43 protein-coding genes and 1 pseudogene (2 of these 44 running past the window's edge) are annotated in these 57671 nt (G+C 63.3%); 21 read left to right on the forward strand and 23 right to left on the reverse strand.

From position 1 onward, the window contains the following. From KGJ62_13500 to KGJ62_13510, 3 genes are all read right to left on the reverse strand, one after another. On the reverse strand, window positions 1-1506 hold the 5' portion of the coding sequence (locus KGJ62_13500; GenBank protein ID MDE2127597.1) for an altronate dehydratase. It extends 81 nt beyond the left edge of the window; the window shows 1506 of its 1587 coding nt (coding positions 1-1506); it begins with the start codon at window positions 1504-1506; its stop codon lies off the left edge, out of view. Further along, complete coding sequence (locus tag KGJ62_13505) at window positions 1503-2327, reverse strand: MBL fold metallo-hydrolase (protein ID MDE2127598.1); 825 nt, start codon at window positions 2325-2327, stop codon at window positions 1503-1505. The genes KGJ62_13500 and KGJ62_13505 overlap by 4 nt, the downstream gene beginning before the upstream one ends. A 407-nt stretch (window positions 2328-2734) precedes the next feature. Further along, window positions 2735-3451, reverse strand: coding sequence for a M50 family metallopeptidase (locus tag KGJ62_13510; GenBank protein MDE2127599.1), 717 nt, complete (start codon window positions 3449-3451; stop codon window positions 2735-2737). Between the two features lie 88 nt (window positions 3452-3539). Here KGJ62_13510 and KGJ62_13515 point away from each other — a divergent pair, with 88 nt between their 5' ends. Then, window positions 3540-4349, forward strand: coding sequence for a type III pantothenate kinase (locus KGJ62_13515; protein MDE2127600.1), 810 nt, complete (start codon window positions 3540-3542; stop codon window positions 4347-4349). On the opposite strand, the gene KGJ62_13520 is transcribed toward KGJ62_13515, so the two are convergent. Next, window positions 4346-6034, reverse strand: coding sequence for a transglycosylase SLT domain-containing protein (locus tag KGJ62_13520; GenBank protein ID MDE2127601.1), 1689 nt, complete (start codon window positions 6032-6034; stop codon window positions 4346-4348). The two genes, KGJ62_13515 and KGJ62_13520, sit on opposite strands and share 4 nt — an antisense overlap. On the opposite strand from KGJ62_13520, the gene KGJ62_13525 reads away from it, so the two are divergent. Continuing rightward, the gene (locus KGJ62_13525; protein ID MDE2127602.1) at window positions 5998-7677 is read left to right on the forward strand and encodes a long-chain fatty acid--CoA ligase; all 1680 of its coding nucleotides are present in this window, start codon (window positions 5998-6000) and stop codon (window positions 7675-7677) included. The genes KGJ62_13520 and KGJ62_13525 overlap by 37 nt on opposite strands. A 68-nt stretch (window positions 7678-7745) precedes the next feature. Here the strand turns inward: KGJ62_13525 and KGJ62_13530 are convergent, their stop codons facing one another. From KGJ62_13530 to KGJ62_13540, 3 genes are all read right to left on the reverse strand, one after another. Beyond that, on the reverse strand, window positions 7746-9116 hold the full coding sequence (locus KGJ62_13530; GenBank protein MDE2127603.1) for a YIP1 family protein: 1371 nt from the start codon (window positions 9114-9116) through the stop codon (window positions 7746-7748). Window positions 9117-9184: 68 nt separating this feature from the next. Further along, on the reverse strand, window positions 9185-9730 hold the full coding sequence (locus KGJ62_13535; GenBank protein MDE2127604.1) for a D-lyxose/D-mannose family sugar isomerase: 546 nt from the start codon (window positions 9728-9730) through the stop codon (window positions 9185-9187). Window positions 9731-9883: 153 nt separating this feature from the next. Then, on the reverse strand, window positions 9884-10585 hold the full coding sequence (locus tag KGJ62_13540; GenBank protein MDE2127605.1) for a peptidase E: 702 nt from the start codon (window positions 10583-10585) through the stop codon (window positions 9884-9886). Window positions 10586-10808: 223 nt separating this feature from the next. Between KGJ62_13540 and KGJ62_13545 the strand changes: the two genes are divergently transcribed. Continuing rightward, window positions 10809-11441 carry a hypothetical protein gene (locus KGJ62_13545; protein ID MDE2127606.1) on the forward strand — a complete coding sequence of 211 codons (633 nt, stop codon included), beginning with the start codon at window positions 10809-10811 and terminating at the stop codon, window positions 11439-11441. On the opposite strand, the gene KGJ62_13550 is transcribed toward KGJ62_13545, so the two are convergent. The 3 genes from KGJ62_13550 to KGJ62_13560 form a co-directional block, all read right to left on the reverse strand. Continuing rightward, window positions 11438-13582 (reverse strand): right-handed parallel beta-helix repeat-containing protein, encoded by a 2145-nt coding sequence (locus KGJ62_13550; protein ID MDE2127607.1) that lies wholly within the window; start codon window positions 13580-13582, stop codon window positions 11438-11440. The genes KGJ62_13545 and KGJ62_13550 overlap by 4 nt on opposite strands. Window positions 13583-13621: 39 nt before the next feature. Next, window positions 13622-16087, reverse strand: a complete 2466-nt coding sequence (locus tag KGJ62_13555) for a CocE/NonD family hydrolase (GenBank protein MDE2127608.1) — start codon at window positions 16085-16087, stop codon at window positions 13622-13624. Between the two features lie 437 nt (window positions 16088-16524). Then, window positions 16525-19380, reverse strand: coding sequence for a hypothetical protein (locus KGJ62_13560; GenBank protein ID MDE2127609.1), 2856 nt, complete (start codon window positions 19378-19380; stop codon window positions 16525-16527). Window positions 19381-19886: 506 nt separating this feature from the next. Between KGJ62_13560 and KGJ62_13565 the strand changes: the two genes are divergently transcribed. The 3 genes and pseudogenes from KGJ62_13565 (at window position 19887) to KGJ62_13575 (ending at window position 23086) form a co-directional block, all read left to right on the forward strand. Next, window positions 19887-20984, forward strand: coding sequence for a hypothetical protein (locus KGJ62_13565; protein ID MDE2127610.1), 1098 nt, complete (start codon window positions 19887-19889; stop codon window positions 20982-20984). 493 nt (window positions 20985-21477) lie between these two features. Continuing rightward, window positions 21478-21669: pseudogene (locus KGJ62_13570) on the forward strand (hypothetical protein). A 559-nt stretch (window positions 21670-22228) separates the two neighbouring features. Next, window positions 22229-23086 (forward strand): tetratricopeptide repeat protein, encoded by an 858-nt coding sequence (locus KGJ62_13575; GenBank protein ID MDE2127611.1) that lies wholly within the window; start codon window positions 22229-22231, stop codon window positions 23084-23086. On the opposite strand, the gene KGJ62_13580 is transcribed toward KGJ62_13575, so the two are convergent. After that, entirely contained in the window at window positions 23083-23559 is a 477-nt protein-coding gene (locus tag KGJ62_13580) for a hypothetical protein (protein ID MDE2127612.1), read from the reverse strand. The genes KGJ62_13575 and KGJ62_13580 overlap by 4 nt on opposite strands. A 127-nt stretch (window positions 23560-23686) precedes the next feature. Here KGJ62_13580 and KGJ62_13585 point away from each other — a divergent pair, with 127 nt between their 5' ends. Next, window positions 23687-26257, forward strand: a complete 2571-nt coding sequence (locus tag KGJ62_13585) for a PSD1 domain-containing protein (protein ID MDE2127613.1) — start codon at window positions 23687-23689, stop codon at window positions 26255-26257. A gap of 79 nt (window positions 26258-26336) precedes the next feature. Here the strand turns inward: KGJ62_13585 and KGJ62_13590 are convergent, their stop codons facing one another. Further along, on the reverse strand, window positions 26337-26540 hold the full coding sequence (locus tag KGJ62_13590; protein MDE2127614.1) for a cold shock domain-containing protein: 204 nt from the start codon (window positions 26538-26540) through the stop codon (window positions 26337-26339). Window positions 26541-26929: 389 nt separating this feature from the next. On the opposite strand from KGJ62_13590, the gene erpA reads away from it, so the two are divergent. From erpA to KGJ62_13610, 4 genes are all read left to right on the forward strand, one after another. Next, the gene (erpA, locus tag KGJ62_13595; GenBank protein MDE2127615.1) at window positions 26930-27337 is read left to right on the forward strand and encodes an iron-sulfur cluster insertion protein ErpA; all 408 of its coding nucleotides are present in this window, start codon (window positions 26930-26932) and stop codon (window positions 27335-27337) included. Between the two features lie 180 nt (window positions 27338-27517). Continuing rightward, complete coding sequence (locus KGJ62_13600; protein ID MDE2127616.1) at window positions 27518-28348, forward strand: PmoA family protein; 831 nt, start codon at window positions 27518-27520, stop codon at window positions 28346-28348. Window positions 28349-28419: 71 nt separating this feature from the next. Next, window positions 28420-29136 carry a DUF1054 family protein gene (locus KGJ62_13605; protein ID MDE2127617.1) on the forward strand — a complete coding sequence of 239 codons (717 nt, stop codon included), beginning with the start codon at window positions 28420-28422 and terminating at the stop codon, window positions 29134-29136. A gap of 9 nt (window positions 29137-29145) precedes the next feature. Then, window positions 29146-30609 carry a hypothetical protein gene (locus KGJ62_13610; protein ID MDE2127618.1) on the forward strand — a complete coding sequence of 488 codons (1464 nt, stop codon included), beginning with the start codon at window positions 29146-29148 and terminating at the stop codon, window positions 30607-30609. 359 nt (window positions 30610-30968) lie between these two features. On the opposite strand, the gene KGJ62_13615 is transcribed toward KGJ62_13610, so the two are convergent. Beyond that, on the reverse strand, window positions 30969-31787 hold the full coding sequence (locus KGJ62_13615) for an alkaline phosphatase family protein (GenBank protein ID MDE2127619.1): 819 nt from the start codon (window positions 31785-31787) through the stop codon (window positions 30969-30971). Between the two features lie 106 nt (window positions 31788-31893). On the opposite strand from KGJ62_13615, the gene KGJ62_13620 reads away from it, so the two are divergent. Genes KGJ62_13620 through KGJ62_13630 form a run of 3 tightly spaced genes read left to right on the forward strand, consistent with a single transcriptional unit; the run spans window position 31894 to window position 37504 of the window. Beyond that, window positions 31894-32781: a TIM barrel protein gene (locus KGJ62_13620; protein MDE2127620.1), complete on the forward strand. Its 888-nt coding sequence runs from the start codon at window positions 31894-31896 to the stop codon at window positions 32779-32781. Beyond that, the gene (locus KGJ62_13625) at window positions 32778-34070 is read left to right on the forward strand and encodes a DNA repair exonuclease (GenBank protein ID MDE2127621.1); all 1293 of its coding nucleotides are present in this window, start codon (window positions 32778-32780) and stop codon (window positions 34068-34070) included. The genes KGJ62_13620 and KGJ62_13625 overlap by 4 nt, the downstream gene beginning before the upstream one ends. After that, a complete protein-coding gene (locus KGJ62_13630; protein ID MDE2127622.1) occupies window positions 34067-37504 on the forward strand; it encodes a hypothetical protein in 3438 nt (1145 codons plus the stop codon). The genes KGJ62_13625 and KGJ62_13630 overlap by 4 nt, the downstream gene beginning before the upstream one ends. A 48-nt stretch (window positions 37505-37552) precedes the next feature. Here KGJ62_13630 and KGJ62_13635 read toward each other — a convergent pair whose 3' ends face one another. From KGJ62_13635 to KGJ62_13650, 4 genes are all read right to left on the reverse strand, one after another. Then, complete coding sequence (locus tag KGJ62_13635) at window positions 37553-38212, reverse strand: hypothetical protein (protein ID MDE2127623.1); 660 nt, start codon at window positions 38210-38212, stop codon at window positions 37553-37555. Between the two features lie 102 nt (window positions 38213-38314). Next, window positions 38315-39094 carry a creatininase family protein gene (locus tag KGJ62_13640; protein MDE2127624.1) on the reverse strand — a complete coding sequence of 260 codons (780 nt, stop codon included), beginning with the start codon at window positions 39092-39094 and terminating at the stop codon, window positions 38315-38317. 20 nt (window positions 39095-39114) lie between these two features. After that, complete coding sequence (locus KGJ62_13645; protein ID MDE2127625.1) at window positions 39115-40383, reverse strand: mandelate racemase/muconate lactonizing enzyme family protein; 1269 nt, start codon at window positions 40381-40383, stop codon at window positions 39115-39117. A 32-nt stretch (window positions 40384-40415) separates the two neighbouring features. Continuing rightward, entirely contained in the window at window positions 40416-41282 is an 867-nt protein-coding gene (locus tag KGJ62_13650; GenBank protein ID MDE2127626.1) for a sugar phosphate isomerase/epimerase, read from the reverse strand. A gap of 147 nt (window positions 41283-41429) precedes the next feature. Here KGJ62_13650 and KGJ62_13655 point away from each other — a divergent pair, with 147 nt between their 5' ends. The 3 genes from KGJ62_13655 to KGJ62_13665 all read left to right on the forward strand — a co-directional run bounded on the left by KGJ62_13655 (window position 41430) and on the right by KGJ62_13665 (window position 47233). After that, a complete protein-coding gene (locus KGJ62_13655; GenBank protein ID MDE2127627.1) occupies window positions 41430-42779 on the forward strand; it encodes a sulfatase-like hydrolase/transferase in 1350 nt (449 codons plus the stop codon). Window positions 42780-42899: 120 nt separating this feature from the next. Next, a complete protein-coding gene (locus KGJ62_13660) occupies window positions 42900-44063 on the forward strand; it encodes a hypothetical protein (GenBank protein MDE2127628.1) in 1164 nt (387 codons plus the stop codon). A gap of 659 nt (window positions 44064-44722) precedes the next feature. Beyond that, complete coding sequence (locus KGJ62_13665) at window positions 44723-47233, forward strand: hypothetical protein (protein ID MDE2127629.1); 2511 nt, start codon at window positions 44723-44725, stop codon at window positions 47231-47233. A 331-nt stretch (window positions 47234-47564) separates the two neighbouring features. Here KGJ62_13665 and KGJ62_13670 read toward each other — a convergent pair whose 3' ends face one another. Genes KGJ62_13670 through KGJ62_13695 form a run of 6 tightly spaced genes read right to left on the reverse strand, consistent with a single transcriptional unit; the run spans window position 47565 to window position 55147 of the window. Then, window positions 47565-49148: a tetratricopeptide repeat protein gene (locus KGJ62_13670; protein ID MDE2127630.1), complete on the reverse strand. Its 1584-nt coding sequence runs from the start codon at window positions 49146-49148 to the stop codon at window positions 47565-47567. 46 nt (window positions 49149-49194) lie between these two features. After that, complete coding sequence (locus tag KGJ62_13675) at window positions 49195-50232, reverse strand: Gfo/Idh/MocA family oxidoreductase (protein ID MDE2127631.1); 1038 nt, start codon at window positions 50230-50232, stop codon at window positions 49195-49197. 30 nt (window positions 50233-50262) lie between these two features. Beyond that, window positions 50263-51285 (reverse strand): Gfo/Idh/MocA family oxidoreductase, encoded by a 1023-nt coding sequence (locus KGJ62_13680; GenBank protein MDE2127632.1) that lies wholly within the window; start codon window positions 51283-51285, stop codon window positions 50263-50265. A gap of 34 nt (window positions 51286-51319) precedes the next feature. Beyond that, entirely contained in the window at window positions 51320-52237 is a 918-nt protein-coding gene (locus tag KGJ62_13685) for a trypsin-like peptidase domain-containing protein (protein ID MDE2127633.1), read from the reverse strand. Between the two features lie 50 nt (window positions 52238-52287). Next, on the reverse strand, window positions 52288-54324 hold the full coding sequence (locus KGJ62_13690; GenBank protein MDE2127634.1) for a PDZ domain-containing protein: 2037 nt from the start codon (window positions 54322-54324) through the stop codon (window positions 52288-52290). 7 nt (window positions 54325-54331) lie between these two features. Beyond that, window positions 54332-55147, reverse strand: a complete 816-nt coding sequence (locus KGJ62_13695; protein MDE2127635.1) for a TIM barrel protein — start codon at window positions 55145-55147, stop codon at window positions 54332-54334. A 146-nt stretch (window positions 55148-55293) separates the two neighbouring features. Between KGJ62_13695 and rpiA the strand changes: the two genes are divergently transcribed. From rpiA to KGJ62_13715, 4 genes are all read left to right on the forward strand, one after another. Continuing rightward, entirely contained in the window at window positions 55294-55998 is a 705-nt protein-coding gene (rpiA, locus tag KGJ62_13700) for a ribose-5-phosphate isomerase RpiA (GenBank protein ID MDE2127636.1), read from the forward strand. 332 nt (window positions 55999-56330) lie between these two features. Next, the gene (locus KGJ62_13705) at window positions 56331-56573 is read left to right on the forward strand and encodes a hypothetical protein (GenBank protein MDE2127637.1); all 243 of its coding nucleotides are present in this window, start codon (window positions 56331-56333) and stop codon (window positions 56571-56573) included. Between the two features lie 195 nt (window positions 56574-56768). Beyond that, window positions 56769-57068 (forward strand): hypothetical protein, encoded by a 300-nt coding sequence (locus KGJ62_13710; protein ID MDE2127638.1) that lies wholly within the window; start codon window positions 56769-56771, stop codon window positions 57066-57068. Window positions 57069-57173: 105 nt separating this feature from the next. After that, on the forward strand, window positions 57174-57671 hold the 5' portion of the coding sequence (locus KGJ62_13715; GenBank protein ID MDE2127639.1) for a hypothetical protein. It continues 204 nt past the right edge of the window; the window shows 498 of its 702 coding nt (coding positions 1-498); it begins with the start codon at window positions 57174-57176; the stop codon falls past the right edge of the window.

Here is a 57671-nt window from a genome sequence, read left to right on the forward strand (position 1 = left end):
GGCAACCTCCAGCAGCCGCTCAAATATCTGCTGGCCCACATCCTCCACGGCCACACCGTTGAAGATCACACCGGCATCCAGGTCCATGTCGTTTGGCATCCGTTCGTACAGACTGGTGGTGGTGGATATCTTCAGCACCGGGCAAGGCTTGAAACCGAGGCACGAGCCGCGCCCAGTGGTAAAGGCGATCAGGCTGCATCCGCCGGCGGCGAGCCCGGTTACGGAAACCGGATCGTGCCCGGGCGTATCCATAAAGGTGAGGCCGTGCTGCAAGATGCGCTCACCGTATCCGTAAACCTCCATCAGCGGCGAGCTTCCTGCCTTCGCGACAGCCCCAAGTGACTTTTCGTAGATCGTGGTGAGCCCGCCCTCCTTGTTGCCGGGTGCGGGGTTCGCGTCCAGCGTTGCGCCAAATGTTCCGGTGTACCACTCCCACCAGCGCATCAGCTCCACCAGCTTGCGGCCAACGGCGGGTGAAATGGCGCGGCGTGTCAACAGGTGCTCTGCGCCATACGTCTCGGAGGTCTCGGCCAAAACCCACCCCGAGCCCTGAGCCACAAACAGGTCGCCGGCGTGGCCCAGCGCGGGATTGGCGGTAATGCCGCTTGCGCCATCGCTGCCGCCACAGTTGGTGCCGATGACCAGTGCCGCTGCCGGCTGAGTGGTTCGGACCGCAGCAGCTGCCTGGCGCAGCAGGGGCTCCAGTGCCTCCGCGCCGCGCGCGATGGTTCGCGCCACGCCGCCCTCTTCCTGAATTACGATTCCGCGAGGGCGCTGCGGATGAGTGCCGAGTTCACCCGCACGGATGAGGCCGGTATTGCTCGCCAAAGCCGAAATCTGGTTGTCTTCGCAGCCCAGGCCGGTAAAGAGGTAGCCGCTAACATTGGGATGCGTGGCAATGCCCGCCAGCGTGCGCTGAAGCTGCTTGTAATCGGCGCCGCCAAGGTGTTGGCCGCAGCCGCTCTTGTGCGTAAACGGAACCACGCCATCCACGCCCGGAAAATCAAGCAGCGCCGCGCCGCGAAACCGCTCCGCAATGCCGATGGCCGAGTTTGCGCTGCAGTTTACGCTGGAGATGACCGCGACGTAGTTCCTGGTACCCACGCTGCCGTCGGGTCGCAAATAGCCGGGAAAGGTTCGCTGCTCTACCGCCGGCGATATGCGGCAGCGATCGGCATCGGCGCCCCATGCGTAGTCGGGTTCTGCGCGCGCCGCCTCTTCGACCCGTGCGAAACTGAGGTTATGCAGGTGCACCCAATCGCCGGTGGCTATCTCCTGCGAAGCAAAGCCGATCATCTGCCCGTATTTGCGGATCTCGTCGCCGGTTCGCGCGGCCCGTACCGCAACTTTGTGGCCGGCCGGTACTTCGGCACGCACGGTGACGGTGATGCCATCACCGACCAGCACGTCCCCAGTGTTAAGCGCCCGGCGGGCAACCGCTACGGAGTCGCCAGACTTCAGTAAAAGAACCGCCGAAGCGAACTCGAGTTCGCGTCCGGCCGTCAACGCGATACTTCGATCTGAAGCCCGTCGTAGCCCGCAACAATGCCGGCGGGTTCCAGGAGCGCCTGCAGGTCATCGTGCACCATGCCGCCGTTATGAGAATGGTGCGTCGTCACCACCTGCGCATCCACGGCCATATTGCCGCGCCGAATCAATTCGGCTCGCATTCGCTTCACATCTCCGACCGAAAGGTGACCATTATAACCGCCCTCGATGGGGCCTTTAGTGCACTCAACAATCAGCGCATCAATGTCGATGCCCTCCATCGCGCGCCATTGCGCTTCGCCCCACACGCCCGTGTCGGTGGCATACAGCACGCTGGCGCCGGACGGGTCGGCGATGACGTAGTTCAAGCAGGTAAGAGCCGGGTCGTGCGGCGCCGGAATACCTGTAATGCGGTATCCACCAAGGGCAGTGGTTTCTCCCGGCGCGATGCACTGCGGCTCCAGCGGGGCCAACTGCAGATCCACTTGACCCTTGAGCGCGCACACCACATCGATCGGCCCCACAATCGGCAATTTGTCCTTCCATGCATCCACCACAAAATAGGGTCCACGGTACTGCAGCTCCGTCACGCAGAAGTGGTCATCATGGGCGTGCGTGATCAAAACCGCCTGTACCGCAGTCAGGTCCAGGTGGTGCTGGAGCACATGGAGGTACGTATCGGGCGGAAAATCTATAAGAAGGCGATCATCAACCAGTGCGGACGAGCGCGTGCGGATGTTGCGCCCGCCAAGTTCAATCGCCCTCTTGCAGGCAGCGCACCGGCAAAACAACCCCGGCCAGCCCTCTGCCGCCGCCGTTCCGAGCAGAGTGATCTTCATCCAGGTTCCTTGAATGGGCTCTATCGCCGGACGGCCGGCGGCAAAGAGCGGTCTTCACGCCTATCCCGCCATTATAGGAGCGAGTTGCGGCGGTAACAAGTTAGGCTGCTCACAGCAGCACAATGAAAAACTTCACAGCAGCGCCGGCATTGTGCAACTTTTGATACCGAGGCGCACTTCGCGTACGCGTGTCCGCCGCATGCCGGGCTACAGATAGTCCCCCATCGGCTCAAAAGCATGACCGCAGCCTGCGCACCGCTTCGAATTGCCAGGAGCAACCATGCGGCAGCGCGGGCACAGCCGCAGCTTGACGGGAAACCGTCCGCACTGCGGGCACTCGCGTGTTTCTCGATAAACCAGCGCGCCGCAGTGCTGACACGCCCTGGCGTCGTCGCGTGGTACCGGCTTCATGCGGCAACCGACTGCAGCTTTCGGACGCGGGTTCTACGCCAAAAAACGCGCAGCGACCAGAAAAGCGTGGCGCCGGCGATTCCAGCCCAAATGAGTGCCCAAAACTCGGGCGGCATGCCGACCGCACGCGACATGAACACCGCATCGTTATCGCCGATATGCGCGGATGTGAGGTAGAGCAGGTTCACAAGGTCGGTTATGGCGTTAAGGCAGCACTGTACGGCAACGAAACTGGCGGCGAACTCGGCGGCCCGTGGCGGCAGCAATCGAGCCATCCCAAGCAGCAGCACGCCAATGATAAGGCCGGCCGCAACGGAGAAAGCAGTGCGGCACCACAGCAACACCACCAGAAAGAGGAAGCCACCGGCAACTCCCAGCGCGGTCCGCCCCATACCGCGACGGCCGAGCCTTCCGGTATGCAGCATCAATGCGCCAAACGCGGTTGCTCCCAGATAGCCGCCGGAGTACACGAACGGCAGTGCCCATCCCGCCGTTCGCGTGTAGGTAAGGCCGGAGCCATCTGGACGTATCGTCATCGAGATAACGTCTCCCCCGGTCGCCAGCGCCGTCAGCGCGTGCCCCGATTCGTGCACGAACGTTACGAACAACCGAAGCGGGTACAACAGAATGGGTCCGAATGGCGCCATCCACAGCAAAATGGATGCCGCTGTTGCCAGCAGCAGCAACTTCCGGTTGTCTAACTGCATTTTCATACGTTTAACTGCCGCACTCCGGACGGATACCTACAATACGCATTCTACTCCGAATTGGGTTTTTGCGGTACCGGCCCTCCCACGAGTAATGTTGACGCCGATCCCTCCAACCGATTTGCCGCTTTTGTGCCTGGATGCTGGCAACACCTCGGTCCACGCCGCTGTATTGTGCGGAATGGAGCCGGCAGGTTCGATACGCTTGACGCGCGTGGAGGCCGAGTCGTCCGAGGTGCTTGGCGGCGCGCTGCGCGGACTGCTGGCTCGATCACACGTGAGACCCTCGGGAGCCGCGGTATCCGTTCGGCCGGAACTCAACAATTGCCTGCGCCAGGCATCCGAGCCCCTTTTGACCGGTCCGCTCCACTTTGTAACGTGCGACGACTGCCCGATCGAAATGCGATACAAGCAGCCGCAAGCCCTGGGAATGGATCGGCTGTGCAATGCCGCGGCTATTCACGCACTCCTTCCGGACAAACTGCCCGGTCTGGCGATCGATTTCGGTACGGCGACCAAGTTTGACCTCGTGGGGCACCATGGAGCCTACGAGGGCGGGGCGATTGCGCCAGGTCTCGAAACGGCGCTGCAGGGCCTGATCGGTGCGGCCCAGCTTTTGAGCGCGGTGGACCTCGAAGCGCCGGATTCCCCGATCGGCCGTACAACTGCAGAGTCGTTGGCAAGCGGCTTTATCCTGGGTTTGGCCGCGTTGACCGACGGAATGGTCACCCGCTTCAGCGCTGCAGCCGGCAGCGATTTGACCTGCGTCGCTACCGGCGGTTATGCCGCAAAGATTGTAACGCACTGCACCACGCAAATGCGGGTGGATCCGTTCCTGACGCTGCGCGGCGTGCGACTGCTCTGGGAGTACCGGCAGCGCCGTTCCGCCACAAGTTCGGCCTAGAGCCGCGGCAGTTTGCCGGTGGATGCCACCTTCTGCAGCGCGAGCCGATAGGCGGGATTGGGTACCAGATGATAGCGCGCTGGGCCGCCGCTGGAGGAGCGAACCCAGGCGATAATGCCCCGGTCGGAAAGTGCGCCGAGCGCCCACAACAGCCGCAGCTGTTCCAGGCGCGATTTCGGCTGCAGCACATCGGCCGCGATGCCGGTGGTGTGGTAGTTGAAGGCCGGCGGTGGACCAACCGTTGCGCTGCCATCGGGCATTTCGGGCGCCGGCTGCGCCTGCAGGGAATCCGGCCACTTGGCCACTTGAAGGCGCTGGTACGCCACCGTGATCGTCAGGTCACCGAGTTGAAGCCGTGCCTGCCCGCCGGCCCTGCGATAAATCGCCGCCAGCAGTTTCAGTGCGCCGAGCGTTTCCGGGCGCACGCATGCATACGGCTCCGCATGAATCGGGTCCAGCGGGGCCGGCTCGGCTGCCAACGCAGCAGAACTGGCAACCGGAACCAGGACGCCCTGCGCGCGCGCGCGCAGCAGCGTGGGCATATCCGGAATAGCCTGCTGCATTCCAGCGGGATACCACGCAGCCTCCATCAGTCGACCAGGCGCCAACTGTGACCACTCTGCCGCTGCAGCCGCGGGAGACTTCCGATACACCGCCAGCAGTTGCATTGCGGCCAGCAGCTTCCACCAGTAGTAACGATGATCGTCAGAACGGCTGTACAGGTAGGTGAACGCCCGGACATGACTCGTGGGCGAGCAGCCAAAGTAGATCATGGGGTATGAGAGGCGCGAGCCGCCGGCGCCCCGTGCGATCGACGCGGCCGTGCTGGTACTCGCGCCGAGAAAAAGATCGATCAGCCGCTTCACGCCGCCCGCACCGCCATGATATGCCTGCATAAGCCAGTCCGCGGCCGGAAGATGCTGCCACTCCGACAGCAGGTAGCCCGTTTGCGCGGCAATCGCCAGGTCGGGATTGTAACGCTCATCTGCCTTTGCACGCTCCGCGGTCAGCATGGCGATCCGGCTTGCCGCCAAGGCTGCGGGGGATCCCGGCGCGGTACCACCCGTACCTTGCGATTGCAGTGCGCTGATTTGGGCGGTGAGGTCGGTGGACGCAGCCGCATCCACGTGGAGCCCCATGCCGCGCCCGGAAGAGGGCATCCACTGCGACACGCCGACCGCGCCGGCGGGCGATATTGCGTCCGGCAGTCCACCCGACTCAATGTAGATGTCGGCAGCCAGCAGACCCTCCCACCTGGCACGAGCCGCGCTGAACGGTTCGTGGCGTGATGCGGCGATCGCGCGGAGCGCCCGCATATTGGCCGGTAGCGCCAGCACCCGGTCCAATATCGGCACTACGTTCGTCTCTACACGAGCGGCCGCGTCCAGTGAATCGGGACGGCCGGCGACACGCTTCATCAGTGACGCCACAATACTGGCTTCCAACTCGTTTCGGGTCAACTGCAGTGGCAGTGGCGCGGTTCCGGGCAGTGACGAAAGGGGCCCGAACCGGACGGGCGTGGTGCGCCGGCGAGGTTTGCCGCAGCCGAACACGGACAGAGTCAGGCAGGCGACAACAACAAAGGCAGGAACGGGCGGAAGTATACGCTGAATACCAGGTGGCGAAACGTCGCGCTTGAGGTGCACCCGTGGATCAACAGCCTGTTCCGGAGACGTTGTTTGCATTGTATAAGCGGGCCGCAACAGCGCGGCCCAATGGCCCGTTGTTCCGCCTGTGTGAGCCAGATGCGATTCGCGATATCACCGGAAGCGAGTTTCTCGCGCGGGCTGAGTCGCTGGCCTGCGGCATGCTGGCTGCCGGCGTGAGCGCCGGCGACCGTGTGGGAATAGTATCCGAAAACCGGCTGGAATGGATTGAGACCGACTGCGCGATCCAGTGCGCCGGCGCCATCACAGTGGCCCTCCACGCGCCGCTAAGCGCCCCCCAGGTCCGCGAACAGTTTCTGGATTCCGACCCGGCGCTCATTTTCGTATCCTCTGCCACACAGCGCGATAAAGTCCTGCAGTTTCACAAAGAGTGCTCCGCGCTGCGCGGAGTCTACACGTTCGATCATGACGCCGCCACCCTTGCGACGCCGTACCTCGATGAGATCGCCATTCAGCCGAGGGCCGAACTTCTTGCCCAGTTGGCGACGCGCGCCAGGTTCAGCTATCCCGATGACACAGCGGCTATCATCTACACGTCTGGAACCACCGGCGCCAGCCGTGGAGCGTCGCTTACGAACCGCAACCTGATCTCAAACGTAGCCTCAACAGCCCGGATGATTCCACCGGAGGAGACGCCCGATCCGGTCTTGCTCAACTGGCTGCCGCTCAGCCACATCTTCGCGCGTTCGGCCGACCTCTATGGCCCGCTCCTCCGCGGGCTCATCATCGCGCTTACTCCCTCCATCGAGGCGCTGCCCGGTGACCTGCTGCGCATCCATCCGGACTACCTCTGCGGCGTACCGCGCCTCTGGGAGAAGCTGGCAGCCGCGGCGGAGCCGGAGCTGGAGTCCGGCGATACGGGAGCACTGAGGCGATTGATGGGCGGCCGCCTTCGATGGGGCATCAGCGGTGGCGCGGCGCTGAACCCGAGGATTGCCGAGGCGTTTGCCGCAGCCGGCGTACCGCTCTACCAGGGATACGGACTTACTGAAACAAGCCCAACCGTCACGTGCAACTTTCCATCGCACAGTCGGCTTGGAAGCAGCGGAAAAGCCATCCCGGACGTGGAGGTGCGCATCGCCGAGGATGGGGAGATACTCACGCGTGGACCGCACATCATGAAGGGTTACTGGCGCAAACCGGCTGAGACTGCCGCGGTGATCGACGCGGACGGCTGGTTCCAAACCGGCGATATCGGCGAGCTGGACGACGATGGCTACCTGACAATCACCGACCGCAAGAAAGATATTCTGGTGACTGCGTACGGCAAGAACGTGGCGCCGCAACAGATCGAAAACCGGCTCTGCTCGGACCGATTCATTGAGCAGGCGTTTGTCTATGGCGACGCCCGGCCGTTTCTCGTGGCGCTGCTGGTTCCGCGCTTCAAGGAGCTTGCCGATTGGTGCGTCGAATCGGAGGTCCCGGAGCCGGTACGCGATGCCATCGACCAGTCGCCGCAAATCCACGAGCTCTTTCACCAGCGCATCTCGATCGCCCTTCGCGACCTGGCGCCGCATGAGCAGGTGCGCCGTTTCGTGCTGGCGCCCGGCTCGTTCAGCATCTCGTCCGGCGAATTGACGGTTACAGCAAAGCTGAGGCGCTCGCAAATCCTCGCGAACCACCGGGAACAACTCGACGCGCTGTACGAGCTGTCAGAGTAGTATCCCCGGTCACCGCCGGACCGGGCCGGAGCGGCCGTTCACAGTGTCTTGCAGGCGGAAACGCACCGTCAGTGAGGCTGCATCGCCTTGATCATCGGCAGAACGGTGGCTACGGCTAGCGCGATCAGCAAGATGCCTGGCAATATCGTCGCCAAAAACACCGCGCCGAAGGCCGCTCCGGTACCGATCTGGTGAACGCGCGCCACACCGATGATTGCCACCACAAACCACCAGACGAGGCCAATCAACGACGCCAATCCGTACAGCGGATTTGACGTTCCAGCTAACATGGGCGGTGGCGCCTGACTCGTTTGATAACCGTTATAGCCCTGCGGAAAAGGCGGCGGCGCTTGCTGATTACCGGCCTGAGCGTTGAATTGCGCAGGGATCACGCGAATCCTTGCTGTGCCGGTTCCGGGGCCGCTTCTCATCGCGGTTACTTGCGGCGCCGGCGCCATCAGTCCTGCTACCAAGAGCCCGACAGCCGTGAGAAACACCCGTGGGTAATGGGAATAGACGGTAACACGATAGGAGCTGTCAAACGCGCCGTTTCCGCCAAACATCCGAGCGAACATATGGAGAAGTCCGCCGAAGATGTACGACGCGATCAGGAAGACCAACGTTAATCCGGCCGTTCCGAGCACCATCGCTAATACGCCGAACATGGCCTGGCCCTTGACCAGCATGCCAATACCCACCGACATACAGGTCACTAATGCCATCAGAACGATCGCCGCGTACGGCGCGTTTTTGCCTTCCCGGCCGAGCTGCCCGGCAAAGAACTGCGAAGGCGACATGATCACCGCCCAAGCATCGCGCCATGTCTGCAACAGGTCGAACCGATCTTCAACGGCTGCGGGCACATTCAAGTACCGGGGCATCGCCGCCGGAGCGCCATAAGGCGCGCCGCCTGGCAACGGCGCCTGGCCATAGGCCCCGGGCGACGCTCCCCCGGCTAGCGGAATCGGGCCGCCGCCAAGGGGTGTTGGGCCGGTTTGGCCCGCGCTCGTTGGCGGCGAACCGCCGGTCACCGGCGCGCCGATCGTGGGCTCCACGGCGGCCGGTTGTGGCTGGGGCGACGGAGACGGCGCAGCAACCTTCGCGCGGAGCTGATCCAGCAGCTGGCTTGCCTGCGCATAGTCCGGCCTCAACGTAATGGCTTGCTCGGCCGCCTGCATCGCCTGTTCGGGCCACCCGGCCTGGTTCAGAACGAGCGCCATGTTGAAGCGAGCCTGCGCATTGCCCGGGTCTAGCGTGACGGCCCGAGTGATGCTCTCTACGGCAGCTGCATGGCTGCCGCTGCGGCTTTGCGCCACGGCGAGATACTGAAAAACGGCGCCGTCATCCGGTGTGGCGGCCACAGCTTTCTGCAGAAAACCGACCGCTTCTTCCAGCCGGCCGTCATTGAGCGCCGCAAGTCCAGCTTCTCGATCGTCCATGCTTCCTCTTACCACCTTTCATCCGGCCGAGTGCGTAAACGTTCGGTTGCCCCGCAGTTCCGGGGTTGCTAATCGATGACCCGGGTCTCGCGTTTAATCCGCGGGTCTCGAAAAACATCCGATTCATCCCTGCTCTTTGTGGAGAACTCACTCACAACCGCGCCATCCGGCCCGGCCTGGAACCAGTGTGGCGTGTTCGGCATGATCGTGTACTGATCACCGGGCTTCAGCACAACCTCATGCTGCAGCGTATAGTGGGCGGCGCTGTCCGAGGGTGGCGCTCCGTGTGGGTCTGGCGTTGCGACGCCCGGTACGAACAGGTAGACTTCGCCCCAGCGGCACCGGAACGTCTCCTCTTTGCCCGGGTCGTCAGCCAGAGGCGGATGCCAGTGCTCGGGGCAGGTCTGTCCGGGGAACATCACAAGCTCCTTGGCGCAGCACCGCTCCGTATTGATGTACACCACCAGTTCGAGGCCGGTTTGGTCCAATTCACCAAGGCCAAAGTCAGCCACTTCGATCTGCCCATGCTCGGCGCTCGAGAGGACGATACCCGCCCGGTCCAGATAGCCCGCCGCACGCGCCCTTGCCGCGTCCAGTTCTGCCTGCGAAATCATGCGATGCCCTTCCTGATGTTGCAAACAACCCGATCCCCTGGTTCATGCTGAAGGGCGATGATTCCTGCTTCTCGGCAAGTTGCGCGCAGTTTTGCTGCCGATCTAAGGTATCGAGCACATGTCGTGCATTGCCACGTACGCGGTTGCTTCCGGTTACGACTCAGCGAGCATCCGGCACGCCAACGGCGTCTCCGTGACGCCGCCGGCGCATGCCTCCACTCGCCACGCGCCCGCGTCCGGACTGGCGCTTACCACGCGTTCCAACTCGTCGCCCCGAAACAACAATCCAACGGTGTCGTCTGTGGCCAAGCCCGGCGGAAGCTGCCCTTCGGCAACCATCTTGAGGTAGGTCGGGCGTCGCAGCGGCTCCGAGTGATAGTGCGGGCAGTTGCTGCCGGGCAGAAATCCCAGGCAATCAAGTGGTGAGATGCGCCCGGGCCACGAATCGGTCGTCCCCTGCTGGAACCAGCAGATTGAGCCCGCGCTGGAGCCGCACAGCACGACACCACTCTCCCAGGCTCGCCGTAGAATGACATCCAGGCCCCACAAACGCCACAAGGCCAACATATTGCGCGTGTTTCCGCCACCGACGTAGATGATATTCTGACGCATCACAAGCGCTTCCAGAGGCTCCTCCGGCTGGCGGAACAGACTGAGTTCCACGGGTTGGCAGCCCAGCCCGGAATAGTTCTCAGCGAAAGTCCGGTACGCGTCCGGTGGATCGCCGCCGGCAGTTCCGATGTAACAGACCCGAGGCGCCGATACATCGGCAAGCGACACAATGAAGCGCGCCAGTATGCGGTTGTCAGGCCGCCCGCCACCGAGAGCAAGTATGGTTGGCGTTGAGCGATGCATGAATGGGTCCATCTGAATTGTACTTCGCCGGCGGTTCGCCACTCGGGCTGTGGCTGCACCAGCGGCGGGTTCACCGGCGCAAACCTGCAGTACCCGTCAACTCTACGCGTACGTACGGGCCATTATGGGCGATGAGCGAAGATCAGTGCTATAGCGTGGAGCTTGCCGGTATAATTGACCTCATCTGCAATCCGCCCGTGGAGAGCGGCACAAGGATGGTCCGTTGACCCCGCCAACCGACGAACTGAGCCGCACTACGAGGCGGAAGACCGATCGGATCGGCGCAGTTGTGCTGATAGCGGTGCTGGTCACCGGCGCCGTTGGTGTGACCGTGGCGCGTCGCGCCATGCCGCCTACCGTGGCGCCGCACCTGGTTTCGCCGCAGCAAAGGGCGCAGGCTCTTCAGGATGCGTCCGACATGGCCGCGCCGGATCCCAACTGGCTGATGCGCAATACCGCTCGGTTTGGAGTAACGAAAGCGCAATTTGTACGCGTGAAAGCGGCCGCGGATCTCTACAACGTGACAATGAGGAACGCACAGGCCGAACGTACCCGACTCGCGGCAGATCTGAACGGCGTGGCAAAGAAGGACCCGAACGGCGGCCACCGCGTCCTGGCGACGATGCGCGATCGTGAGTTGATCATGATGACCGAAGCCACATTCAGCATGGCCCGCAACACCTGGTGGCAGCGAGTCACTCCGGTTTTGTCGCCGGCGCAGGTAAAGAGCATCTCCGATGCGTGGTATGCCTACTACGTGATGGGGCCAACGGCCGTCCGTATCGAGCAACGGGCACGACGCATAACGCGCGAGCGGCTACCGCCCACCGCTCCGGCGCAAAAGCCCGGAAGCTAATTCAAGATCTTGCGACGTTTTGCCGGGCGAACGCCGGCCGCGCGCCAATCGAACGGTACAAAGCCTATAGCCGGCGCCGGTGATCCGGCTCTCAGGTCGAAATCTCCCGCCGATGCGTTTACGAAGAGGGGGTCGGCCACGATCGAACCGGCTTCGTGTCCCAACGCCTGCCACTGGGCCAACGTGTGCCCTTCAAACAGTACCGCCCGCTGCCCGGTGTTCCAGTAGAGGTTATGATCCGCAGTATAGGCGCCGTCGTGCCAGTTGCCGTAGAGCAGAGGCCCGCTGCCGTTCCAGATCACAATGTTATGCTCCAGGGTGAAGGATCTGTGCGATTCCGCGAGCGACCGCTGCAGTTGGCCGGTTGCGCTAAAGGCAAAGATATTGTTGACAATCAGGTTGTTGGCGCCGTAATGCTGGTGGAGGCCGCCGGTGCCTGTGTTGGTAACCAGGTTGTCCTGCTCGGTCACACCCACCACGCCTTCGTCGTTGTAGATGCCCCAGGCTCCGCGCCCGTAGTGGTTGAAGCCCTGAACGTCTGAGATGAAGTTGTGGCTGATGAGCGCACCGGTCTCCGTGCCGAGAAGATAGATGCCGCCCATATCGCTCAAAACGCCCTGACCGATGCGGCGGATCCGATTGTATGTGATGCGGTTCCCCAGCGCCAGGCTCGGCCCATATCCCCACGTCCAGCCGACCGAGATTCCGGTGTAGAATCCGCTAAACAGCAGGTTGTGCGTCAGGGTGTTGCTTGCGCTTTGGCCAATCCAGATTCCAATGGCGCCTGTATGGATTCTGCCCCAACCGCGGATGCTGCAGTCTGCCACTGTGTTGCGGCCAGTCCGGTCGACGGCCTGCCCCCGGATCGTCGGCTCACCGATCCTGACGCCGCCTGCGCCGAGATCCTCGAATGTGCAGTGCTGCACCCGGCAAGCGGTACAGCCTTCACGAAACCACACGCCGTAGATCCCAATGTGTGACACCGCGCACCGCTCCAGCGTGATTCCAGTGGCAAAATCGGCCTGAATGCCGGCGGGAATAGAGACCTCCGCCTGCGGATCTGCGTGGCCCGCGTACGGCAGCAGGTACTGGCCATATTGAAACGACAGGCCACGGAAGGTGATGTGGCGCACCGGGTCGAAAGGTGTTCCCGCGATCACGATGAACTGCGTGGAGATCGGCGCCTCAACGTCTGCCGTGCTCATGCTAGCCCCGGACGGCGGCCGGATTACGATCGAGCCGTTCGGTCGGTAGAGCCATTCTCCGGCGTTCATCTCGCCCGGCATGTTTTCCAGCGCGTAGCGCTGGGTGGTGCTGAATGAGAGGAACGGCCATGGTGCGTGCCCGGTCAGACGGATGATCCCTGTGGCAGCGTCGACACCGGCAATATGGTGCCGCGACGTCTCCCATGAGTGGTAGACAACCACCACGACGCGAGCCAGCTGCGCCGCAGAGAGCGCTGCCAGTGCCCTTGCAACCCGGGGCTCAGCCTGAAATGCGGCGCTTGATATCGTGGACGGCGCCCGCAGCGCCGCGTCCGGCGGCACTACCTGGCTGCCTTGCGCCGATACCGCGCCGGTGACCCAAAGGTAACCGTGGGCGGGTAACCGGGCCGGCTGGAGCCGGCGCCCGTTGAGCCATAACTGCTCGAATGGAAGCGCCTCACCATCCACCTTCGGTGCGGCGGCACTCCAGGTTCCATCGGCTTTACGGCGCCAGCCGCCAATCCGCATGCCACCGCTAAAGATCGGTCGGGCGCCCGGCGCCGCTTCGAACACCGTGGCCGCGCCGGTTGAGGCGCCGTCGGCGCCGGTGAAGGTTACGGCATGCAGCATCCGGTACGTGCCGGAGGCAAATAGGACGTGGATCGTCGCGCCGGGATAACGTGCCCGCAGCTTGCGTACGGCTCGGCGGGCGCCATCCAGCGAGCGCAGCGGCCCGCCACCGGCCCCATCGCGGTGCGGCAGTCTGCCATTCAACAGGTCACTGCCTTCCGGAGCCGCATAGAGCGTGATCGGCCGCGGTTTGGCCGGGCCTGCAAACGCCGCGTTCACGGCGGCGACGGCGAGCAGGATAACGAGCGTAGGCGATGGGAGGCCGCTCCGTAAGGCGCGGAACTTACTGCTGGTTTGAGTACGCATGGCACACCACGATTAAAGTGCTGCGGCGCCCACACCTCCTTACGGAAGGGTGTAGACCGAAAGATACGATGCATGTACCTTTGTGTGATAGATGCTTTCAGTAGCGGCAGGTCCGGTGGTGGCGTGCGGCTCGAGCGATCCCGTGTCCAGGTTTCTGTCATAGGTCGGAAACCCACTCGAAGTGATTGCGACTCGGAGCCGGTGGCCCTTTGGAAACACCATTCCCAGCGCCCACAGGTTGAGGTGAAAGCGTGTGACCTTTCCGGGAACAAGCGGCTTCGGCGCCGACGAGGAGTTGCGGAAGCTGGCGCGCAGCACGCCGCTGACCAGTCCGGCCTCCCGGCCGTCTGCCTGCACGTCGGAGAGCGAGGCGTACCAATCCGTATCGACGGCCGTGGATGAAGCTTCCAGCGTCAGGTCTACCGGCCCGGCAACCGTAAGGTCGTGCGTCAGTGGCGCGGTGGTATACACCAGAACCGTCGGAGTGCCATACGGCCGCTGAAGCGCGGCGGACTGCGGGCTGCCCTTGGCCGCCAGCGCCCTCTTGAGTGCCGGCGAGATATACGGGTGTGACGGATCGTACCGGTACCGGTCCGGCGGCTCAGCGCCCGCGGGACGCGACCTGGTCAGCGTGCCGTTGCTGTGGTCGCTGTTCGCATGGCCGGATGAGTGGAGGTAGAAACGCGTCTCCACGGCGCGTCTTGGTGGCCAGGCCGCGAAATCGCGCCACTGATTCGCGCCCATCAGAAACACCTTGACGGGCGGTTCATGGGTGATGCCGTTGTGAACGCCCTTCAGCCACCGGTCGAACCAGCGCAGATAGAGCGTGTTGAGGTCGATGATCGACTGCGGACCGAAGTTGTACGGACCCAGGTGGGTGGTCGTATCGAGTTCGTGCGACCATGGGCCATAGATCAGACGCTGATTGGCATGCCCGGAAGCAATCATGGCAGCATAGTTCAAGCGTGTTCCGATGCCGTCGCCATCAAACCAGCCCGATACGTTGAGTGCGGGAAGCGGGCCGATCGACTTCAGCTTCTGATCGAAGCTGCCGCGCTTCCAGTAGGTGTCGTTCGTAGAGTGTTTCAGCCACTCCTGCCATTGCGGCGAGGTATGGCCGAGTATCAACTTGTCGACCGATGACAGCGGAGTGAGCGGATGTGCCACCAGTTTCCGCATCGGCTCCAGCGGATCGGGGATGTGGACCACCTTCTGGTCGACAACCTGGAGCCACCAGAGATCTGGCGCCAGAAACAGCGCGCCAAACGCATACGGCACGTTGAAGAACGGATCCGGTGGCGAAACAATCGGCACAATGCACTTCAGGTGGGGGCTGTTTTCGCTGGCTGCGGCCCACTGAACAAAGCCGCCATACGATGCCCCGATCATACCCACACGGCCATCGCACCAGGGCTGCTTCGCCAGCCACTCGATCGAATCGTAGCCGTCGTCGCACTCGTCCACGAACGGACGGAAGACACCGGTGGAATTGCCTCGCCCACGTGTGTCTTGCGAAACGTACACATAACCCCGGCGGGCGTAGAACTCGCCTTCCCCGGCCACGGTGCGCCCGTAGGGTGTGCGCGAAAGAATTGCCGGATAGCGACCCGGCGCTGCCGGTCGGTAGATATCGGCTGCAAGCAGTACGCCGTCGCGCATCGGCACCTTGACGTCGGTCTCCCTGGTTACCGTGAACGTAGGCTGAGAGAGGTCTGCGGCCGCCGCGCCGGCGGGCTTTTCGAGCTCCTCATACCCGATGCGGATTGCGGTGAGACTCTGGCCAGGCACCTGCCACATCAGCACGTGACCGGCAACGTCGGTGGTTACGGTGGTGTCGATATTGCCGATAGGACCGGCCAGGACCACAGAGTAGCGATGCGTCGCGAGCGGTTTACCGTTCACCGTGCCGGTTATTGCACCTTCATCCTTCATCGTGGCAAACAGCGTCACAGGCCCGGCCGGACCCACGCTTTCGCTGGCCAGCAGGCGTATCTGCCGGTTTACCGGTCCCGGCGTCTTCAGCGCCGCTACCGCGTACGAGAACAGATGAGGCGCCATGTCGGCATAAGGCAGCACCTGTGCTGGGATCGGCTTCGCCGCGACTGGCTTGCCGTTGACCACGAGGTTCTGACGCGGCTGAAGCGTGAGTGTAAAGGAACCGCGCGCCGCGGCTGTTGAGGTCACGCTCACCAGTCGGCCCTTCTGCCACGCCAACTGACTGTGAAGCGTCACCGGGTTGGACCCAAGGCTGATCACCTCGGTCCACTGGCTGCTGCCATCGGCCCGGATAATAAAGTCATCGGTGGCAATCCGGGTGTCGCGGACGGAAAGGACGATCTTGCCCGAATCTGCGGCCGGCGCCGACTGCCAAGCATGGGCCGGTAAAGCCAAACATGAGAGGAGCAGGGAAAGGTACGCCAACAGTTTCAAAAGCCGCTCTCCAAAAGCACGGGTGTGTGAACCGGGTTCAGCGAAAAGGTTACCCGTGGTAGCAGTTCGGCTCATGCCGGTTTCCACACCACGATTCTACCCATGCCTGAACCGGCGGCTGTCTCAGCGACGCGAACGGCCTGTTGCGATCGCAGAGTTTCGACCTATTTACGTCGCAGGGGCGCGCAGAATCCAGCCCGGTGATAAGCGGTATTCCAGGTGTGCGCGATCCACTCGGCAAACCTTGCTTTGACGGGAGATCAGCAAATACCGGTCCCTGTCATAAAGCGCTTCGCGGTGCCCCAGCTCTATGGAACTACTGTTTCGATTGGACGGAACCCGGAAACTGTGAGTAAAAAGCAGGCGCAACGCGTTACTTCCAGCCGCAGAGGAATCAGCGCCTATAGCCAAAGCTGCGAGACGGCAGTTGAGCCGGCGTGTGCGGGCGCGCTGTGCCGCTGTCTGTCGCACAACCGGTCTGCGATGGTCTGCCTCTCGTGATCATTCCCGCGTCATTTAGGGTCACCGCCGTGTACTGCATCGTCGGGCGGTGCGGCCAGTGCGGGCACAGGAGGTGGTGGAGTGAGGGCCGGTACTTCCGGCGCGCCTCCGGCAGAGAGCACGCGATACGTCCGGATCGGATGCGATACGCCTTTAATGATGACCGGCTCACCACCTTCCATGCGGAAGCTGCCGTGAATCAGTTCCTCCACGGCGTCGCTCACCACCACCTCGCCGCCCGCAGCCAGCATCTGCAAGCGGGCGCTTACGACCACCGTGTGGCCGAGCGCAGTGTAGTTGATCTGGCGGATCGGGTTGCCGACCATTCCGATAACCGCCTCGCCGAAGTGGACGCCAAATCCCACGTCCAGCGCCTCGCGGCCGTTCTCGCGAATCTCAGCCGAGAGCTCGTTCGCCGCGTCGCGCATGGCCAGAGCACCGTAAAGCGCGTCGCGCACGCCCGGCTCGAGCTCGCCATCGATGGGGAAAAATGCCATCAGGCCATCGCCGGTGTACTTATCCAGGATACCGGCGTGACGGTCGAGCGCGTCCGTCATCACCGTCATATAGAGGTTTACGACGTCGATGACCTCCTCTGGAGTATGCCGCTCCGCGAAACTGGAGAAGTTGCGCACATCGGCAAAGAGTACGACCACCCGCTGGCGCTTGCCGCCCAGTCCCAGCTTCTCCGGAGCATCCAGAAACTCATCGACCACCTGTGGCGCCACAAACCGCTGCAGCAGCGACCTGTTGCGTTCGCGCTCGTCGCGTTCGCTGGAGTACGTGATCTGTGTGGAGAGCAGGAAGGCGGCGACGGCGGTGGCGATTGGCAGAATCGGATCCATCCAGCGCATTCCGGCAAGCTCGAGGCCGCACACAACCAGCGCGGCAAACACTCCGAATGCTACCTTCCACACCGCGTCCATGGGAGCCCGGCCGGTCGCCGCCTGGCCCATCAGGGCGCCGAATACCAGCAGGGCCAGCAGCCAGCCGGTACCGGAGATGTGGCCCAGGCAGTCGCCGCCCATCACGGCAGCCGTGGCATCGGCCTGAACAACCGCCAGCGGCAGCCGTCCCTCGGAGGTCTCACGGAATACCGGCATCAGTTCGTCCAGGAACACGATCTTGCCCTTGATGAACGAATCGGCCGGCACCCAGGTGCCCGGCGTGGAGACTGGCCGGACACCCTGAACGTAAGTCGGCGCGTAGACCGGAGCATTGCGCATCAGGTCGGAATAGGTGATCGTGGTGAATGCCGGCGCCGTCGTGGTATCGCGAAACACGGGTAGGAGGACGCCGCGGGCGACCTGCGGCACGCTTCGGCCCGCCATGTCCATCACCTGATCGCTGGAGATGTGCCCCTTTGGGAGCTTGACGTCTCGCGCCGCCGACGCCAGGGAGAGCGCTAACGGGGGCATTCCGCTCCAACGCATTGGCACACAGGGTAGTCCGGCCGTTTTGAACGATGGCAGTTCGGCCAATGCCACATCGCGGGAGGCCGCCTCCAGGCTGGGGAGCGCTGCAAGCCCTTTGCCGGGCGCCTGCAGCGGGGCAAAACTGACGTCGTTTCGCGCACCCTTGACCGGCGCGCCGACATCCAGTGGTGAAACTGCCAGCGTGACATTGCCGGCCTTGCGCATCGACGTCAGCAGAATGCCAAGGTCGCGCCAGTTGCGCGTGGCGTCGGCGCTCGTCGGAAGCGCGCCGGCGAGTGTTGACGCCGGCAGCAGGTTCATGTCCACTGTGTTGGGCGGATTCAACAGTGGCACCGGCATGACCACCCGAACAGCCCCAAGCGATGCGAGCCTATCAAGAACGGCTGCCTGCAGCCGGCACTCCGAGCTGCCGGCATCCACCGCTCGGCGCGCCGCGGGGTCGATCTGCAGCAGCACGATCTGTCCGCGGGCACGCATGTACGCATCGGCCTGGCCCTCTCGCGGAGCCTGCAGGTTGATGGTGATGGGAGAGTTGACCTGTGTGCTGCCATTACCGCGCGTGAGATCCTCCGGCGCCGAGGCTCGCGCGCGCACCATGGAAACCAATGCCGGAGATTGGAGCGGGGCCAGCAAACCGGCCTTGTTGGCTGCCAGCATCACCAGCGTAGCCAGGATGCCGAGCACAGCGCCCCGGGCATCGAGCACATGCGTTGCACCGCGAAAACGAACGCGCCGTCGCAGCCTTGGTTCCAGCCATCGGGTAACGCGCCGGGCCACTGGTTGAGAGCCATCACTGCGGCGGATGAATGCCCCGATGACGACCGTCCAGATCGGGATGCCCAGCCATACGATGCCGATAAACCACGCCGCGTGGAACCTGCCATCCAGTGGGGCGAGTAGGTAGGTGACGATGTAGGCGAAGAGCAGGGCGAACCAGAAGGCAACCACACCGCCGCTGGCGTTGACGGTGGTGGAAGGTCGGCCGCGGCGTGCATACTCGCTGATTGCCGCGCCGGTCAGGCCGGCGACCGCTGCGGTGACGAATATCAGCGGCCACATCACGGCAGCCACTATCGAGACGATGGTGCTCGATGACATCACCTGAACGCTGCTCGAATTCGCCAACTGCTGCTCGATGAACTGAACGAACAGCAGCGTGAGCAGCAGCGCCATCCAGAAGCTCCACTTCCAGCCCGTTTCGCGCGCCGCAATAATGGGCCGTGGGTGGCCAATGCTCCAGATGACCGCCAGAATGGCAAGAGCGATGTTCAACAACGCCCATGCCGTGATCACCACCTCGTGCCCCGTGGGGAACGGCAGCACCATCAGGATGATGCCTGCCGCGGAGAGCCACCATGCCGCGCGAATAGCGCGATCAGGACTGCGGCTCATTGAGAACAGGCGGCGTAGTGTGCTGAGGGGTGACGTCATTCGTTGGATGCAGGTGCCGCGAACAGCCAGTAACAGTACGTGCAAACTGGCTGTGCGGTTTGCCATTGCTCAACAGCCAAATATTTGACGTTCACAATGGGGCTTGGTGTCGCAGTAATGGGGCGGCGCAGCTCAATTCAGTATTGCGAGGCTTCGGGAGGTAAGTGCTACCCCGCGTGAGAATGCAACCATTGAACCGGCTCCGCCACTGTAAGCCATCCCCGCCGCTCGAGTCCAGTGGTCGCCTCCTGTCCCGCCACTCCTGGCACTCCCAAGGTCGCGATCCCGAGCGAAGGCGAGGGATCGGCAGCCTCGTTGTTCCGATTCCGGCAGCCGGAGCTCGCGGCTGCACAATTTGGCTCTCAGACAAAAAAGAGTCGAAAAAAAAGTCGCCCGAATGGAACTTTCCGGCCCAAAAAACTCGCTTTACCTTTTGAAAATGGGATGCGTCCGAACATTTTCGAATAAAGTTCGTGGTATCCTTGACAGGCTTGTTCTGTTAGATTATGATTACTTTAGTCTCCATCTCTTATGCTGCGGATCCGGTAGGAAACCGCGCCGGCGAAACGGTGGGAAGCACCTCAACCAGCTTCACGATGGATAACGACGATGAGCTTGCGTCGACCAGCGGCGGCTTCGCGAACAGCTATTCGTACAATGCCAACGGCGAACAGACCGGCCGCACGCTGGCCGGCACGGCGTATACCCTCGCCTTCGATTACGACGGGCAGCTCAAGTCGATTACGCAGGGCACAGCGGTGACCAGTTTCGGCTATGATGCCCTCGGCCGCCGCGTAAGCCGCACGGCATCTGGCACAACCACCTCCACGCAGTACGCCGGCGGTGCGCCGGTGACGGAGACGCAGGGTTCGAGCTTCACCGCCGCGTACACCGTCGGCAACGACCTGCTGCGCCGTAACGGCGAGTATCCCGCATTCGATGGCCTCGGCTCCGCCCGCGCCGAAACGAACAGCTCCGGCACAGCCACCGCCACGCAGGATTTCGATGCCTTTGGCAACACGATCGCGAGCAGCGGCAGCACTAGCAGCCCGTACAACTTCGCGGGCGACTGGGCGTACCAGAGCAACGGCGACGCAGGGCTGCAGCACGTAGGAGCGCGCTACTACGATCCGCAGGTCGGGCGGTTCGCCAGCCGCGACAGCATGCTCGACCAGATTCCGTACGCGTATTGCTGGGGTGAGCCGAACGATTGGGCGGATCCGAGCGGGGCGAATAGGATCAGTTGGGGCGGCGTGAACAATGTGGAGCTTCCGTTCTTTGGGACTGTCGTCGGGGGCGCAATCGGAAGAATCGTGGGAGGGCTCATCGGGCAAAAGATTCCTTACTTCGGACGTCTGTGGCGGCGGTTTACTCCAAGAGCGGTGCCCGACCCTGTCGCGCCGGAGTCGCCGCCGCCAGCCGATGAGGTCGTGGGTGAACTTGGTCCCGATCTAGGTGAAGGCGGCGAGGTGATTGCAGGCGGCTTAGCGGGGGCCGAGGACGGCGGGGAAGCTGGGCTCGTGCTTGGGCCCGAGGGCGCTGCCGCGGGTATAGTCATTGGCGGCGCTATCGGATTGGCCGCTGCATGGCTGGCCCAGCAATGACTTCTGGAGGCTTTTGGACCCGTGCCCGCGGTCAGGCCCAGCCACCGCTTCGGCATCTCACGCCAACCGTGTACCGGATTGCCGGAGCCGCGGATTTTGCGGCAGCGTCTGCGGCCGCCTTCAGCGTTGGACTCGCCGTGTTGCGCCGCTTGGTGCCCGGCCCGGCCGGGCATCGTTTCCGTGGCTGGGGGCTCGAAACCGTACAGCACTGGCCGCTGGCGGCTGGGCTGGGCATAATGACAGCTGGCCTACAGGCTATATCGACAATGAGAATGCCGGTGTGGGCGCTTAACCCTATGTTTACTGCGCGGTTGTCCGGAGGCGGGACGCGGACAGTGCGGGCTGCAATGTGGGCCGCCACAGGGCTCTACTACGCCGTTGACCTTGCAGGCCTCCTATACCTGGTGTTCCGCCGCGGCTAGGACACGCATCCTAAGCCACAGCCACGCAAGACGCCCATGCTTTTGAAGACGCTGTCGCCCGCGGCTGCTGTACATCGAGCCCATACAACTTCGCGGGCGACTGGGCATACCAGGGCGACGGCGACAACGGGCCGCAGCATGGTGAAGCACGCTACTACGACCCGCCGGTCGGGCGGTTCGCCAGCCGGGACAGCATGCTGGACGAGACTCCGTACGCGTATTGTCCGGATGAGCCGATCGATTACGTGGCCCCGAGCGCTTGAAAGGCAATTCACTGGGGTCAGGCGCCGCACGCCGCCACGACCGGTACTACGCGTGCGCCGTTCCTGTTCTTCGGCACTTGCCTGGGGACAGCGACCGGACGGCTGATAACACTCTCACGTACGCCGTAGACGGCGTGGCTCGACCCCAAGCCGGGCAAGAGAATAATGGAATGTAGTCGCCGGCAATTCAGTACCTGCGATGCATCTTACGAATCCCCGAGATCTGCCGGACCACGCGGCCCGTGCCGGCCCCCGCTGGGTGAGACACGAGGTCGATTCCGATGGTTGGTCGTGGGTGCGCGGATGGAATGGTCTGTTAGGCGCGTCCAGCGACCGCACGTATTTCCAAGCGAAGGCGACCGATGGGCCATTGGGAGTTCGGGCTGCACGTCTGACCCAGCGCACACCTCGCCGGTCGCGGGGCCGGAGTGATGTGTACCATGAGGTAGCGATTGTACGTCGGTCAGGTCTTCGATGCGGCAGCGCGCCGCCTTGCGCCAGCGCCGAGCGCACGGGTAACATTCGGCAGCGAGCATTGGCGGCGCTCAGGAGGCACTGCATGGAGACCGAGGAATTCATCCGCTCAATTTGGGACTACTCCGATCCCGCAGGATCGGAAGCTCGCTTTCGCAGCGCGATTGCCGCGGAACTCGGCGGCTCAGCCGTCGGCGCAGAGCTTCGCACGCAGGTGGCGCGCTCTCTCGGCCTGCAGGCGCGATATGCTGAAGCGCACAAGCTGCTGGATGAGATTGAGGCGCAACTCAATGGCGAGCCCGGCCCGGCGATGGTGCGTGTACACCTTGAACGCGGTCGCGTTTTGAACTCTTCGGGCGACCGGGATGCCGCGATCGGCTTCTTCTCGATGGCGAAAGGCGGCGCGCAAGCCTTCCATCTGCTCGCGCTTGAGATCGATGCGCTGCACATGCTTGCTATTGCCGATCCATCGCGAGCGCTGGTTTTGAACCTGGACGCGCTCGAACTGTGCGACGACGCTCCGCCAGGTCCAGCTCGCCAGTGGCGCGCCTCGCTCTGCAACAACATTGGATGGACCCTTTTTGATCGCGGCGATGCTGCCGGAGCGCTCGACTATTTTCGCCGGGCAGTGGACGCGCGCAAGGAGATGAACGACGAAGCCGGTTGTCGGATTGCAGAGTGGTGCGTCGCCCGTGCACAGCGTGAGCTCGGCTCGGTCGAGGAGGCGCTCGCGGCACAGCGCAGTCTCCTCGTGCGCCAGGAGGAAGCCGGTAACGACGCGCCGTTCGTCTGGGAGGAGCTGGGCGAGTGCCTCCTGGCGCTGAACCGGCCCGACGAGGCCAAGCCGTGGCTGGAAAGGGCCTACCAGATGCTGGCAACGGCTCCATGGCGCGGCCAGGTCACCGAGGAGCGGTTGGAACGGCTCAAGACGCTCAGCGGCTAGCACTCTCGGCAGATCGGACCGCGCAGCAAGCAACTCGCCGATCGTGTCTTTCGGTCGCATGCCCTGCGCGCGGCTCGGCATACGGCTCTGCCGATAGTGGTTGCGCGCCTGTGCGTGAAGTCTGCCAGGTCGGAAATGGCGACACCTGAATGGACGCAGGAGTACAGGGCGTCGTCCGTCGAAACGCGTCCCGGATTCCAACCGTCAAGCAGTCGCATGGCCGATTCCCATAGGAACGAGTGTGTGTATTCCAGCCAGGGCACCGGCTTTCCCGCCAGGATTGCCGGCGCCGCTGCTGCGAGGATCGCAAGCGCAAACCACTGGGCAAACTCGGTCTTGCGCCCGGCCGGGAAGCGGAAAGTCCCGTGCTCGGCGAAGACCATTGCGGTAGCGTAGGCGCGGTTATAGACGGTACGGAGGATTGGTACCTTGAATGGCAAAACCACTGCCGATGCGGATGTCTTAGACAGCATGGGAACCTCCTAAGTAGCGATTGCCCGGTTGATCCGTAGTGCGGATCGTCGTGTCGACGTCTTGTGATTATGACGACAGTACCAATACCCGCCGAAATCTATCGTTATTGATGCGAGGCGCTGTCCGATGGTTCAAACGAATCTGGCAGCTTTTGAAGGTAGGGGGGATAGTGGCGCCGAACGACCTCTGAGACGGCAGCGCATCAATCGAATGATCCACGCAAATCCATCACATCGTGCCTGGCCGGGAATCTCGGCCGGGATCGCGCTGGCGGCGCTTGTCACTTCGGTTTCCGCTGCAGCGCCTCAGACTCCGCCATCCGCAACACCGCAGCAGGCCCGTTTCTTCGAGTCGCAAATCCGGCCGGTGCTCATCGATCACTGTCTGATGTGCCACGGCGCTCAGCAGCAGCAGAGCGGATTGCGGCTCGACTCGCGTGAAGCCATTCTCAAGGGTGGGGCGCGTGGGCCTGAGATCGGCTCGGGATCGCCCGGCTCATGCCGCCTGATCCAAGCGGTACTCTACACCGGCGCGCTCAAGATGCCTCCGGCCGGCAAGCTCAAGCCGAACGAGATTGCCGCGCTGACCGAATGGGTACGGATGGGCGCACCCTGGCCGGCAGCGGCGCCCGCCGTCGCCAACTCGGGTGGCTTCCACATCACCGCGGCCCAGCGGGCGTTCTGGTCGTTTCAGCCGGTCGCTATGCCGGAGGTGCCCGCACTGCCAACCTCCGACGGCGCATGGCGGAAGAACCCCGTGGATCGGTTCATCCTCGCCGGCTTGGAGAGGCATCACCTGCGCCCGGCGCCGCCAGCCGACCGACGTACGCTGATTCGCCGCGTGACGTTTGATCTGATCGGCCTGCCCCCGACATCGGCGGAGACCGCGGCCTTTCTGGCCGATCGGCGCCCCGACGCCTGGCACATTCTCGTCAACCGGCTGCTCGCGTCACCGCGGTACGGGGAACGTTGGGGCCGGCACTGGCTGGACGTCGCGCGCTATGCAGATACGAAAGGCTATGTCTTTACGCAAGACCCGGTCTACCACACCGCCTGGACCTACCGCGACTACGTGATTGGCGCCTTCAATCACGACCTGCCCTGGAACCAGTTTCTGGCGCAGCAGATCGCCGCCGACCTGCTTCCAACCGCCAAAACGGACCCGGCCAGCCTGGCCGCGCTGGGTTTCCTCACGCTTGGCCGCCGTTTTCTCAACGACCCGGTGCTGATCAACGATGACCGAATCGACGCCACATGCCGGGGTATGATGGGCCTCACCGTGGAGTGTGCGCGCTGTCACGATCACAAGTTCGATCCGATTGCTCAGGCCGACTACTACGGCCTTTACGGAGTGTTCGCCAGTTCGCGTGAACCGGCTTCGGAACCGGTTATCTCGCCTCCGGCGGTTGGCGCGGCCTGGGCAGCCTGGAAAAGCCGGTACGACGCGGCCACTGGTCAACTTAATGGCGCTCTTGGTGCGGCCGAGTCGTCGCTGCGCAAATCGAACGGCCTTCCGCCACACGCCCTCGCAGCGCTTGCGCAGACGCCGCCGCCCAACACGCTGCCTGCAGCGATCGTCCACGAGATCATCGCCGCAGTTCCACCCGATCAGCGCGGCCAGCTAGCGATGCTTGAGAGCAACCGCGCGGCTCTGAAAGCGGCTGAGCCGCCGGCGCCCGTCACTGCCATGGCGTTGGAAGATGCGCCGCAGCCATTCCAGCCCCATATCTTCTTCCACGGCAACGCCGCCAATCCCGGCCCGGCAGTGACGCGCCACTTCCCGGCCATCCTCTCGATGGTAGATAACGCGCCATATACCACCGGGAGCGGGCGTCTTCAGTTGGCTGAGGATATCGTCAGTCCGCGCAACCCACTCACCGCCCGGGTCATCGTCAACCGCGTGTGGCTCTACCACTTTGGAGCCGGTATTGTCACTACGCCGTCCGATTTCGGCGCCCGCGGCGACCCGCCAACACATCCCAAACTGCTGGACTGGCTGGCATTCAAGTTTATGCAGCCACAGGCGAGCGGCGGATGCGGCTGGTCGATCAAGGCTCTCCATCGCTTGATCCTGGGCAGCTGCGCGTACCGCATGAGCGATACGGCCTCACCGCGCGCAGCTCAGATCGACCCGCAAAACGGCCTGCTGCAGCACCAGAACCTTCAACGACTCGATCTCGAGGCGCTGCGCGACTCCCTGCTGGCCGTGTCGGGAAGGCTCGATCTCACAGCCGGCGGGCCATCGGTGGATATCACCTCGCCTGCGTACTCGTGCAGACGCACTGTGTATGGCTTTGTGGATCGGCAAAACCTGCCCGCACTTTTCCGCACATTTGATTTTGCCAGCCCGGATGCGACCAGCCCTCAGCGACGGAGCACGACCGTGCCTCAACAGGCGCTCTTTATGCTCAATAGTCCGTTTATTCAGGATGCCGCTCGGGGGGCGGCAGCGCTGGCGCGGCGCACCATTCCGCGATCCGCCGCCCACTACAACGCCCTTCGGATCCAGTGGCTCTATCAGCGCCTCTTCGCTCGTCCCGCCGGCGCTGAGGAAGTTGCGATGGGCAGGCGGTTCCTGAACGCGCCGCCCGAGGCACCGCCTCCGGCCTCCGTCGCGCCAGGCGGTACGCAGATGGATGCGCTGTCGCGCTATGTTCAGGCGCTGCTCATGACGGATGAGTTCGCCTTCGTCGATTAGGCCTACGCGCAACGATGGCGCCCGGCTCGCCGGTGAGCCGCGCGCCATCGCCGCGTGGAAGTTGGCTGGTGAGTGCGTGTCAGGCCGGTGACTGTACGTTGGCCGCCTGGCGCCCCTTTGGCGTATCCAGTGACTCGTACATCACCATCTGTCCCTCCTTGAGCGATTTGAAGCCGTCCATATTGATGGACGAGTAGTGCACAAACACATCGACGCCGTCGTCAGCTTCGATGAAGCCGTAGCCCTTGGCGTCATTGAACCACTTTACTTTGCCCGTCGCCATATTCACAGCGGGTACTCCTTCGTCATCTCCCGGGGGAGCCGGGATCCGGCGCTGATTGCAGCACAGCGCTCGATGCGATTTTCCCTGCCGGCAGCTTGATCAGGGGTTTTGCAGAGCTCGATTTGCCTGCCGGCTCCGTTACACACAACGGCCGGCGCAAAGCGCGCCGGGCCGTTCTGATGGTGAACGTTGAAGAGTAAGGGTTCGCCGTCTGCGGGCGATTCCCTCCTTCGTTTGTGAGAGCTCAGCCGAAGGCTGGCTGCGCGGCCGAAACAATCTGCGCCGCGCAGCGCGTAGATGAGAGTATAATAGGGCATCGATCCGGCACTATCGGCAGCGCGAGCGATTCGCGAGGCCGGCGAGACGTTGGCACAGGAGCAAAATCCGCTATGGCTACATTGGAAGTATCGCCCACAACCGGCATTACGCTCACCGAGCGCGCTGCGCAGGAGATTTCCGAGCTCCTGAAACAGCAGAACAAGACGGATGCCGCATTGCGTGTGTTCGTTTCAGGCGGCGGCTGCTCCGGATTGAACTACGGCATGGCGATCGACGACGCGGTTGACGAAAGCGATTTTGTCTATACCTGTCACGGTGTGAAGGTGGTGGTGGACGCACTTAGCCTCAACTATGTGAACGGCTCCTCCGTGGACTACGTGGAGGATGACATGGGTGGCGGGTTCAAGATTGATAATCCGAACGCGGTGAAGTCCTGTGGGTGTGGCAGTTCGTTTGCCACCGAAGAGGAGCAGGATGGCGGCGGCGGGGGCTGTGGTTCCGGCTGCGGCTGCCACTGACGGTATACCGCGCGAGCTGTGGAGTTGGCACCGGGCCGGCCTCCGCGCCGGCCCTTGTCGTTCCGCGCTCATCGCCCTGGCAGACGGCTTGCGGCGAGGAAGATGTTGACGCGGCCCCCGCATTCGTCTCGAACCAGCCTTGGGTACAATCTAGCCGTGGCCGGGAGGCGCTGAGCAGATATGTTTGAGGTCACCGAAACCGCCGGTGCTGTTGCCATCACATCGTCCGGGCAAGAGGTCGCCCTCTACGTCTACAACGCCCCGGGCCACCAGCCGGCGCTCACGCGGTTGTACGCGGCCAATGGCGCGCAACTGCTGGCGAACGGCCCACTCGATTCGCCGCACCATCATGGTGTTTGGGCCGGCCATGGCAGCGTGGATGGCGTCGATTTTTGGCACAACAGGCACAACAGCGGCCGCATTGTGCATCGGCGATTCGAATCGGTGCATGGAGGCGAGCAGTCGGCATCCATCACTCAGGTCTGTGATTGGGTGCAGCCCAACGGCGTGCCACTGCTGACCGACACCCGGACGATAGTCGTTTCGCAGGGTGCCGGCGATGCACACTGTGTCGATTTTGAAATACTGCTTCGCGCGGCTGGCGCTGCTACCGTGACCCTTGCTCCGGTGCGGGAGTTCGGCATGCCGGCCCTGCGTGTGGCGCGAGAGCTTGCGCCTCGGGGCGGCGGAGCCATGCAGAGTGCCGATGGCGCAACCACCGAGAAGGCGATGCTTGGCAAGCGGTCCCGCTGGGTACACTTCAGCGGCAAGGTGGGCCGACACTCCGCCGGTATCGCCATCATGGAGGATCCCCGCAACAACGACCACCCCACCGCCTGGTATGTGCGCGATTACGGCCTGGCCGCCGGAAATGGGCCGCTGTTTGCCGACGAGCCGCTTACCGTGGCGCCGCGACGTCCGCTGCGTTTCCGATACCGGATTTGGGCGCATAACGGCTTGCATGAGGAAGTTAGCGCGGCGTGGGACCGCTTTGCCGCCGCTCCGGTTTAGATTCATCTGCTTGCGCTCGATGTTGCTCGCCGCCGTTCTAACACCGGCCGGGCATGATTCAAGAGGCTGCTATGTCTCCCGCCGAACCTGCCGCAACGGGGAACTTGAGTTCGGGCCGGCTCTTTGAGCCGGAGCAGTTCCACGTGTTCGCTGTGGAGGGATTCACGCGGCGTATGCCGCTCGTGCGTACGCGCATCACGCCCGTGCTGGCAGGGCTTGCCGAACCGCTCTGCGAGCCGCTCGCGGCAGTCGTAGAGGAGCCGCTCTTCCCGCATGTGGCTCGCCACATGCGCCGCACCGTCAACCCACCGGAAGCCACCTGGGTCGCCTTTGGCCGATCACCACGCGCATACAAACCCTGGATTCACATTCGGGTCGGCATGGCGCTGGAAGGCGTCCGCGTTTCGGTGTTCGTCGAAGATGATGCGGAAGACAAGCCACGCTTCGCGGCCAACCTGCGCCGCAACGCCGCGCCTCTGGCTAGGTGGTTCCGAGAGCGCCACGAGGTGCTGGCGTTCGACTTCGCGACGGCGAACGGATTCAGCACGGCTGCTGCACTCGGCGCCGCCGGGCTGCGGCGGTTTGCCGATCGTCTGCTTCGGGTGAAGGCTCAGCACGCCTCGTTTGGAGTTGTGCTCTCGCCGGAGCGGGCATGTGCCCTGGACACCGGCACCTTTATCGCAACAGTGTGTGACACTTGTCAAACGCTGCTGCCGCTCTACCGGTGCGGCGCCGCCGACTCCTACCGTTTCAGCGCCCAATCCGGCGGCTCGTCAGATCCGGACTAGCGAGGCAAAATGGCAGCAAAGGCTCTACCGCACCTCCTCAGTATCGATGTGGGAACCTCGTCGGTGCGTGCCTGCCGCTGGACGCAGAAGCTCGGTCGCGTGCGAGGCGGCTGGCATCAGGTGCCGGTGCGGCTGGAGGTCGGCGCCGACGGTCGGGCGGAACTGGAGCCGGAAGGGCTCTGGACAGCGCTCGGTCAGTGCCTGGATGCCGTGGCCGGCAGCGGCGCGCCGATCGGAGCTGTGTCGCTGGTGACCTATTGGCACGGACTGTTGGGAGTAGGCGCCGATCTGGCTCCGGTGACGCGTATCACCACCTGGGCCGACTCGCGGGCCGCCGGCGCACTGGGTTCAGCCAACAGTGAACAGGCGCAGGAGTGGCTGCAGGAGACGGGCTGCAGGCCGCACTTTTCCTATCCTGCCTGCCGGCTCGCCTGGCTCAGGAAGTCGGATCCCGGTGCATGGCGTAAGGCGAACTGGTGGCTGGCTCCCGCAGATTTCCTGCTTCTCCGCCTTCTGGGACTTCAGCTGCCACAGACCAGCCTCTCCATCGCCTCGGCAACAGGCCTGCTCAGCCGAAAGTCGCTCAACTGGTCGAGTCTGGTGCTGGATGACCTGCAGTTGAAGCCGGACCGTCTGCCGGCGCTGCACGATCTGGATGCCCATCTACCCGCACTTTCATCCGCGCTTGCAAAGCGATGGCCGGCGCTCGGTGGCGCGGAGTGGCTGCCCGCACTAGGTGACGGGGCGGCCGGCAACGTCGGCAGCGGCTGCACATCATCAGCGACCGCAGCCATCAACATCGGCACCTCCTCCGCAGTGCGACGGATCGACACGCAGACCGGAAGTGAGATACCGTCGGGATGCTGGGAGTACCGGCTGGATGCGCAGCATCGCGTACTTGGCCAGGCATTCAGCGATGGAGGAGTAACACTGCGCTGGCTGATGAACCGGTTGCGCCTACCTGCCGACCGCAAGCTCAACGCTTCCATCGCGGCAGTCTATCCGCAGAGCGAGGTGGTCTGGCTGCCGTTCCTGGCCGGAGAGCGGAGCCCGGGTTGGAGCCCGGCGCGGTGCGCGAGCGCTTCCGGTATCCGCCTGGCAACCTTGGCCACGGATATTGCCTGTTCAGCGATGGAAGGTATTGCTATTCTGTTGGCTGACGGCGTGGATGCCGTTGAAGGGCTGGGCAAGGGCGAGGTCGTGATCTCCGGCGGCGCGGTGCGGGCGATGCCGGTTTGGGCGCACATGGTGGCCGACATAATCCAGCGTCCGGTGAAGCGGCTGCGAGAGTCGGAAGCCACCAGCCGGGGCGGCGCCGTTCTGGCGGCGCTGCGACTGGGCGCGTTCGCCGGCCTCGAGTCTGCGCCAGTGCCGGCGGCCGATGAAGTGCTGCCAAATCGGGGCAACGCCGTCGCCTGCGCAGAACTGCGCAAGCGGTTTCACGAGCAGTACGAAATGACTTCAGCCGGCTGAGCGGCCGGAAAGCGCGCTTCGTTGCACATTATGTGTCTCGCGTTTGGGGGTAACGCCGCGTCAGGCCATTTGTCCCATTGGTCCCACAGCGCAAACTTCTGGGTCGCGAGCCGCTTCCGCCCGCGCCGCCTCCCGCGCCAGAAATGGGACAAATGCGACGTATGCCGTTTATGGGACGCATTGCCACCCGCAGATCACGTCGCGTCCGCAACAGACGCCTCACGGCCGGCGGGGTCGGAACCGGACTTCGAGGTGGCGCAGCAGCCGGAACCCGGCCGCAGCACCAGCCGGATGCGGAGACAGCGCCGAAGGCATCCAGGCCGGGAAGCGGGAGACGAAGCGATCGCGCGCACTGCTCCTTAGCTCGCCGATGCGACCGGAATGAACGCCTCCTCAATGATCCGGCCATCCCACTGCGGGGCTGCAGCAATGTTCAGGCAGTGCGCAAGCGTCGGACAGGTATCAAAACCGCGCACCGGGGTCAACAGCTCCAGTCCCTGCTGCACGCGTGGCCCGGCTAGTACCCACGGAATGCGCATGTCGTCATCACAATCGGTTCCGTGCGTCCGGCCGTGGCCGCCGTGGTCGCTCGTCACCAGCACCGTCACGTCCCGGCCCATGCGGCGGGCGGCATCGAGGACATGGGCGATGCACCGGTCCACATTGTGGATCATGGCGATATAACCGGGCGTCATCCACCCGTGCTCGTGCCCCGCACTGTCGGTGGCGCCGAAATAGGTAAACAGCAAGTCGAACGGCTCAGCGGCAAGGTGCTCGGATACGGCGTATGCCACCGCCCAATCGTGCTCTGCCGTTTCGCATGCGCTGCGAGCGTACGATACGTGCACGCTTCCGGGCTCGGCCAAATCTCGCAATTCGGGCCAGTTATAGAAAGCCCCCACACGCAGGCCGGATCGCGCCGCAACATCCATGAGGCTGGGTACGGGACGCGCCAGCGGGGCAAAGGTATTGGTGGTAATGCCATGGCGGGGTACATCTACGCCACGGAGCATCGAGGTGTGGCATGGCAGCGTTACCGACGGCATCACAGTTCTTGCCATCAGCGTGCTGGCGCCACGCGCGCGCAGCCCATCAATGGTCGGCGTGTCGGCCGCCGCCAACCCGGCAGATGACATCCCGTCCACAGAAATCAGCATCGTCAGCGAACTGCTCGCCATACTCAAGGTACTCTTTTCAAAAGCGGCTCATGGTGCGCCGTCCCGGTGGAAGTTGTTTGCCGGGCCGGTGTTTACCTGCACCGCCGCCGCGGGCCGAAGGTTCTGAATCATGAAGATGGCGGCATTTCCAAAATGCTATATGGATGAACTGTGCGTCGATCACACCATGTCGGTTTTTGACTGGATCGCGCTCGCCGAACGCGAGCTGAAATCGACCGGCGTTTCGGGGCTCGAGATGTACGGCGGCTACTTTGCGGATACATCCACGGCCGGAATTCGCGCGGTCCGGCAGGCAGCCGATAGTGCCGGCTTTGCCATTCCGATGCTCTGCGTCTCGCCCGATTTCACGCATCCGGAGATAGCAGAGCGGCGCCGGCAGATTGAATCTCAACGCGCCTGGATCGATGTCGCCGCGGCGCTGGGCTGTTCCACCTGCCGCGTGCTGTCCGGCCAGCGGCGGCCCGAGGTCACCCGTGATCAGGGCGTGAACTGGACCGTGGAGTGCATCGAGGCGCTGCTTCCACACGCAGCAGGCTGCGGGGTGACGCTCGCCATGGAGAACCACTTCAAGGATAACTACTGGCAGTACCCGGAGTTTGCTCAGCGGATGGATATCTTCTGCGAAATCGTGAACCGGATTGAAAGCACGGCGTTTGGGGTCAACTTCGATCCCTCCAACACGCTGCTGGTGAATGAAGACCCGCTGGAACTGCTTCGCCGGGTGGCGCCACGCGTTGTCTCCATGCATGCCTCCGATCGCCGTCCAAAGCCGGGCGCCACTGCAGGCGCGATGGAGATCACGGACTACTCGCAATTGATCCATGGCGAGATCGGCACCGGGTTGATCGATTTTGACGCGATATTCGCCATCCTCGCGGATGTCCGGTTCGACGGGTGGGTCTCCATTGAGGATGGCGTGACGGGCATTGAGGAGCTGAAGCGCTCTGCAATCTTCCTGGCGGGCAAACTGGACCGCTGGTTTCCGGCGGCATGACCGTTCGGCTCATAGCAGCTGGCGACCTGCACATCGGCGCCGTATCCACGCGGCTGCCGGATGCTGCAGACCGTGATGACCTGTCTGCCGCCGCCGCATGGCTAAGAATTGTTGACGTAGCTATCCGCCATAAAGTGGACGCGGTGCTGATAGCTGGCGACCTTATCGACAGGCAGAATCACTACTTTGAGGCGGTTGAGGCGCTTGCGAAAGGCCTTCGGAAGCTGGATCAGGCTGGGATCGAGACTGTGGCGATCGCCGGCAATCATGACGCCGAAGTGCTGCGTGAGGTGGCGCGGACACAGCGGATTCAGGATTTCACCCGTTTCAGAGTGCTTGGGCTGGCCGGGTGGGAGAGCGCTTCGCTGGCGGCCGGTCTGCGGCTGCACGCATGGTCATTTCCGAAGTCCGAGCATGCTGAGAATCCGTTTGAGAAGTTTGCGTCGCTCGGCGATACGGAGCCGGGCGCGGTCGGGTTGGTACATGGCGACGTCGATGCCTCCGGCGGGAGGTATGCGCCGTTCCCAAAGCGGTCGCTCCCGCCCGGCAACGCGGTCTGGATTGCCGGCCACCTGCATCGCCCGCAGTTTGATGCAGGCTCGCGCCTCCTTGTCCCCGGGTCACCGCAGGCCCTGGCGCCGGATGAACGCGGCGAGCATGGGGTGTGGCGGATCGACCTCGAGGGCGGTGTCATGAGCGGTGAGCCGGAGTTTGTCCCGATCTCCAGCGTCCGGTACGACCAGGTCACCGTGGAGCTGAAGGAGACCGATGACCGCGCGGATATCCGGCCAGCGATCGACGCAGCGCTTCGTCAGAACCTTGCCGTGTGGAGGCAGCAGTGCCCGGCGCTCCGAACGTCCTGGGCCTGCCTGCGCTTCACCGGCACAACCCGATGGGTGGAGGATGTCGCCAGCATAGCTCGATTGGACGACGAACCGATAACGGCCCAGGATGGGGATGCGACGATCACGGTCGGGGCTGCGCTTGCGGACGTGAATGCTCCGATTGATCTTCATGAGATTGCGCGAGGTTCCGATGTGCCGGCGGTGCTCGCCCGCCTGATAGTCGCGATCGATGCCGACCGCTTGCTGCCTGAACACGCCGCCCTCCTGAACAAGTTGAACGAGGGAGCCGCCCGAATCGAACGGCAGGCGGTGTTTGCGCGGGCGCGCGCCGGCACGGCAGCAGAGTCGACGGCGCCGGGTGATCGGGACATGCGGACGGTGGCGCGTGCTCAGGCTGAGCGCCTGCTGGCACGCCTCATTGCTGCTCCGGGCCGCACAACGTGACCGGCGGCGACGGCATATGGCTGACAGAGATCACCATTCGCCGCATGCACGGCTTTCCGCATGGAGGGCTGAGGGTCGCCGACCTGTCGCCGGCCATCAACATTCTGTTCGGCCCAAACGGCACCGGCAAAACGACACTGGCGCGGGCGATACAGAAGGCGATGGCGCCGGCAGCCGAGCCCAAATTGGCAGAAGTGCGGCTGCTATGCCGGCTTGGGACCGACGCGTGGGAACTGGAGGTGCGTGACCAAACGGTTACCGCTGTCCAGAACGGAAGCCGCTCACAGAACCCGCTCGACGTCGCGTTGCACGATACGCCGCGCTACATCCTGTCTCTGGAAGAGCTCATTGCCACGGATGATGGCGCCTTGTTTGCCGAGCAGATCCATCGCGAGGCTGCCGGCGGTTACAATGTGCCTCAAGCCGTTCGGGAGCTTGGCTTCAGCCCGAATCCCCCGGAGCCGAAGGCAAACGGGCGCGAATTCGACAGCGCGCTGACGGCTTATAACCAGGCCGCTTCCTCGCAGAGTCACGCGGCCAGGCGTGTCGAGACGCTGGCGCAGCTCCTACCGGAGCACCTGCTTCAGAAGCAGGCCGCCTCGCGCGCGGCCCTGCTGCGAGCCGCGTTGCGCTTTCGGACCGCAAAGGCAGCGCTCGAAGAGTTCCCCGTTGCGATATCGCGCCTGAAAGAGGACGACGAGCAGGCTCTTCCGATGCTGCAGGGTGCTGTGGCCGCGTCGCAGCAAGAGATAGACAGCCTGCAGCGGGAGCTGGAGGCCGCCGAGGCCAAATCGAAGGCCCATGGGCTCACGGCAGCGGTGGAAGGCGTATGGCTCGCCTCGGTCGCCGATCAACTCCGCGAGATTGCGGCCATGGAGGGCAAGAAATCGCAACTCTGCCAGGACCGTGATGTTGCGCGCGCACGAGAGCAAAGCGAGCGCGACCGTCTACCCGCGCCGGTCGTGGAGGCCGATCCTGGCCTGCTCCTGCTGAACGAAGAGTTCTGGACCGAGTGCCACCAGATTGTTCAGGACTATGCATCCTGCCACGCCCGCCGGCGCGCGATGGACGAATTGAAGAACGCGCTCAGTCCGCCGGAAAGCGCACCCGACACCCGCGCTTGTGAAGAAGCGATCGACTGCCTGAGGCAGTGGCTGACCAGCCCGGACATGGCTGTATCGCGCGGCATTGCGTCCGCAGCCTGGACGGCGGTGGCTGTTGCAACCGCGGCGGTTTTGGTGCTGGCCTGGCGCGCTGGTCCGTTCTGGCTGACGCTGCTGGCAGCGCCTCTCATCCTTGCATTCTGGCTGGTCTCCCGAAAGTCGCCGGCCAACCCGCGTCTGGTGGCAGAGCAGAACTGGCAGCGCCTGCAGCAGCAGCCACCTTCGGCTTGGAGGCGGGACGAGGTTGCTCAACTTCTCCGGCAGAGAGAGGAGCAGTTAGCCAGGCTCCAGCTTTCGTCAGCATGCTTTTCTCAGTGGCAGGCCAGCAACCCCGAGCGTGAAAGGCTGGAAGCAGAAGAGGGCGCAGCCACGAAGCGGGCAGAAACAGCTCGAGGCAAATACGGCGTGGCGCCCGGAGGCGCCGACGTCGCCGGCGTTACGCTGCTGGCACAGTTTGATGCGCTGAAGAAATGGCGCGACGCACAGCGAACGGCTGACGACACGGAAGCGGCTATAGCTTCGATCACATCTACCATCTCCACGACCCTCCAACCCATCGCCTCCGGCCTGCTGACCTACGGCTACAGTGGAGTCAGCGACTCGCACACAGCCGAACTGGCGCTTGCAAAGCTGAAAGATCGAAGCAGCGAGTTTGAAAGGATCGCTGAGCGGTGTGCTGACCTCAGCACTCAGATCGCATCGGCCCAGAACCGGCTGGCGCAAGCCGACGCACAGGTTGCCCGCTTCTATTCGGACCGTTTACTGGCGTACGGCGATGCTGAGGGCCTGCGCACGGCATTGGCGCAGCTGCCACAGTTTTTGGCGGCCCGTGACGAGCTGGCGGCGGCAGCGACGGTGCTGGAGGAAAACCGCACAAGTGGAGTGACCGCCGGCGTCGACACCGAATCGGTGGTGAGGTTGGCGGACAGCCTGTCGGACGCGGATGCGGCGGCAGAGGTTGAGCGGCTGCTCAAGTCAGCGGATCAGTGCGATGCAACCTTCAAGCAGATTACCGAGATTCAGGCCGCTGCGACACAGTTTGGAGATGGGCACGCGTTGGAGGATGCGCTGTTGGCGGTGGATAGACGCCGTGAGGTGCTTGCGCGCCAGCGCGAACAGAATGTGGACGCAGTGGTCGGTTATACCGTGGCGGACTGGGCCGAGCGCCTCGCCCGAGAGTCCACGGAGCCGCCCGTGCAGGCGCGAGCGCGGGAACTGTTCGACCTGTTTACCAACTCCCGTTACCGGCTGGAGGTCGGCATAGAGGGACCGGCCGCGTTCCGCGCCACCGACTCCATCAGCGGCCAAAACCACAGCCTTGCGGAGCTCTCAAGCGGAACTCGTGCCCAGTTGCTGATGGCCGTCCGCCTTGCCTTTATCGAAACTAAGGAGTTCGGGCTGCGACTGCCGCTTGTTCTGGACGAAGTGCTTGCAAACAGCGATGCCGAGCGCGCGAACGCGATAATGCTGGCCGCCGCCAGGATCGCTGCTGAGGGCCGACAGGTCTTCTACCTCACCGCCCAGCTTGAGGATGTTCACCGGTGGCAGGATGCGCTGCATCGGGGAGGGTTTCCGGAACCGGCGGTTATCGACATCTCGATGGCCAGACAGATCGAGGCACAGCGCATTCATCCATGGTCGCCGCCGCCGGCTGCGATCCCACTCCCGGAGGACCATACGTCGATCGCGTACGCCAGGGTACTGAACGTTCCCGGCATCAACCCGCAAGCGCCGGTGTCACAGGTACATCTCTGGTACTTTGAGCCATCTCCGCAAGAACTCTATCGCCTCCTGTTGGCCGGATTTGAAGCGTGGGGCCAACTGGAAGCCGCGCTCGACGCCGGACGCACCACGCCGGTGACAGCGCAGCATGCCGAACGCTATCGCGCCGTCGCGCGTGCGGCCGGCAAAATACTCGAGACCGCTCGCATCGGGCGCGGTAACCCCATTACACGGCAGGCGCTTATCGATGGCGGCATTTCCCGCACGTTTATCGGTCGGGTCGACGACATCGCCCGCGCCAACGGCAACCGGGCCGCAGAGCTCATGGCGGCGCTCAAAGCGGGCGAGGTCAAGGGGCTGCAGCGCAAATCCCAGGATGCCCTGGAGGAGTACCTGATAGAGAACGATCACCTCTCGCTGGATGAATCGATTCCACGGGAGGAGTGCGTCCGCACAACCGCTGCAGCATGCGAATCGGATATCGTGGCCGGGCTCCTGGATGCCGAAGATGTGAGGCGGCTGGCCGACAGCGCCTACGCCGATCCGTAGGCAGGGTTTGGAGCAGGCAGCGTACGGGAACGGATGCGTAGCATCCGCTCAGACGAAGAAGGTGACAACAGCCAGCAGAATCAGCACGACGCCGACCGCTACTCCTTCGTATCGATCCAGCCAGCTGAGCCTTGCTGATTGCAGGCCACGGAGAGCCAGCCACACAAAGAACATCATCGCCGCACTGGTTGTCAGCAGCATGACCGCGGCCAACAGCGCCAGCAGGCGCCACGGCAGCCCGGCCGCCGCCAGGTAGAGCGGGAGAAGGTCTACGCATGGCGAAACGGTTAAAGCCAGCGCCAGCGTAGTAAACGCCAGTCGCCCACTCTTGTCACGGCGCCGGACTGCCTCGTCCGACTCGTCATGGTCATGGTGATGGCCGCCGCTCCGAACTCCGTGCACGATCATCCACACTCCGATCACGCTGAGCGCCACGGCGATGCCAAGGTGCTCGGCCAACGGCGGTATGCCGGCATTGCCCAGCGCCGCCTTCCCGGCGCCGGCAATGAGAAGTCCCAACAAAGCAGTGAAGGCCACGTGTCCGGCCGCAGCAAGACCGGAAGCCAGAACCGTGCGACGATGCGGCCAGCGATGCTGTCGGCCGATCAGCGCGAAACTCAGCCAGTGTGAGGGTATCGCGCCGTGAAGCACCGAGATGGTGATGGTGGCCACGAACAGGGCTGAAGCGGTGAGATGGAGTGATGGCATAGCGGCTGCGGCATGCAAGCGCCCACGCAGATGCCGCCACCGTCAAAGGCAGTAGCCGGCGCGGTGAGCGACCTCACGGAGTCAATAGGCTGCGTGCGTGCGCTATTGTGGCGCAATAAGCGGCCAGGCCGCGAACTCACACACAAACCGTACGACCTCACCTGCCGCGGCGGCGAACAGCGCTTCGCCTTTCTCCGCCGTCGCCAGTTCCGGATGGCCGAACGCGCCTGTCTTGCTCAGTTGATCAAATGCGCGAGGCACATCCACGCGCGAACTCTGTGAAAAGTCTGGGCAGTAAAAGGCGGAATCGAAGGCAATGTTGGCGCCGACCGCTGCATCCATATTCACCAGCATCGGCCTCAGGCGCAGAATCATGCTGGTCTCCTGCTCGCAGGCATGCGTGACCATCGCCTGCTCCAGACCCGGAATTGCCTCGATTTCATTCGCCGCGATCTGCCACCAGCTACTGAACGCGATGAACAGGTCCTTGTGCTCGCGATGCCGCATCTGAACGTCGTAGATTGCCATTCGGCCCGGCGTGATGTTACCGCCATGCGCGTTCAGCACGAAAATGCGGCGGAATCCGGAGCGGACCAGGCTCTCCAACAGGTCGCCGAGCAGATGAACGTAGACGTGGTTGCTCACGCTGACCGTACCCGGGAAACCGAGGTGATGATCCGACGCGCCGGTCCAAACCACCGGCAAGAACACCGCCTCCTCATTCAGTGCGGCCTCTGCACGGCCGGCTATCTCCCGGCAGATCAGCGAGTCGGTAAACAACGGCAGGTGACTTCCGTGCTGCTCCATCGAGCCGAGCGGCAGCACCACCACACGATCGGTCAGTCCACCGGCGCTCCGCGAATTGATCTCCCATAGTTTCAAAATGCGCTTCCTCCCACCACCTAACCCTCGCCCCAAACCGGCGCAGCTTCGGTTCGCCGATACAGCTCTGCCCACTCCGGCGATCCATCGTCGGAGCGGACCTCCATCTTGACGCCTGGCTCCTGCACCGGGTGGTTGCCCGCCCAGCAGTCGTTCCAACACTGCCGCAGACTGCTAAAGTGCACAGTGCGGCCCCCTTCCCAGCGGACGGTCAGCAGCAGACGCGGTTTCGGATGTTCGTGCGGTGGGTTCATCCGATAGCGCTCTATCGCGCCTTCATCCACCTCCACGCCCAAACCCGGCGCCTCCGGCACGCGAACAGCGCCACCCTGGATGGTCAGCGGCTGGGCGAGCAGGTCGTCGGAGTAGTTGTTCAGGCAGTTGACGGCCGGCCACTGTGCAAAGGGCAGAACGCAGCCCAGGTGCGCCGACATCGCCGTCGTAAGGCCGGTGCCCACCAGTTGGAGCCAGAACGGTTTCTCGAACGCTTCGGCCAGCGCCCCCTGGCGCAGGACGCGGCTGACACCGCCGGAGACCACGAAGCCGTCGCACACCATTTCGCGCACAGCGGTCGGAAATGGTGGATCACCGAAATGAAGCGCTATCGGACGGGTTGTCTTCTGCCGCAGCAGGCGCTGGCCTTCCACATCCCGCTGCATAATCGGCGACTCGTAGATCGCAACCCGTGGCTCACGATCCAGAGCCGTCAACACGGGCGCCGCATTGCCGGCATTCAGCAGCATATTGTTCCAATCCAGATCCAGGCGGAAGTTCGGCGGCGTTACGTTCGCGATCGCCTTCGTCTGCTCGTACACATCCCACCATGGTCGCGCTTTGATCTTGTAGGAGGTGTAGCCGTGCTCCAGCGCCTCGCGCGCTTCGGCGGCGAATGCCTCCGGAGGCATGTCGATATTCCACCAGGAGATCGGGCACCAGTCGCGCGCCTTCGGCAGGTTGAAGAGCCGGTACACCGGGACTTCCAGCAGCTTGCCGACAACATCGTAGAGAGCCATCTGGAGTCCGGCGCCGAGTGTGTCGTCGCCGAGCAGCTCGCCCGGCCGGGCGCCGACGGCGCGTTCAATGGCCTCATCCGGCACGCGTCCCCAGGTGTAGTGGAGAATCGTCTCGCCATAGCCGCTTACGCCCGCGTCGGTGGTGAGGCGGATGACCTCACTGATCTGCCACTGCCAAACCTCGCGCGCGTTCCAGCGCCGGCATCGAGGCGTGAAGGGCACATCCACGACGATTCGCTCGGCGCCGGTTATCCGCACCTTGTCCAAACTGCTCATCGACGGCCTCCATCCAGACGTCGGTAGACCATTTACGCGCTGTTAACGGTCTTAACGGCAGCCTGCGTCGCGCTAAGGCACTGCTCCATGTAGGGCATCGGATTATCGGCGTGGTCCTCGTACTCCAGTGACAACATGCCGCGCCCGGGAAACCCGTTCTTCTTCAGCACCTTGAGGAGGCCCACGGTATCCAGCAAGCCCTTGCCGATCTCGGTAAACACCCGGTCGCCGTTCGGTAGTTGACGGACGTCCTTCAGGTGGATACCGTAGACCCGCTTGCCGAAGATCCGGGCGGCCTCCACCGGATCCTGATCGGATCGTAATTCGTGTCCCGTATCGATGCAGACGCCGATGCGCTGATGGTGGCCGGTAATCGCCTTCAGAACCTTGTCAATCCGATCGTACAGCGCGTCGCCTGGTCCATGGTTGTGGATGCCGATATTGATCCGGTATTCGTCCACCAGCCGGTCCAGCATATCCAGCGTGCCGGGCAGCGGGTAGGCGGAGAGCATCCTGACATCCATCGCCCGCGCAAAGTCGAACGTACGGCGGGCATCTGCCTCGTCGCTTGTGAAGTTGACCACCCCGTACGCGCGCATCTGAATCCCATATTTGCGGAGGAGCGCCCTGTAGCCGTCCAGCGCCTTCCGGTCGGCGGTGATGGGGAAGTGCTGGCTAAAGCCCTCCAGATACTGCAACTTCAGCCCGGTTTGCGTCATCTGCAGCATCTGCTCCGCAGAGAACGCCCGGAGCGAGTACGACTGAACGCCCATGCGAAACGGTGCGTACAGGTTCTTTTCGGTCGCGGCGCCGGCCGCTCCGGATGCCGCCAGGGAGGCTGCTGCCGCGAGAAAGCCGCGCCGCGTCATCAACTCCCGCTCGATTCCAGGTCTGCTCATGGGCTGGTGTCCGCCTTGGTGCCCGATCTGTCTGGGTCACGCCTCCAACCTACTCCGCGCCGGAGCGGAACTCCTGCCGGGATGCGCAGGAGAGGGGGCGCCGATCGGTGAATCGACTCAGTGAGAAACGGTCGAGAAAGTCCAAAGATGCCCAAACGCCCGCCGAATATTCTGATGATCGTCATCGACAGCCTGCGCGCCGACCATTGCAGCACCTATGGTTACCCGCGATCCACCACGCCATTTGCTGCGCAGCTTGCGCGGCGCGGCGTTCAGTTCAACAATCACTTCAGCGCCTACATCCCGACCACGCCGGCGTACACAACCATTTTCACCGGTCGTGACGTGATGGCGCACGAGATTGTGTCGCTCAGTCCCAAGGGGCCGATCGACGCAGCCATCCCGACGCTGCCCGAGCTGCTGGCCGAGCATGCCGGCTACAAGTCGGTGCGCGTCGGCTTCGGTGGTGACTTCTTTCGGGGGTTCACCAGCACCACCGGCTACGACGAGGGTTGGCTCGCCTGGTCCGATGGCCCTGCACGCAAGGCGGAAAACCTGAACAACGCCGCGATCCCCGAGCTGGAGCGCCTCGCTGCCGGGTCGGAGCCGTGGCTGCTCTTTATGCGGCATATGGATCCGCACGCGCCTTACCTGCCTCCGGCGCCATTCGACCGTGCCTTCTACACCCGTGATCCGGCCGACCCGAACCTGCCCGACACGATGAGCCCGGTTCGCGATTTTCCGAACTTTGCCGACTTTCACCTGTCGTGGATGCCTCCCGGAATACGCGATATCAACCATCCTATAGCGATGTACGACGGCGCGGTGGCGTATATGGATGCCTGCATCCAGGCGATCCTGAACCGGCTCGACGACCTCGGTCAGCGCGAAAATACTCTGATCATCTGGAGCGCTGACCACGGTGAGACGCTGGCCGACCACGGCTGCTATTTCGACCATCACGGACTCTATGAGCCCACGCTGCACGTTCCGCTAATCCTCTCGCATCCCGGCCAGCTCCCGCAGGGCACCACGGTGGATGGCATCACTCTTCACGAGGATATGCTGCCCACCATCCTGGACTACGTGGGTCTACACGACCTGCTCGAGAGTCTGCCGATGGAGGGGCGCAGCATGCTGCCGCTGGCCCGCGACGGAGCCAACAGCCACCGCTCGGAGTTCTACCTCACCGAGTGCACCTGGATGCGGAAACGCGGATGGCGCACACCGGAATGGAAGCTGATAGAGGCGTGTGAGCCGGATTTCCATCATAAGCCGCCGGTGGAGCTCTACAACCTCGTCACCGACCCGGAAGAGGCGGTCAATCTGGTGGAGCAGGAGCCGGAGCTTACAGCGTGTCTGCAAAAGCGAATGCACCGCTGGGTGGATGAGCGCGTTCAGAAGACGGGCAAACCCGATCCGATTCTGCAGTACGAACTCGGACTCGATCGGCGCATCGGCTCGATAGCGACGGCGCAAAAACTGCAAGACAGATAGTGGTGCATAGCGCCACCAGATTTCTGGATAAAGCGGTACACTCTCCCTACATGGCTCATTGTGGCGTGGTGCGCGAATGCGCCGGGCCACACTCTTTCGTTCCGCCAGGAGCTGTTCTCGATGAAGCGACTGCTGCGATGTCTTAGTTTCGTGCTGGCTTGCGCGCTGCTAGCGCCGGCCGCACTCGCCAACGAAAAGGTGGATGTAGCCGCGCATGGCAAGCGGTTTACCATCGGCGCCGGCGCCTCCACCCTTACCGTGCTCTATCTCAAGGGCACACCGTACCAGATGGGTTACGCCCAGGGCAAGCTGTGCGCCAAAGAGATCCGCTACATGGCGGAGGACGTGGCCAAGGTAATGCTGATGGGGCTCGGTTACTCTCCGGAGCGTGCGCTTGCGGTATTCAATACCGATTACAGGAAGCACTTGCGGCCGGACTACCTCGACGAGATGCGCGGCCTGGCCGACGGCTCAGGCGTGCCGCTGAAGGATATCGAGATCGGTGTCTCCATACCGGACATATCGGAGTGGAACTGCACCTTCTTCGCCGCATTCGGCTCGGCAACCAAAACCGGTGACCTCATCCAGATGCGCGCACTCGACTATACAACCGACGCCGGCATTCAGAAGTATCCGGCGCTGGTGGTGTACGATCCCACGAACGGCGTGCCGTTCGTCAACGTTACGTGGCTGGGCCAGGTCGGCGTGGTCACCGGTATGAATGCCGACGGTATCGCGATGTCGGAGATCGGCGACGACTGGAACAAGGCCACCGATGACTTCAACGGCCGGCCACTCAACTTTGTGATGCGCGATTCGGTCCAGTTCGGCCGTAACCTGCAGGAGGCTGTCAACCTCGTGAAAGACGGACCGCGCACCACATCGCTGCTCTACTGCCTCTCGTCCGGCCCGGAGCGGCAGGTGCGAGCGCTAAAAACCAGCCATACGCAGTGCATCGTCTTCACGCCCTCCACACTGCCGTACAAAACCCAGCCGCACATGGTCTACATGTCGATGGGCTGCGACAGTCCGTGGAACGCAAAAGTCGGCGACTGGCTGAATAACGCCTACGGACAACTCAACGTCCATGCCGCGATGAAGCTGATGGGAACGCTGCATACCGGCTCACTGCACGCTGTGGTGATGAAGCCCGAAACGGGCGATATCTGGGTGGCCAACGCTACGGCCACGCAGAAAGCATATACGCAGCCATACCATCACCTCAACCTGAAAGCTGCCCTCGCCGATCCGTTCTTCAAAGCGGCGCATATAGCCTCGAAGTAATCGGTCGGGCGGTCCAATTGAATACGCAGGGATTACGGGCGCCCGCAGCAGTGTTGGCGCCCGTGCCTTTACATGTCGCGGAGTGTTCGAGCCGCTTCTGCCGGCACGGGTTGCTGGCAACCCGACTGTCGCGAACACTACGTCCGGACCGCGGGCCGGCAACCGTCGGCTCAACCCCAGCCGCCCGGCTCCGGATGGCTTTGATACGGCGCGCATCGTTCCCGCAATGGTCAGCGGACAGTCCCATGGGCGCCCGACCACATGTCGCCGCATCTGGCGGACCTGCGCACGCGCCTGCGAATCGCCCACCTGCGACAACGCGGCGCCTCCACTGCCGAAGTGAAGTACTTCCGGCAGCCCCTGTGTAAAATCGTAAGGCCGGCCCCGCGAAGCTGCTGAAACTGGAAGGACACCGTCTTTAGCGCGGTGAAAGCATACGGGATCCGTTGTGCCGGCTGCTGTACCCTTATCGCGCAAATTCACCCCGGATGGTGTTGCGTTGGAGGCACATGATGACAAGCCGCGGACTGATATTGGAGCGCCAACGCAAGTGGCTTCCAACGCTTTCACGACCCGGAAGCGAAGACCGCACCGCTCGGGCATATCGTCCGGTCGCGATTCCAAAACCCGGAACTGCGCTCAGGAATTGGGCTCCAATAGTGCGGCAAAGCCCCTGGGGACCGGGGCTCCGCTCGACGGCGCAAACCAGCTTGCTGTTCGCTTGCATTCTGGCCATCGGCGTGGCGACCGCCGTACGCGCGCAAGCGCCGGGCAAATATAACGACCGTCACGATTTCGGCGGTACGGTGATCAACGCCGCTGGGACCAGCGGGCCAGACGGCTACTACCCGTTTGCGAACGTAACGTTTGACAATGCGGGAAACATGGTCGGGACGGCCTATGGCAACGGTGCGCTGTACAGCGGCATGGTCTGGGAGATAACCGCCGCGGGCTCTTACCGGGATCTTCACGACTTTGGCGGCACGGTTACCGATGCGAGTGGGACCAGCGGGCCGGACGGACAGACACCTGAGACGGACGTGACCCTGGATAGTGCCGGCAACATGTACGGAACGGCTGTCGGCGGCGGGCCGCACTATAGCGGCATGGTCTGGGAGATCACGGCGGCAGGCACATACGTGGACCTTCACGATTTCGGTGGCACCGTATCGAATGCGAACGGTAGTAGCGGTCCGGACGGCAGCAGCCCGTTGGTTGGCGTTTCGCTCGACGGCGCCGGCAACATGTACGGGACCACGAGCGTGGGCGGGGCGTACAATGCGAACTCGGTTTCCGGCATGGTCTGGGAGATCACGGCGGCTGGTGCTTACAGGGACCTTCACGACTTCGGCGGCACGATTACCAACTCAAATGGCGCGAGCGGGCCGGATGGAAACACGCCATACGCCCGTGTTTCCTTCGATAGTGCCGGGAACATGTACGGCACCACCAACAAAGGCGGAGGAAACTCCAATTACGGTATGGTCTGGGAGATCACTTCTGCCGGCGCTTACCGGGACCTTCACGATTTCGGCGGCATCATAACCAATGCGAACGGCAGCAGTGGGCCGGATGGGTATTACCCGCGAGCTGGCGTCACATTCGATGCAGCAGGAAACATGTACGGCACGGCCAGTTATGGTGGGGCGTACGGCCAGGCAAAGAATGCCGGCATGGTCTGGGAGATCACTTCTGCTGGTGCATATCGGGACATTCACGATTTCGGCGCCACGGTTACCAATGCGAATGGAAGCAGTGGCCCGGACGGTTACTACTGCGTAGCTGGTGTGACCTTCGATACTGCCGGTAACATGTATGGAACCACATTTAGCGGCGGCGCATACGATTCAACCTCGAACTCCGGCATGGTGTGGGAGATAACTTTTGCCGGCGCATACCGGGACCTTCACGATTTCGGCGGCACGGTGACGGTTGCGAACGGAAACAGCGGGCCGGACGGCTATTTCCCACGCGCTGGCGTCACGTTTGACGCGGTCGGAAACATGTACGGCGCCTGCTGTACCGGCGGGGCATACAATTCGACCGGAACCTCCGGTATGGTCTGGGAACTGGCGCCGCCGCCCGTGCTCATCAGCCTTTCGCCATCGTCTGCACTTGTTGGCAGCGGCGCATTCACGCTTACGGTAAATGGCACTGGATTCCAGAATGGAGCTATCGTTCGTTGGAACGGCAGCGCGCTCACCACCTCATACGTGAGCTCAACGGAGATTCGGGCTGCCGTGCCGGCGGCCAATTTGAGTTCCGCCGGATTCGGTTCCGTGACCGCCGTCAATCCCCGCAGCAATGTCTCCAACGCGCTGACGTTCACCATTGACAATCCAGCGCCTATCTTAACCGGCATTGCCCCGCTGGGCGCCCAACAGGGGAGCCCGGCAGTTGCCGTTACGCTTAAAGGCTCAGGCTTCGTATCCACCAGCACGGCCGATTGGGAAGGCGCGCCGCTCACAACCACCTTTGTCAGCGGCACGTCGCTTACCGCCGTCGTTCCCAACACCGATCTTATGGCTACCGGTACGTTTGCCGTGACCGTATCCAGTCCCGCGCCCGGCGGCGGCACATCAAGCGCCGCCGCGTTTACTGTGGTAAGCCCAATCGTGCTCTCGGTACTTTCGCCATGGTCGGTAACCGCTGCGAGCCGCCAGCTGCCGGTGCGGGTATTTGGGAGCGGATTCACCTCGGACTGTCGGGTCTACTGGAACGGTGCGGCGCTCACGAGCAGCTTTGTCTCCGGCACGGAGGTGGACGGCATGATTCCCGCTGCCGACCTAACGGCCGTCGGTTCGTTTCCCGTGACGGTGCAGGACAGTATCGGCGTGGTCAGTCAAAACAGCCTCACGTTCAACGTAACCGCGCCGTTCCCGATCCATCTAGTGTCTGTAGCGATAAAACCTGCTGCCGTGACCGGAGGCGGCGCCGCCACCGGCTCCGTGTTTCTTTCCGGCAATGCGCCGGCGGGCGGCGCCGACGTGCGGCTCAGCTCGTCGCACCCTGGCGTAGCCGGCGTCCCTCGGTTCGTGTTCATTCCGGCAGGGACCAGCACAGCCACATTCCGGGTACGCACAATGCCGCAGTCTTCCGGCGCGGCCTGCCGCATAACCGGTACATATCTTACGGTGTCGCGCTCAGCACTGCTCACCGTGAACCCGTAAAGGTCCGGGGCTGGCGGGTCAGGGTACCGGCCCGGAGGCACATGAGGCGACAATGCCTGCAGCCGTCGCATGCTCCGCCTCAGCCGGAACGCGGTAATTGCCAACCGAATCTGGCGCGCGGTACGAGTGATCGCGCACCGCCAACCAGACCTCGTCGACTCCGGATGCGATGAGTCATCTTGAGCGGACACAGGGAGATCCGTCGCTTCAACCACGATGCCGGCAGGCGCCACAATTGCCGGAGATGGCGCCTGGCGGGCCCGAACCTATGCGGCAGGTGGCCGGACCGCGGGCAAGCAGGGGCAACCGACCGATCGCCTGCCGCGTGGCGTCAGCCGCCAGCCTCGGCCAGCGCCTCCTTCAGATCGCGCCGCGAGGCCAGCGTCTCTTCGTGCGTTGCGCCGAGAGTCTTTTCGCGTCCGTCGAGTGCACGCCGGTACAACTCGGCGGCGCCTGCAAAATCACGCCGCGCCCGCAAGATCCCCGCTAAGTTCGTCACAATCCGCAGCGTGTACGGATCGTCAGGCCCGCGCAGGTGCTCTTCGGCAAGCAGCGCACGCCGGCAGACAGCCTCTGCGCCGCTAAGGTCGCCCTGCTCAAAGAGGATGCCGCCGAGATCGTTCAAGCAGGCCGCCGTTCCTGCGTGGTACAGGCCATAGACCCGCTCCTGCGCTTCCGATGCTTCGCGGAGCATCGGCACGCCGGCATCCAGGTCGCCAGAGCGGCAGAGTACAACGGCGAGGTTGTTCTGTGTTGTCATCGCCGCTTCACTATCCGGGCCCTCGGTGCGGAGCGCTACGGACAGAACGCGCTGGAGCAGGGGAATGGCTGAGATGCCGTCGCCGCGCGCGTAGAGGATGCCGGCCAGGTCGTTTACAGATGCCACCGTCAAGGCGTGGTCGCGGCCCAGTGCGGCGTCAGCTCGCCGAATATGCTCCTCGTAGCTCGATAGCGCCGCATCCACCGAGCCCAGGCGGAATTCTGCGCCGGCCAGCATCTGGAGGGCCAGAAGCGCGGTCGGATGGTCCGGGCCGAAAAGGCGGTCGCGATCGGCACGGGCCGCGCGCCACGTTTCAAGCGCCTCCGCCTGCTTGCCGGCGGCTTCCAGGACCGCCGCCAGGTTCTCCACGGCTTTCATTGTGCGTGGGTGACGCTCGCCGGAGATGCGACGCCGTTTCTCAAGCACAGTTCGAAACAGCGACTCTGCCCGACCGTGGTCACCGCTGCGATAGTGCATGCCGGCCAGCGCGGAAGCTGCTTCCAGCGTTTCCGGGTCGTCCGGCCCGAGCTGCGCCTCGCACGTTCGGAGCCGGCGGCTCAGAAGTGCCGCCGAGCCAGCTGTGTCGCCGGTTTGCCACAGCGCGGCCGACAGCGCGTCCGCCAGCGAGAGCGTCTCGTGGTGCGCCGCGCCGAATACCCGCCCTGCCGATGTCATCGCACGGTCGAAGTATCCGGCAGCCTCCGTGGCGGCGCCACGCTGAAGCAGCAACTCGCCCAGCCGTCGCTGGGCCGTGATGGTATCTGGCGAATCGGGGCCGGGATCATGCTCCAGGCTGGTGACCGCCAGGCGCAGCATTTTCTCCGCGCCTGGAGCGTCACCGGCGCGATACGCGCGCCAGGCTACAACACTCCGTGTGGCTGCGGTCGCGTGGTCGTTTTCGCCGAGAATGCGAATCCGTGCTTCCAGAACGCGCGCGTAGAGGGCGTCCGCTGCGGCGTCCTGACGCTTATGGGCCAGTACGACGGCCAGATGCTCAAGGCTCAACAGGGTATCCGGGTGGTCCGGGCCCAAGCGCCCGGATTCGTCGGCAACAATCGCCCGCAGCGCAGTCTCGGCGCCGTCGAGATCGCCGCTCTCAAACAGCCGCAGTGCTTCCGCTTTGAGCGCGTCCAGCTCCGACCGTTCCGCGCTCATGCTCAAGCGCCGGGTGAAGCCGCGCGGGGCGCCGTGCCGTGCACCGCTATGCGGCGATTCTGGCCGGATCGGCCAGGTCGACCACGCAGTTATTCTGCCAGCTCTCGATGGCCGCCTCGATGATCTCCTGAACAGCCAGGCCATCGCGCCCGCTCGCCTCGATCTGGTCGCGCGGCGTGCCTGCGGTGAGCTGCTCGATCCACCGCCCAATTCTGCGGTCGAACGTCTGCCCAAAACCGCCCATCCCGCCCATGATGCTGTTGCGCAGCACCGTGAGCTCCTCGCTTCGCCGCGGATAGAACGTAAGCTCTTCAAACAGGTTCTCCAGCACAAACCGCCCCTCGCTGCCCATAACCTCGCAACGCTCCAGATTGTGCGCAGGATTGGCGTCGTACGAGCCCGTGAGGTGCCCCACAACGCCGTTCTCAAAGAGGATGTTCACCTGGGCGTTGCTCCAGCAGACGCGCAGACCGTTTGGCCCATCTTCCCGCGGAGCATGGTTGAAAAAGGCATGAACCCGTACTGCGTTGCCGCAAAAGTACCGCATGATGTCGAGCGAGTGCGGATGGAGGGCCCTGATGTGGAACCACGGTGACGTCTCGTTCCCGTTGCCGATCCACATCGTCATGTTGCAGATGAGTGGCGTGCCCAGTTTGCCGTCATCCATCCACTGCTTCGCCCGTGCGCTCGGCGGCGTGAAACGGTGGTTCAGGTTGATGCCGAAGCAGACGCCCATCTCCTCAGCTTTGGCCACCATCTCACGAGCATGGACGATGTTGTTGCTGATCGGTTTCTCGCACAACACGTGCAAGCCGGCCTCCAGACACTCCATCGTTGGTTTGTGGTGGTCACCGCCGTTATCCGCTCCAGCAGAACATACCGATACGGCGTCCAGCTTCACATCGGCCAGCATCTCCTGAACACTGTGCCAGGTCTTCACGCCGTCGCGAGTGGCAGACCGGTCCGCGCGCTCCGGAATGATGTCGCAATACCCCACCAGTTCCACATCCTTGTGGCGCAAATAGATCGGACCATGCGTGTTTCCGATACCTCCGGCGCCTACCACCGCTACTCGAAGTGTCATCGTTCTCCTCGTTCCGTCGCTTCCGGCCGCCTAGCCGTTTTCAAGATCCACCACGCAGCCGGTTTCCCAGCTTTCGATGGCGCCCTCAATGATTTCCTGCACAGCCAGTCCCTCAGCGCCGCTGCCTTCAACCTCATCCAGCTTCGCGCCGGCCGCCAACTGCGCGCACCAACGCTTTACGCGCCGCTCTATGGTGCCTTCAAATCCCGCCATGCCGCCGAAGAGTGGGTTGGGTACAACGGTGATCTCTTCGCCGTGGCGCGGATAGAAAGTCAGTCGCTCGAAGCAGTTGTCGATCACAAACCGGCCCTTGTCGCCGAGCACCTCGCACCGCTCCAGATTGAGTTTCATGTTGGCGTCGTAACTGCCGGTCAGGTGTCCCAGCGCCCCGCTTTCGAACAGCACGTTCACCTGGCAGTTGCTCCAGCACACCCGCAAGCCGGGCTCGCCATCGGTTCGGGGCCCGTGGTTCACAAACGCCTGTACCTTTACGGCGCGCCCGCAGAAGTACCGCATCACGTCCAGGCTGTGTGGGTGCAGAGCACGAAGATGAACCCACTCGGAGCGGTCGTTGGGGTTATCGATCCAGAGTGTCACATTCGACATCAGGATGGCGCCGAGACGGCCCTCCGCAACCCACCGCCGGGCAAGTTCTGCCTGAGGAGTGAACCGGTGGTTCAGATCGGTTCCAAGGCACAGGCCGAGCTTGGCCGCGTGGTTCACCATGGTCCGGGCTTCGGTCAGGTGATTCGAGAGCGGCTTTTCACACAGTACATGCCAGCCGCACTCCAGGCACTGCATCACCGGCGCGAAATGGTGCGAGCCATTCTGCGCGCCTGCGGTGCACACCGAAACGGCGTCCAGCCGCTCTGCCGCGGCCATCGCCGCAATACTGGTATACGCCTTCCCGCCGAATTCCGCCGCGGCCGCATCCGCGCGGTCACGAAGCAGGTCACATACGGCCACCAGCTCCACCTCGGCGCACGACTGGTACGCGGCAAGGTGACTGCGGCCGATCTGTCCGGCGCCAACAACGGCTGCACGAAAAGTCATGATGATACGCGCGGAGTGTGGTGTGCGGGTCGCGCTAGAATGGCTTCGGTTTTGCCGGCGCAGCGGGCGTTGCTTTTGCTGCCGCTGCTCGTTTGGCGGCGAGATCGGCCGCCTGAGTCGTTGCCAGCGCAATAACGCCGTTGACGCCGGATGATGGAACCAAAAACGACTGCATGCCGGCGCCACCGCCGAACATCCTCGCCATGCTCATAAAGTCAGCGCCTGAATCGCCCGAATCGGCGCCGGATGCGGCATTGATGTCGGTGAGAACGCCTACAACGCTACCGGCGCTGTTGTATACGGGCAGCCCCATCTCGGTCACGCTTCCATCCACCAGCCACGCCGGGCGCGGTTTGTTGATCTGACCGCACACACGGGCGTTCTGAAAGAACGGCGCATAGTCATAGCCCTTTGTCAGCCGTCCGATAGAGTAGACCCTGTCACCGATAGCCGGCGTGCCACCGCCCGTGAATTGAACGGGCGTAAGCGCCTTGCCGTTCAGCCCCTCCACCTGGATGAAGGCCAGGTCCAGCTTCTGGTCGGTAGCGGCAAGATACGCCTCATATTCGTTCAGATCGTTCTCGAACACCACCTTGAACTTGGTCGGCTTGATGGTGATACCGAAGCTGGAGTCGCCTCCACCACCGAAGGCGCCCATCAGCTGCTTCATCCGGACGCTGTTGAACGGCAGATACGACAGCATGACCAGGCCCTGCGGAGTGACCACCACACCCTGGAGCTCCATCCGGGATTCGCTGTTCTGCTCCTGCCCGCCACTCTTGTACGTGGTGGTTGTAACAATGCGCACAGTGACGATGGATGGCGATACGCGCGCGAGGAGGGCGGCGAGCGCGGCGCTATCTTGCGCCGCTGCCGGCGCGGCGGTCAGCGCCGTGCACAACAGTGCGGCCAAAGCGAGGAGCGATGCCCGCGTTGGCAGGGTCGGTTTCATTCTGTTTCTCCGTTCATGGCGTGCCGGTCTCCGGCGCCATACTCCGTTCGTTACCGCGACAGATGCGACCAATCCGGTTGAATAAACACAAAATGCGTCTCAACGTCGCGGCGTACAAACATCGAGATGACCTTGGGCTTGTTCTTCAGGATGGCGGCCATCACCCGGTTGAACGACGCGGCATCCGGCACTTGCCTGCCGTTTATCGAGAGGAGCAGGTCGTCGATGTGCAGTCCGGCTACGTTGGCCCAGCCACCGTTTATGGCTTCCGTCACAAGGAGGCCGTTCTCGTTCTCCGCCCAGTGATGCCGGATCCGATCCAGCTTGGAGAGCTCCCGAGCGCCGAACTCAAACTCCTTGCTGCGAACGGTCTTCTCCTGCGATGCGCCGGTCGGCGTAGCCTCCAGCGTACAGGCGATCGTGCTTGCGACCCCGTTTCGAATCACACCCAACTTCGCGACATCCCCTACCGAGAGGTTGCTGATCGCCTGCTTCAGATCCTCAGAGTCCTGCAGGCGCGAAGCGGTGAGCGGTGAACCGTCCAGCGAGACCACGGCATCACCCGCCCGCAGTCCGGCTTTCGCGGCTTCCGTCCAGGGATAGACCTCGGTGATCAGGAAGCCGGTGTGGCCCTTGAGGTTTAGTCGCGCCGCAACCTCCGGTACCAGCACCTGAGTTCGGATTCCGAGCCAGGCCTGCGGCAGATCGGTGGAAACGTCCTGTGCCTTCGGGATCTCCGGCTTTACCACCGTGAACATCTGGTCATCCTGCCGGCGGAAGCCGATGAGGGCATCCTTGCCGCCGGTTGCCGCCATAAGGCGCTGAAACGATTCCAGTGTGGTTACGTGCGCGCCGTTGACGGTTTCAATGACGTCGTCTGCAGCGATTGGAGGCTGCGCCGACTCAAATGGGTAACCGGGGCGCACGCCGGTAACAATTACACCGTTGGTATTTGGAAGGTACCGCTCGAGCGCCATTGCCGGCGTGATGGAGCGCACGGAGACGCCGTCTGCGGCAACCTCGCGCTCCTTGCCAAGGAACGGGCGCATTGGGGCAATGGTTATCTCTCGCGTTTGCAGCACTCCATTGCGCAGAAGCCTTATGGCAACCCGTTTGCCCGCCGGAAGCGTGGCGATATTCTGGTAGAACACCGGCACCTGCTCCCAGAAGCGCACCGTGGTTGGCTGGCCGTTGACGGCCATGATGATGTCGCCGGGGCGGATCCCGCCCGCCTGCGCCGGCGAATTCGGTGTAATGGATGAGACCAGCGCGCCGGTGGTGCGGCCCATTTTGTCCACCGGCAGTACGGTGATGCCGCTCCAGCCACGCTTGACGTGGCCATAATCGAGAATCTGGTGAAACACCGTTCTCACAATGTTAGAGGGAATGGCGAAGCCGACGCCGGAGTCACCCAGTTCGTTGATGCCCACAACCTGGCCTTGCAGGTTAACCAGCGGCCCACCCGAGTTGCCCGGCAGGATGAGAGCGTCGTGTTGAATCCAGCGGGTGTAGAGTCCGGTCTTCTCACCTTCATCCAGCTCCACATCCTGGATCTCGGTGCCGGTGAAGTCGGTGAACACGCGCTTGGTGTTCGAGACGATGCCCAACGTCATCGAGGAGGAGAGCATTAGTGGGTTGCCCATCGCCAGCACAAAGTCACCCACCCTCAACTTGCTGCTGTCGCCGAGGCGGGCGTAGGGCAGGGTGCTATGCGGCGGAGTGCGCAGCTTGAGAATGCTGAGGTCCGAGAGCGGATCATCGGCAACATCCCGCGCGTCGTAGGTGGCGCCGCCCGAAAGGGTGCAGGTGATGTGCGTGGTGTGCCCGGCGACGTGGAAGTTGGTCACCACATAACCGTCGGGTGAAATGATAACGCCACTGCCGCCGGCCGGATTCCGGTGAGCGCGGCCCTCATCGTAGTAACGGTACACCACGGTGATGTTCACCAGGGCCGGATAGACCTTGCGGCGCACTCCGTCCAGCTGCGCCTGCAGTGGCATGCGGGCGCCGGATTGCGCCCCGGCCATCATGGCGGGTAATGCCACGGCGTATATCACGCACGCCATCAGCCACTGCAGTCGCTTCATTCGTTCTCTAGCTTTCCCGGAGCGCTTCAAGCTTGCGATAGCACTCAGATACCACAGCATCCACCTTCGACAGTTCCCAACCGCTGTGGGTGCCGACAATCTCCAGTGTTACACATTTCAGGCCGGGCTTGGACTCAAATACGCGAATGACGGCGGCAAGGTTCATGGCGCCGCCTCCCGGTATCTGGGTCTCCACGGGACCGATCGGCTGCTCATGGCTCAGCGTATCCCGGATGCGGGCCGTCACCAGCCATGGCAGCAGCCGCGGGATCGTCTCTTCCGGCGTCTCGGGTACCGGTGTCCGCCACAGGTGGCTGGCATCCACGTTAAGGCCCACGGCGCGCGTATCCACCATCTCCATCAGCCGAATCGCGGTTTCGGTGTTGTGCATCGCCGCGCCCACGTGCGGTTTCAGGCTCAGCTTGACTCCGGCATCCAGCAGTATAGGTGTCAGCCGCTTGAGCGCAGCGACCACCGCCTCGAAGCTCGCTTCGTCGCCAGTGCGTCCGCCGGTTCCCGTGGTGAGCGCCGGCACACCGATCCAGCTCGCCGCCTGACTCAACGCCTGCACACGCTTCGGCGCCGAGTCGTCCAGCAGATTCATCGAGGCGCCGATCGATTCGATCGCCAGGTCGCGGCTTTGCGCAAGTTCCTTCACCTGCGCCAGCGCGTCGGGATTCTCCAGCATGACGGGGGTGAGGTGCTCCGCCATACCGGTTATCGCACACAGTTCAATCGCCTTGAAGCCTGCCCGGTGGATGCCGTCCAGGGCATCTTGCAGGCTGTGAGAGCCGTACAGCAAGGTACTGCAGCCAAACTCCATGATTCGCCTCCACGGTCAAACGAAAAGTCTCAGCAAACGAGTTCTGGTTCGGCAGCCGCAGCCGCAACTCCTGCCGCCCGGAGGGGGTTGACCGGCGGGTATACTGTGCCGCCAATCCGCCCTTCCGCCACGAAAGCCCGCCCCGCGTGAATGCCAAACAGAGTGCCGCAGAAGCCGCCGTTCGGTACGTTCAATCGGGCATGACTCTGGGTATCGGTACGGGTTCTACAGCCCAGTATGCCATAGAGGCTATAGGTCGGCGAGTCCGCGAAGAGCGCCTTATTGTCCGCGGAGTTCCTACATCCGAGCGCTCTCGTGAGCTGGCTCTGGAGAATGGCATCCCGCTCGTTGAGGCGCACGAGCTTGACGCGGTGGATCTTACCATCGACGGCGCCGACGAGGTCGATCCGAGCCTGGATCTCATCAAGGGTGGCGGCGGCGCACTGGTGCGCGAGAAGATCGTTGCCGCCATGAGCCGCCGGATGGTCGTCATCTGTGACGGCTCCAAGCCGTGTGCCGTTCTTGGCGCATTTCCGCTTCCCGTGGCCGTTATGCCGTTCGGCTGGGAGGTTACGCGGCGGCGTGTTGAGGCCGTTCTTGGACCGGCGCATCTGCGGATGCGAAGCCCCGGCGCGCTTGAGCCATTTGTAACCGATGACGGCCTGTTTGTATTGGATGTACGTGCGGGCGCCATCCCAAACCCGGCCGAAACCGAGGAGGAAGTGAAGCGCATCACCGGAGTCGCTGAGGTTGGCCTGTTCGTTGGACTGGCGACCAGTGCGCTGGTCGGGCGCGACGGCGGTCATGTAGAGGAGCTGCTGCCGCGGCGCGCCGCTGTGCCTTCAGCCTAGCGATGGCGACCCGCTACCGCGCGGGGGCGGCGCAGGCGGCAGTGGTGAGCCCGAACCGGAGCCTCCGGTCTTATCGCCGCTGCGGCCATATCGCGGGCAGGAGGGTGATCCGCCGCCACCGGCGCGGCCCATCGACCCATCGGATCCTAACTCGCCGCCAGCGCCACTGCCAGGGGGTGGGTGGGAGCCCAGGTGCCCCAATATGTGGCATGAACCGTCCGGTTGCTCGATCCACAGGGACGACGTGAAGCGGCACCACGGCTGGCCGTTCCACTGGGATATTTACCATAGAGGTACCGACGGCGGCTGGCGCATCGACCCGGATGGTTCCTATGAACCCGTATAACAAGTCACGGGCATCACCCAGCACTGACGGCGTGTCGTTACGCTGGTTCGAATTGGACCGCCGGGCCGATGCCTACTGCAGAGGCTGGCTGGAAACGTATCGTACCGACTGCGGCAGCGTGTGGGCTGAAGCAGTCCGCGTCGGCGTCGATCTCGAGGCGGGCCGCTGGTTCACGTACGCCCGCTCCGACGTCGATCCCGCTGACTGGCTGTACGATTTCTATGACTGAGACCAACTGGAAGACAGTGCCGACGGGCGCTTGTGGCGAGAGAGGGCCGCGATAAACGCGTCATTGTTCCACTGGGAACGCGGCTGGCTGAAGGCGAGTCGCCGGAGGGTGGCGGTTGGTGACGGACGGGCCACGACATGGGACGGCCCGGGCGTCGATGCCAGGGTCGCTTCGCATGGAATCGCCGCGCTACAGGTGTCCAGCGAGGTCCTGTACGTGATGACGAGTGAGCGCGCAACCGACGAGGGCTGCCGATACCAATACCGGGATGTAGAGTTTGGCATCAATAACGCCCTCGTGGTTCTGTCGCGTTACCACTTCACGGATGCCTTGCCGCTGGACCAGATAGCGGTCGGCCCGTCGTCGTTCTTTGCCGAGATTGCACGCCATACTCAGGCCCTCCTGTTGGGTGTCTACGATTTTGCCGGCATCGCTGTCTGGCTGGGCCCATCGATGCCGGTGCCCGCGTTTATATCAGATAAACTTGGGCCGTAACAGCATCCTCGAGCCTTCGATCCGCAGGGCAACCCGGCCGAAGAGGTCAACTCCAGCGATTCGGTCCTTGCCTCTTTCGCCTTCGACGCCTTCGGCAGCCGCTCCATCTCCGGTACGGCAACCGATCCGTACTCCGGCTTCGGCTCACAATATGGGTACTATAGCGACACAGAAACAGGCCTGCAGTTGCTCGGCTACCGGTACTACGATCCGGCGGAGGGAAGGTTTGTAAACCGGGATCGGACTGAGTACGGGGGCGGGGTTAACCTGTACGGGTATGCGGCAAATGGGCCGACGGCTGGCGACGATCCTGACGGCCAATGTTGGGTATTCGTTCGCGGCAACAACAGCCACTTGGGGCACATGTACTATATCCCCGGGCCATGCCCGCCTCAGCACGCTGGTAGTAAACCGCCTGTGCCTGTTGATCCGGGCTGGCCGGGGTATTCCGGCCAGCGCGGCCACCAGGACCCGAGCCAGGAGACCGAGCCCGGCAATGGCCCCATCCCTCGCGGGAGATACGGGCTTGTGCCGCCGGGGAAAAAGCATCCTGGGCGTATCCCGATCGTCGGCGGAAACACGCATTGCACCCGAGGGGATTTC

It is taken from the genome of Armatimonadota bacterium, assembly GCA_028871815.1.
Taxonomy (GTDB): domain Bacteria; phylum Armatimonadota; class Chthonomonadetes; order Chthonomonadales; family Chthonomonadaceae; genus REEB205.

Excerpts from the sequence above, each read along its gene's own strand:
- KGJ62_13505 (MDE2127598.1), bottom strand. The coding sequence starts at position 2,327 with ATGAAGATCACTCTGCTCGGAACGGCGGCGGCAGAGGGCTGGCCGGGG.
- KGJ62_13510 (MDE2127599.1), bottom strand. The coding sequence starts at position 3,451 with ATGAAAATGCAGTTAGACAACCGGAAGTTGCTGCTGCTGGCAACAGCG.
- KGJ62_13515 (MDE2127600.1), top strand. The coding sequence starts at position 3,540 with ATGTTGACGCCGATCCCTCCAACCGATTTGCCGCTTTTGTGCCTGGAT.
- KGJ62_13520 (MDE2127601.1), bottom strand. The coding sequence starts at position 6,034 with ATGCAAACAACGTCTCCGGAACAGGCTGTTGATCCACGGGTGCACCTC.
- KGJ62_13530 (MDE2127603.1), bottom strand. The coding sequence starts at position 9,116 with ATGGACGATCGAGAAGCTGGACTTGCGGCGCTCAATGACGGCCGGCTG.
- KGJ62_13535 (MDE2127604.1), bottom strand. The coding sequence starts at position 9,730 with ATGATTTCGCAGGCAGAACTGGACGCGGCAAGGGCGCGTGCGGCGGGC.
- KGJ62_13540 (MDE2127605.1), bottom strand. The coding sequence starts at position 10,585 with ATGCATCGCTCAACGCCAACCATACTTGCTCTCGGTGGCGGGCGGCCT.
- KGJ62_13550 (MDE2127607.1), bottom strand. The coding sequence starts at position 13,582 with ATGCGTACTCAAACCAGCAGTAAGTTCCGCGCCTTACGGAGCGGCCTC.
- KGJ62_13555 (MDE2127608.1), bottom strand. The coding sequence starts at position 16,087 with ATGAGCCGAACTGCTACCACGGGTAACCTTTTCGCTGAACCCGGTTCA.
- KGJ62_13560 (MDE2127609.1), bottom strand. The coding sequence starts at position 19,380 with ATGACGTCACCCCTCAGCACACTACGCCGCCTGTTCTCAATGAGCCGC.
- KGJ62_13565 (MDE2127610.1), top strand. The coding sequence starts at position 19,887 with ATGATTACTTTAGTCTCCATCTCTTATGCTGCGGATCCGGTAGGAAAC.
- KGJ62_13575 (MDE2127611.1), top strand. The coding sequence starts at position 22,229 with ATGGAGACCGAGGAATTCATCCGCTCAATTTGGGACTACTCCGATCCC.
- KGJ62_13580 (MDE2127612.1), bottom strand. The coding sequence starts at position 23,559 with ATGCTGTCTAAGACATCCGCATCGGCAGTGGTTTTGCCATTCAAGGTA.
- KGJ62_13585 (MDE2127613.1), top strand. The coding sequence starts at position 23,687 with ATGGTTCAAACGAATCTGGCAGCTTTTGAAGGTAGGGGGGATAGTGGC.
- KGJ62_13590 (MDE2127614.1), bottom strand. The coding sequence starts at position 26,540 with ATGGCGACGGGCAAAGTAAAGTGGTTCAATGACGCCAAGGGCTACGGC.
- erpA (MDE2127615.1), top strand. The coding sequence starts at position 26,930 with ATGGCTACATTGGAAGTATCGCCCACAACCGGCATTACGCTCACCGAG.
- KGJ62_13600 (MDE2127616.1), top strand. The coding sequence starts at position 27,518 with ATGTTTGAGGTCACCGAAACCGCCGGTGCTGTTGCCATCACATCGTCC.
- KGJ62_13605 (MDE2127617.1), top strand. The coding sequence starts at position 28,420 with ATGTCTCCCGCCGAACCTGCCGCAACGGGGAACTTGAGTTCGGGCCGG.
- KGJ62_13610 (MDE2127618.1), top strand. The coding sequence starts at position 29,146 with ATGGCAGCAAAGGCTCTACCGCACCTCCTCAGTATCGATGTGGGAACC.
- KGJ62_13615 (MDE2127619.1), bottom strand. The coding sequence starts at position 31,787 with ATGGCGAGCAGTTCGCTGACGATGCTGATTTCTGTGGACGGGATGTCA.
- KGJ62_13625 (MDE2127621.1), top strand. The coding sequence starts at position 32,778 with ATGACCGTTCGGCTCATAGCAGCTGGCGACCTGCACATCGGCGCCGTA.
- KGJ62_13635 (MDE2127623.1), bottom strand. The coding sequence starts at position 38,212 with ATGCCATCACTCCATCTCACCGCTTCAGCCCTGTTCGTGGCCACCATC.
- KGJ62_13645 (MDE2127625.1), bottom strand. The coding sequence starts at position 40,383 with ATGAGCAGTTTGGACAAGGTGCGGATAACCGGCGCCGAGCGAATCGTC.
- KGJ62_13650 (MDE2127626.1), bottom strand. The coding sequence starts at position 41,282 with ATGAGCAGACCTGGAATCGAGCGGGAGTTGATGACGCGGCGCGGCTTT.
- KGJ62_13655 (MDE2127627.1), top strand. The coding sequence starts at position 41,430 with ATGCCCAAACGCCCGCCGAATATTCTGATGATCGTCATCGACAGCCTG.
- KGJ62_13660 (MDE2127628.1), top strand. The coding sequence starts at position 42,900 with ATGAAGCGACTGCTGCGATGTCTTAGTTTCGTGCTGGCTTGCGCGCTG.
- KGJ62_13670 (MDE2127630.1), bottom strand. The coding sequence starts at position 49,148 with ATGAGCGCGGAACGGTCGGAGCTGGACGCGCTCAAAGCGGAAGCACTG.
- KGJ62_13675 (MDE2127631.1), bottom strand. The coding sequence starts at position 50,232 with ATGACACTTCGAGTAGCGGTGGTAGGCGCCGGAGGTATCGGAAACACG.
- KGJ62_13680 (MDE2127632.1), bottom strand. The coding sequence starts at position 51,285 with ATGACTTTTCGTGCAGCCGTTGTTGGCGCCGGACAGATCGGCCGCAGT.
- KGJ62_13685 (MDE2127633.1), bottom strand. The coding sequence starts at position 52,237 with ATGAAACCGACCCTGCCAACGCGGGCATCGCTCCTCGCTTTGGCCGCA.
- KGJ62_13690 (MDE2127634.1), bottom strand. The coding sequence starts at position 54,324 with ATGAAGCGACTGCAGTGGCTGATGGCGTGCGTGATATACGCCGTGGCA.
- KGJ62_13695 (MDE2127635.1), bottom strand. The coding sequence starts at position 55,147 with ATGGAGTTTGGCTGCAGTACCTTGCTGTACGGCTCTCACAGCCTGCAA.
- KGJ62_13705 (MDE2127637.1), top strand. The coding sequence starts at position 56,331 with ATGAACCCGTATAACAAGTCACGGGCATCACCCAGCACTGACGGCGTG.